General features: G+C 69.9%; 57 protein-coding genes and 2 riboswitches (2 of these 59 cut by a window edge). Of the genes, 31 read left to right on the top strand and 26 right to left on the bottom strand.

The window, feature by feature from the left end; all coding sequences use genetic code 11:
• The 3 genes in view from DMC64_RS21630 to DMC64_RS21620 are tightly spaced (at most 2 nt apart) and all read left to right on the top strand, a layout consistent with a single transcriptional unit that may run on beyond the window.
• On the top strand, nt 1-415 hold the 3' portion of the coding sequence (locus DMC64_RS21630) for a DeoR/GlpR family DNA-binding transcription regulator (RefSeq protein ID WP_125734997.1). The gene continues 347 nt to the left of window position 1, outside the view; 415 of the gene's 762 nt are visible here — the last part of the coding sequence; its start codon lies off the left edge, out of view; the stop codon is at nt 413-415.
• A complete protein-coding gene (locus DMC64_RS21625) occupies nt 412-1305 on the top strand; it encodes a carbohydrate ABC transporter permease (RefSeq protein WP_037345313.1) in 894 nt (297 codons plus the stop codon). Before DMC64_RS21630 ends, DMC64_RS21625 begins: the two co-directional genes overlap by 4 nt.
• 2 nt (nt 1306-1307) lie before the next feature.
• Nucleotides 1308-2135, top strand: coding sequence for a carbohydrate ABC transporter permease (locus tag DMC64_RS21620; RefSeq protein ID WP_038522957.1), 828 nt, complete (start codon nt 1308-1310; stop codon nt 2133-2135).
• 302 nt (nt 2136-2437) lie between these two features.
• Here the strand turns inward: DMC64_RS21620 and DMC64_RS21615 are convergent, their stop codons facing one another.
• The 5 genes from DMC64_RS21615 to DMC64_RS21595 all read right to left on the bottom strand — a co-directional run bounded on the left by DMC64_RS21615 (nt 2438) and on the right by DMC64_RS21595 (nt 12136).
• A complete protein-coding gene (locus DMC64_RS21615) occupies nt 2438-3619 on the bottom strand; it encodes a DUF222 domain-containing protein (protein WP_370324516.1) in 1182 nt (393 codons plus the stop codon).
• Nucleotides 3620-3727: 108 nt separating this feature from the next.
• Complete coding sequence (locus DMC64_RS21610) at nt 3728-5077, bottom strand: GH1 family beta-glucosidase (protein ID WP_125734996.1); 1350 nt, start codon at nt 5075-5077, stop codon at nt 3728-3730.
• Between the two features lie 11 nt (nt 5078-5088).
• Complete coding sequence (locus tag DMC64_RS21605) at nt 5089-6348, bottom strand: ABC transporter substrate-binding protein (protein WP_125734995.1); 1260 nt, start codon at nt 6346-6348, stop codon at nt 5089-5091.
• A gap of 20 nt (nt 6349-6368) precedes the next feature.
• A complete protein-coding gene (locus tag DMC64_RS21600; protein ID WP_125734994.1) occupies nt 6369-10016 on the bottom strand; it encodes a BTAD domain-containing putative transcriptional regulator in 3648 nt (1215 codons plus the stop codon).
• 62 nt (nt 10017-10078) lie between these two features.
• Nucleotides 10079-12136, bottom strand: coding sequence for a BTAD domain-containing putative transcriptional regulator (locus DMC64_RS21595; RefSeq protein ID WP_125734993.1), 2058 nt, complete (start codon nt 12134-12136; stop codon nt 10079-10081).
• A 278-nt stretch (nt 12137-12414) separates the two neighbouring features.
• On the opposite strand from DMC64_RS21595, the gene DMC64_RS21590 reads away from it, so the two are divergent.
• Together DMC64_RS21590 and DMC64_RS21585 are read left to right on the top strand one after the other, a co-directional pair.
• Complete coding sequence (locus DMC64_RS21590; protein ID WP_038522963.1) at nt 12415-12666, top strand: hypothetical protein; 252 nt, start codon at nt 12415-12417, stop codon at nt 12664-12666.
• A gap of 86 nt (nt 12667-12752) precedes the next feature.
• Nucleotides 12753-13388, top strand: coding sequence for a response regulator transcription factor (locus DMC64_RS21585; protein ID WP_037345324.1), 636 nt, complete (start codon nt 12753-12755; stop codon nt 13386-13388).
• On the opposite strand, the gene DMC64_RS21580 is transcribed toward DMC64_RS21585, so the two are convergent.
• Nucleotides 13318-14271, bottom strand: a complete 954-nt coding sequence (locus DMC64_RS21580) for a hypothetical protein (RefSeq protein ID WP_233629754.1) — start codon at nt 14269-14271, stop codon at nt 13318-13320. The two genes, DMC64_RS21585 and DMC64_RS21580, sit on opposite strands and share 71 nt — an antisense overlap.
• Before the next feature lie 87 nt (nt 14272-14358).
• Nucleotides 14359-14886: an EF-hand domain-containing protein gene (locus tag DMC64_RS21575; protein ID WP_199755051.1), complete on the bottom strand. Its 528-nt coding sequence runs from the start codon at nt 14884-14886 to the stop codon at nt 14359-14361.
• Between the two features lie 95 nt (nt 14887-14981).
• Here DMC64_RS21575 and DMC64_RS21570 point away from each other — a divergent pair, with 95 nt between their 5' ends.
• The 4 genes from DMC64_RS21570 to DMC64_RS21555 all read left to right on the top strand — a co-directional run bounded on the left by DMC64_RS21570 (nt 14982) and on the right by DMC64_RS21555 (nt 16761).
• Nucleotides 14982-15443: a GNAT family N-acetyltransferase gene (locus tag DMC64_RS21570; RefSeq protein WP_125734992.1), complete on the top strand. Its 462-nt coding sequence runs from the start codon at nt 14982-14984 to the stop codon at nt 15441-15443.
• Nucleotides 15444-15573: 130 nt separating this feature from the next.
• Nucleotides 15574-15780: a hypothetical protein gene (locus tag DMC64_RS21565; protein WP_125734991.1), complete on the top strand. Its 207-nt coding sequence runs from the start codon at nt 15574-15576 to the stop codon at nt 15778-15780.
• Nucleotides 15781-15864: 84 nt separating this feature from the next.
• Nucleotides 15865-16041: a CsbD family protein gene (locus DMC64_RS21560; RefSeq protein WP_034316186.1), complete on the top strand. Its 177-nt coding sequence runs from the start codon at nt 15865-15867 to the stop codon at nt 16039-16041.
• 54 nt (nt 16042-16095) lie between these two features.
• Nucleotides 16096-16761, top strand: coding sequence for a pentapeptide repeat-containing protein (locus DMC64_RS21555; protein WP_125734990.1), 666 nt, complete (start codon nt 16096-16098; stop codon nt 16759-16761).
• Here the strand turns inward: DMC64_RS21555 and DMC64_RS21550 are convergent.
• Nucleotides 16746-17081 (bottom strand): cupin domain-containing protein, encoded by a 336-nt coding sequence (locus DMC64_RS21550; protein ID WP_125734989.1) that lies wholly within the window; start codon nt 17079-17081, stop codon nt 16746-16748. The two genes, DMC64_RS21555 and DMC64_RS21550, sit on opposite strands and share 16 nt — an antisense overlap.
• A gap of 71 nt (nt 17082-17152) precedes the next feature.
• On the opposite strand from DMC64_RS21550, the gene DMC64_RS21545 reads away from it, so the two are divergent.
• On the top strand, nt 17153-18097 hold the full coding sequence (locus DMC64_RS21545) for a helix-turn-helix domain-containing protein (RefSeq protein ID WP_125734988.1): 945 nt from the start codon (nt 17153-17155) through the stop codon (nt 18095-18097).
• A 46-nt stretch (nt 18098-18143) separates the two neighbouring features.
• Entirely contained in the window at nt 18144-18476 is a 333-nt protein-coding gene (locus DMC64_RS21540; RefSeq protein WP_037345333.1) for a helix-turn-helix domain-containing protein, read from the top strand.
• Here DMC64_RS21540 and DMC64_RS21535 read toward each other — a convergent pair.
• Genes DMC64_RS21535 through DMC64_RS21525 form a run of 3 tightly spaced genes read right to left on the bottom strand, consistent with a single transcriptional unit; the run spans nt 18473 to nt 20948 of the window.
• Nucleotides 18473-19063: a ClpP family protease gene (locus DMC64_RS21535; protein WP_016335566.1), complete on the bottom strand. Its 591-nt coding sequence runs from the start codon at nt 19061-19063 to the stop codon at nt 18473-18475. The two genes, DMC64_RS21540 and DMC64_RS21535, sit on opposite strands and share 4 nt — an antisense overlap.
• A complete protein-coding gene (locus DMC64_RS21530; RefSeq protein ID WP_073848930.1) occupies nt 19060-19686 on the bottom strand; it encodes a ClpP family protease in 627 nt (208 codons plus the stop codon). Before DMC64_RS21530 ends, DMC64_RS21535 begins: the two co-directional genes overlap by 4 nt.
• A gap of 56 nt (nt 19687-19742) precedes the next feature.
• Nucleotides 19743-20948 (bottom strand): serine/threonine-protein kinase, encoded by a 1206-nt coding sequence (locus tag DMC64_RS21525; protein ID WP_125734987.1) that lies wholly within the window; start codon nt 20946-20948, stop codon nt 19743-19745.
• Nucleotides 20949-21065: 117 nt separating this feature from the next.
• Between DMC64_RS21525 and DMC64_RS21520 the strand changes: the two genes are divergently transcribed.
• On the top strand, nt 21066-22625 hold the full coding sequence (locus DMC64_RS21520) for a helix-turn-helix domain-containing protein (protein WP_125734986.1): 1560 nt from the start codon (nt 21066-21068) through the stop codon (nt 22623-22625).
• Here the strand turns inward: DMC64_RS21520 and DMC64_RS21515 are convergent.
• Genes DMC64_RS21515 through DMC64_RS21505 form a run of 3 tightly spaced genes read right to left on the bottom strand, consistent with a single transcriptional unit; the run spans nt 22613 to nt 25205 of the window.
• On the bottom strand, nt 22613-23482 hold the full coding sequence (locus tag DMC64_RS21515; protein ID WP_125734985.1) for a polysaccharide deacetylase: 870 nt from the start codon (nt 23480-23482) through the stop codon (nt 22613-22615). The two genes, DMC64_RS21520 and DMC64_RS21515, sit on opposite strands and share 13 nt — an antisense overlap.
• Nucleotides 23479-24591 (bottom strand): tRNA-dihydrouridine synthase, encoded by a 1113-nt coding sequence (locus DMC64_RS21510; protein WP_125734984.1) that lies wholly within the window; start codon nt 24589-24591, stop codon nt 23479-23481. The genes DMC64_RS21515 and DMC64_RS21510 overlap by 4 nt, the downstream gene beginning before the upstream one ends.
• Entirely contained in the window at nt 24588-25205 is a 618-nt protein-coding gene (locus DMC64_RS21505; RefSeq protein ID WP_125734983.1) for a DUF1989 domain-containing protein, read from the bottom strand. Before DMC64_RS21505 ends, DMC64_RS21510 begins: the two co-directional genes overlap by 4 nt.
• 242 nt (nt 25206-25447) lie before the next feature.
• Between DMC64_RS21505 and DMC64_RS21500 the strand changes: the two genes are divergently transcribed.
• From DMC64_RS21500 to fahA, 3 genes are all read left to right on the top strand, one after another.
• Nucleotides 25448-25981: a MarR family winged helix-turn-helix transcriptional regulator gene (locus DMC64_RS21500; RefSeq protein WP_063271091.1), complete on the top strand. Its 534-nt coding sequence runs from the start codon at nt 25448-25450 to the stop codon at nt 25979-25981.
• An 80-nt stretch (nt 25982-26061) separates the two neighbouring features.
• Nucleotides 26062-26904, top strand: a complete 843-nt coding sequence (locus DMC64_RS21495) for a hypothetical protein (protein WP_125734982.1) — start codon at nt 26062-26064, stop codon at nt 26902-26904.
• Complete coding sequence (gene fahA, locus DMC64_RS21490) at nt 26901-28076, top strand: fumarylacetoacetase (protein ID WP_125734981.1); 1176 nt, start codon at nt 26901-26903, stop codon at nt 28074-28076. Before DMC64_RS21495 ends, fahA begins: the two co-directional genes overlap by 4 nt.
• Nucleotide 28077: 1 nt before the next feature.
• Here fahA and DMC64_RS21485 read toward each other — a convergent pair whose 3' ends face one another.
• The 6 genes from DMC64_RS21485 to DMC64_RS21460 are packed head-to-tail and all read right to left on the bottom strand — an operon-like array spanning nt 28078 to nt 33653.
• Nucleotides 28078-29385: an ABC transporter substrate-binding protein gene (locus tag DMC64_RS21485; protein WP_125734980.1), complete on the bottom strand. Its 1308-nt coding sequence runs from the start codon at nt 29383-29385 to the stop codon at nt 28078-28080.
• Nucleotides 29382-30383 carry a branched-chain amino acid ABC transporter permease gene (locus DMC64_RS21480; protein ID WP_125734979.1) on the bottom strand — a complete coding sequence of 334 codons (1002 nt, stop codon included), beginning with the start codon at nt 30381-30383 and terminating at the stop codon, nt 29382-29384. The genes DMC64_RS21485 and DMC64_RS21480 overlap by 4 nt, the downstream gene beginning before the upstream one ends.
• Nucleotide 30384: 1 nt before the next feature.
• Nucleotides 30385-31263 (bottom strand): branched-chain amino acid ABC transporter permease, encoded by an 879-nt coding sequence (locus DMC64_RS21475; RefSeq protein WP_125734978.1) that lies wholly within the window; start codon nt 31261-31263, stop codon nt 30385-30387.
• 11 nt (nt 31264-31274) lie between these two features.
• Complete coding sequence (locus DMC64_RS21470; protein ID WP_125734977.1) at nt 31275-31979, bottom strand: ABC transporter ATP-binding protein; 705 nt, start codon at nt 31977-31979, stop codon at nt 31275-31277.
• Nucleotides 31966-32736 (bottom strand): ABC transporter ATP-binding protein, encoded by a 771-nt coding sequence (locus DMC64_RS21465; protein ID WP_370324457.1) that lies wholly within the window; start codon nt 32734-32736, stop codon nt 31966-31968. Before DMC64_RS21465 ends, DMC64_RS21470 begins: the two co-directional genes overlap by 14 nt.
• Nucleotides 32737-32795: 59 nt before the next feature.
• Nucleotides 32796-33653: a serine aminopeptidase domain-containing protein gene (locus tag DMC64_RS21460; protein WP_037345357.1), complete on the bottom strand. Its 858-nt coding sequence runs from the start codon at nt 33651-33653 to the stop codon at nt 32796-32798.
• A gap of 140 nt (nt 33654-33793) precedes the next feature.
• On the opposite strand from DMC64_RS21460, the gene DMC64_RS21455 reads away from it, so the two are divergent.
• Entirely contained in the window at nt 33794-34390 is a 597-nt protein-coding gene (locus DMC64_RS21455; protein WP_038511150.1) for a QsdR family transcriptional regulator, read from the top strand.
• Between the two features lie 48 nt (nt 34391-34438).
• Nucleotides 34439-36805 (top strand): LuxR family transcriptional regulator, encoded by a 2367-nt coding sequence (locus DMC64_RS21450; protein WP_125734976.1) that lies wholly within the window; start codon nt 34439-34441, stop codon nt 36803-36805.
• A 349-nt stretch (nt 36806-37154) separates the two neighbouring features.
• Here the strand turns inward: DMC64_RS21450 and DMC64_RS21445 are convergent, their stop codons facing one another.
• Nucleotides 37155-38162, bottom strand: coding sequence for a prenyltransferase/squalene oxidase repeat-containing protein (locus DMC64_RS21445; protein WP_233629753.1), 1008 nt, complete (start codon nt 38160-38162; stop codon nt 37155-37157).
• A 31-nt stretch (nt 38163-38193) separates the two neighbouring features.
• Nucleotides 38194-38325: riboswitch (cobalamin riboswitch) on the bottom strand.
• A 111-nt stretch (nt 38326-38436) separates the two neighbouring features.
• A riboswitch (cobalamin riboswitch) is annotated at nt 38437-38503 on the top strand.
• Nucleotides 38504-38592: 89 nt separating this feature from the next.
• Between DMC64_RS21445 and DMC64_RS21440 the strand changes: the two genes are divergently transcribed.
• Genes DMC64_RS21440 through DMC64_RS21415 form a run of 6 tightly spaced genes read left to right on the top strand, consistent with a single transcriptional unit; the run spans nt 38593 to nt 46095 of the window.
• Nucleotides 38593-41037, top strand: a complete 2445-nt coding sequence (locus DMC64_RS21440) for a hypothetical protein (protein WP_125734975.1) — start codon at nt 38593-38595, stop codon at nt 41035-41037.
• A 4-nt stretch (nt 41038-41041) separates the two neighbouring features.
• The gene (locus DMC64_RS21435; RefSeq protein WP_038511159.1) at nt 41042-41602 is read left to right on the top strand and encodes a hypothetical protein; all 561 of its coding nucleotides are present in this window, start codon (nt 41042-41044) and stop codon (nt 41600-41602) included.
• A complete protein-coding gene (locus DMC64_RS21430; protein ID WP_125734974.1) occupies nt 41599-42522 on the top strand; it encodes an ABC transporter substrate-binding protein in 924 nt (307 codons plus the stop codon). The genes DMC64_RS21435 and DMC64_RS21430 overlap by 4 nt, the downstream gene beginning before the upstream one ends.
• Nucleotides 42522-43634 carry an energy-coupling factor transporter transmembrane component T gene (locus tag DMC64_RS21425; protein WP_125734973.1) on the top strand — a complete coding sequence of 371 codons (1113 nt, stop codon included), beginning with the start codon at nt 42522-42524 and terminating at the stop codon, nt 43632-43634. Before DMC64_RS21430 ends, DMC64_RS21425 begins: the two co-directional genes overlap by 1 nt.
• Entirely contained in the window at nt 43631-45226 is a 1596-nt protein-coding gene (locus DMC64_RS21420; RefSeq protein WP_125734972.1) for an ABC transporter ATP-binding protein, read from the top strand. The genes DMC64_RS21425 and DMC64_RS21420 overlap by 4 nt, the downstream gene beginning before the upstream one ends.
• Complete coding sequence (locus DMC64_RS21415; RefSeq protein ID WP_199755050.1) at nt 45223-46095, top strand: ECF transporter S component; 873 nt, start codon at nt 45223-45225, stop codon at nt 46093-46095. Before DMC64_RS21420 ends, DMC64_RS21415 begins: the two co-directional genes overlap by 4 nt.
• Here the strand turns inward: DMC64_RS21415 and DMC64_RS21410 are convergent.
• Both DMC64_RS21410 and DMC64_RS21405 read right to left on the bottom strand, forming a co-directional pair.
• Nucleotides 46025-46273 (bottom strand): hypothetical protein, encoded by a 249-nt coding sequence (locus DMC64_RS21410; RefSeq protein WP_125734970.1) that lies wholly within the window; start codon nt 46271-46273, stop codon nt 46025-46027. The two genes, DMC64_RS21415 and DMC64_RS21410, sit on opposite strands and share 71 nt — an antisense overlap.
• A gap of 26 nt (nt 46274-46299) precedes the next feature.
• Nucleotides 46300-46908, bottom strand: a complete 609-nt coding sequence (locus DMC64_RS21405; RefSeq protein WP_125734969.1) for an SRPBCC family protein — start codon at nt 46906-46908, stop codon at nt 46300-46302.
• Between the two features lie 108 nt (nt 46909-47016).
• Between DMC64_RS21405 and DMC64_RS21400 the strand changes: the two genes are divergently transcribed.
• The 5 genes from DMC64_RS21400 to DMC64_RS21380 all read left to right on the top strand — a co-directional run bounded on the left by DMC64_RS21400 (nt 47017) and on the right by DMC64_RS21380 (nt 51832).
• Nucleotides 47017-47565, top strand: coding sequence for a TetR/AcrR family transcriptional regulator (locus DMC64_RS21400; protein ID WP_233629752.1), 549 nt, complete (start codon nt 47017-47019; stop codon nt 47563-47565).
• Nucleotides 47566-47830: 265 nt separating this feature from the next.
• Complete coding sequence (locus tag DMC64_RS21395; protein WP_037345379.1) at nt 47831-48409, top strand: hypothetical protein; 579 nt, start codon at nt 47831-47833, stop codon at nt 48407-48409.
• A 114-nt stretch (nt 48410-48523) separates the two neighbouring features.
• Nucleotides 48524-48820: a hypothetical protein gene (locus DMC64_RS21390; protein WP_125734968.1), complete on the top strand. Its 297-nt coding sequence runs from the start codon at nt 48524-48526 to the stop codon at nt 48818-48820.
• Between the two features lie 181 nt (nt 48821-49001).
• Nucleotides 49002-50234, top strand: coding sequence for a sodium:proton exchanger (locus tag DMC64_RS21385; protein ID WP_125734967.1), 1233 nt, complete (start codon nt 49002-49004; stop codon nt 50232-50234).
• A gap of 41 nt (nt 50235-50275) precedes the next feature.
• On the top strand, nt 50276-51832 hold the full coding sequence (locus tag DMC64_RS21380; protein WP_125734966.1) for an alpha/beta fold hydrolase: 1557 nt from the start codon (nt 50276-50278) through the stop codon (nt 51830-51832).
• On the opposite strand, the gene DMC64_RS21375 is transcribed toward DMC64_RS21380, so the two are convergent.
• The gene (locus DMC64_RS21375) at nt 51796-52461 is read right to left on the bottom strand and encodes a response regulator transcription factor (RefSeq protein WP_125734965.1); all 666 of its coding nucleotides are present in this window, start codon (nt 52459-52461) and stop codon (nt 51796-51798) included. The genes DMC64_RS21380 and DMC64_RS21375 overlap by 37 nt on opposite strands.
• Nucleotides 52458-53177: a sensor histidine kinase gene (locus DMC64_RS21370; RefSeq protein WP_125734964.1), complete on the bottom strand. Its 720-nt coding sequence runs from the start codon at nt 53175-53177 to the stop codon at nt 52458-52460. The genes DMC64_RS21375 and DMC64_RS21370 overlap by 4 nt, the downstream gene beginning before the upstream one ends.
• A 171-nt stretch (nt 53178-53348) precedes the next feature.
• Between DMC64_RS21370 and DMC64_RS21365 the strand changes: the two genes are divergently transcribed.
• The gene (locus tag DMC64_RS21365; RefSeq protein WP_037345389.1) at nt 53349-53582 is read left to right on the top strand and encodes a hypothetical protein; all 234 of its coding nucleotides are present in this window, start codon (nt 53349-53351) and stop codon (nt 53580-53582) included.
• Between the two features lie 4 nt (nt 53583-53586).
• On the opposite strand, the gene DMC64_RS21360 is transcribed toward DMC64_RS21365, so the two are convergent.
• Complete coding sequence (locus DMC64_RS21360) at nt 53587-53814, bottom strand: hypothetical protein (RefSeq protein ID WP_052121038.1); 228 nt, start codon at nt 53812-53814, stop codon at nt 53587-53589.
• A 222-nt stretch (nt 53815-54036) separates the two neighbouring features.
• Between DMC64_RS21360 and DMC64_RS21355 the strand changes: the two genes are divergently transcribed.
• Together DMC64_RS21355 and DMC64_RS21350 are read left to right on the top strand one after the other, a co-directional pair.
• A complete protein-coding gene (locus DMC64_RS21355) occupies nt 54037-54858 on the top strand; it encodes a hypothetical protein (RefSeq protein WP_037345391.1) in 822 nt (273 codons plus the stop codon).
• A 15-nt stretch (nt 54859-54873) separates the two neighbouring features.
• Nucleotides 54874-55133, top strand: the beginning of a protein-coding gene (locus DMC64_RS21350; protein WP_125734963.1) for a hypothetical protein. 454 nt of this gene lie beyond the right edge of the window; only the first 260 of its 714 coding nucleotides appear in the window; it begins with the start codon at nt 54874-54876; its stop codon lies off the right edge, out of view.

The raw sequence follows: 55133 nt of genomic DNA, 5'->3' as shown, positions 1-55133 counted from the left end.
ACTGACCGTGGTCACCCCTTCGCTGCCGAACGCGTGCGCGCTCGCGAACCGGCCCGGCGTCACGCTGATGCTGGTCGGTGGGAGGCTGCGCGGCCACACCATGGCGTCGGTCGACGGCTGGGCGCTCGACGCACTCAAGGACACCTACGTCGACGTCGCTTTCCTCGGTACCAGCGGTCTTTCCGTCGAGCGGGGGCTCACCACCCCGGACACCGCCGAGGCGATGGTGAAGCGCGCGGCCATCGCGTCCGCGCGGCGGACGGTGCTGCTGGCCGATCACACCAAGATCGGTGACGACCACTTCGCCCGGTTCGGGGACCTCTGCGACGTCGACACCCTGATCACCGATTGCGGTGCCGAACCGCGGGAACTCGACGAGATCGGCCAGGCAGGCGTCAAGGTGATCATCGTTTGAAGCGTACGGGCGAGCGGCTCGCCGGATACCTGATGACAGCGCCGTTCTACGTCCTCTTCGGCGTGTTCGGCCTTTTCCCGCTGCTCTACACCGCGTGGGTGGCGCTGCATCACTGGCATCTGGTCAACGGTGACACCGGGTTCGCCGGCCTCGACAACTTCGGAGTCCTGCTTCAGGATCCGCATTTCTACAACGCGCTCTTCAACACGGTCAGCATCTTCGTCCTTTCGACCGTCCCGCAACTGTTCGCCGCGCTCGGGCTCGCCGCCCTGCTCGACCGTCCCCTGCGGGCGAGGACCCTGTGGCGGGCCAGTGTGCTGTTGCCCAACGTCGTCTCGGTGGTCGCGGTGGCGCTGGTGTTCAGCCAGCTGTTCGCGGAGGACTACGGCGTCGTCAACTGGGTGCTGGGCCTGGTGGGGCTCGATCCGGTGGATTGGCGGTCGGACCGGTTCGCGTCGCATGTGGCGGTGAGCGCGATGGTGATGTGGCGCTGGACCGGCTACAACGCCCTGCTTTACCTGGCGGCCATGCAGTCCGTGCCGCAGGAACGGTACGACGCCGCGATGCTCGACGGCGCCTCGCGCTGGCGGAGCTTCTGGTCGATCACGGTGCCCGCGATCCGGCCGACGATCGCCTTCACCGTCGTCGTCTCGACCATCGGCGGGTTGCAGTTGTTCGCCGAGCCGCAGCTGCTCGACGAAACCGGCGTCAACGGCACAGGTGGCGCGGACCGGCAGTTCCAAACGCTGGCCATGTACTTGTACGAGAAGGGCTTCGGTGAGTTCGACGCCGGGTACGCGGCGGCCATCGCGTGGCTGCTGTTCCTGTTCTCGGCGGTGTTCGCGCTGGTCAATTTCTCGCTCGTGCGCCGGATGCGGGGCGGTGAGTGACCGTGGCGGCGAGAGAACGGACCGGTTTCGTCGTCTACGGGCTGCTGCTCGCCGTCGTCGTCGCGTCGATTTTCCCGTTGTATTGGTCGTTCGTAGTGTCCTCGAAGGACAATTCCGCCCTCGGGGAGACGACGCCACCGCTGGTGCCCGGCGGCAACCTGATCGAGAACGTCGAGCGGGTCTTCGGGACCGTCGACTTTTGGCTGGCGATGCAGAACTCGCTGATCGTCGCCGGCACGGTGACCGTTTCGAACGTGCTGCTCTCCAGCATGGCCGGATTCGCCTTCGCGCGGCTGCGGTTCCCCGGTCGCGACTCGCTGTTCCTGGTCGTCATCGGCACCGCCATGGTGCCCGCGCAACTCGGTGTCATCCCGCTGTACCTGGTGGTCGGCGAACTCGGCTGGTACGGACGGCTGGAGGCGGTGATCGTGCCGGGACTGGTCGGCGCGTTCAGCGTGTTCTGGATGCGGCAGGCGTGCGAGGAGGCGATCCCCGGGGAACTGCTGGACGCCGGCCGCGTCGACGGCTGCTCGACGGTGCGGCTGTTCTGGAACGTCGCCATGCCCGCCATCCGCCCTCAGGCCGCGGTGCTTGGGATGTTGACGTTCATGACCGCGTGGAACGACTTCTTCTGGCCCCTGATCGTGCTCGACCCCAATGCGCATCCGACCGTCCAGGTCGCGTTGTCGCGGCTGGCCAGTGGGTACTTCACGGATTACTCGCTGATGCTTACTGCGGCGACCATCGGGGTGCTGCCTGTGGTCGGGTTGTTCATCGTGTTGGCGAGGAAAGTGGTTGATGGGGTTATGCGGGGGGCTCCGCGGGGCTGAGGTTTGGGTTCTTGGCTGGGGTGTTGCCGTATTTCGGCAACTTGGCTGTGCTTGATGCTGTGGTCGGTTTTCGGCGACGGCTGGTCGCCGAAGTGGCGTCGTTGCGTTATGCGGGGCGCTTCCAGGGGTGGTTCGGGAAGACGACGCGTCCGGGTTCTCGGCGCCGTGGCCATTTTTCGGCGACTTAGCCGGTGTCGGTCGTGTCCTCGGTGCTGTCGTCGCTATTCGGCGACGGGACTTGGGCAGGGAGGTGGTCGGGTTCGCGACGCCGCGTCGTGCCGTTGCCGTTTTCCGGCGAGGGCTCAGAATGGTGGTGCTTCGTCGCGGGGTTCGTGCAGCGGCGGTGGCGAGCTGTCGTAGCGCTGCCCCGTGGGCGTGGTGATCGTGAGAGTCCCGTCAGAACCCAACCGGTAGTTCCACCCAGGCTCGTCCTTCAACCGATGATCACGGCGGCACAGGTCGATCAGCTCGGTATCCGACGTATGGCCGCCGTGTTGCCATGGCAGGGAATGGTCGAGGTCGCAAGCCTGGGCCACACGGTGGCAGCCGGGTCTTCGGCATTCTCTGTCTCGCACCCGAACGAATTCGTCGAGTCCGGCGGTGGGTCGGTAGCGGTTGCGGCCGAGGTCGAGGACCTGTCCTGAGAGTGGGTCGGTGATGATCCGCCGCAGCACCGTGTTCGACCCACCAGCGATTTCCCGGGCAAGCGAGGCAGGGATGTGGCCGTGTCCGGCCATCTCGGCGGGATCGTCGTTCAGCCCGAGGTAGGTGTTCAGGTCCATGTAGAGGAACACCTCCGACCGTTCACTCTTCCCGCCCTGACCGCCCAGCAGAAGATCAAGGGCGACATCCGCACGTAACTGATCCAGAGTGCGGGTCTCCCCACCGGCTCGCAGGGCACGGGCTTCACGATCGATCCGCGTGTAGGCGGCGGCCACCTTCTCGGCCGGCCCGTCTTCGACCTCGATGGACGCCACCCCGGTGTCGCCCTGCCGCACCGTCACGCGACGTCCGCCGCGGTTCCGTTCGGCACGGCGGGAGGCGCCGTCACGGTCGGCCATCATCGCCGCATGATTCGCCGCTTTCCGGATCTGATCCGAATTCCGATCCGGGATCCGATCCTCCAGGACCGCGTCCACCGCACGGGCGTCCTCGTCCGAGAGCCAAGCGGTAGCCGTGGCGACTTTCATCGCCCCATAGCCACCCACCTTCCCCTGATCGAGCAACCCCAACGTGCGCGGCAGCCGAGTCGTCAACGCCTCAGCCGTCGAGACCAGCCCGGCAGCATGACCATCCACAACGGACAGAGCGAACGCGACTTCCTGTACGACACTGGAGGCTCCATCTCGATGACGGCTCAATCGACCCAGAGCGCGGAACCGAATTGCCTCCAAGCGTGCGATGCCCTCCGACGCCGCGATGGCGGCATCCACGGCATCCTGATCCCCCAATGAATCCAGCGAAGCATTGACCTCCTTGAACAAATCCGACGAGGTGATTTCCTTCAAACGCGCCACAGTGGCGTTGAGAGTGTCCACACGCAGAACGTACAACCGACCACCGACAGTTTCCGGCGACGGCGGAAGCAACCGCTAAAGACCGTTGCGCGCCACCACATCCGCATAGAACAGAGCGCTGTCCTTGAGCACCCGTTCCTGAGTCTCGAAGTCGACGTGCACGAGACCGAACCGCTGCGTGTACCCCATGGCCCACTCGAAGTTGTCCAGCAGCGACCAGGCCATGTAGCCGCGGACGTCGGCGCCGCGCTCGATCGCGGCGTGTACGGCGGCGAGGTGGTCGGCGAAGTACTGTACGCGTTTCTTGTCGTGTACGCGGCCTTCGACGACTTCGTCCTCGAAGGCCGCACCGTTCTCGGCGATCACGAGCGGCAGGCCGTCACAATGTCCTTGCAGCCACAGCAAAAGTTCGGTGAAGCACTCCGGCCGCTGCTCCCAGCCGAGCGAGGTCAGCTCGCCGCGGGGCGGCTGGACGTCCATCCCGCGCAGGCCGGGCAGGGGGCAGTTGCTGTCGGCTTCGGGATCTTCGAGCGGCATCGCGCGGGCGGGCGCGTAGTAGTTGACGCCCAGAACATCCAGCGGCTGCGCGATGATCTCCAGATCACCGTCGGCGATCGCCGGTTCCAGGGTGCCGAGATGCGCCAGGTCCGCCAGCAGCTCGGGCGGATAGCCGCGGCCCAGCAGGGGGTCGAGGAAGAACCTGTTGTGCAGGAAGTCGAATTTGCGCGCGGCCTCGCGGTGCGCGGCGTCGTCCACATCGGTCAGCACCGGCGCGAAGTTGAGCACGATGGACACTTCTTGCTCGCCGCCATCGGACCGCAACGCCTGTGCGGCCTTGCCGTGCGCGAGCAGGAGATTGTGTCCGGCGACGAGCGCCGCGCCCTCGTCCTGGATGCCCGGGGCGTGATCTCCGTTGCCGTAGCCGATGAAGGCGGCGCAGAACGGTTCGTTGATCGTGGTCCACTGCCGCACGCGATCACCGAGTGCTTTGTGGACGGTCAGCGCGTAGTCCGCGAAATTGTCCGCGAGCTCGCGATTCGGCCAGCCGCCTTCCGCTTGCAGCGCCTCGGGCAGGTCCCAATGGTAGAGCGTCACCATCGGGGTGATCCCGTGTTCCAGCAACGTGTCGACAAGACGGTCGTAGAAGGCGAGCCCGCGTGGCTCGACCGTGCGGCCGTCCGGCATGACCCGCGACCAAGCGACGGAGAACCGGTAGTACGGCACACCGAGTTCGCTCAGCAGGCGGACGTCCTCGCGGTAACGCCGATAGTGATCGCAAGCCGGATCGCCGGTGGCCAGGCCGGATCTCACGGTGAAAGTGTCCCAAATGGACGGTCCGCGACCATCCGCCGTCGTCGACCCCTCGATCTGGTACGCCGCCGTGGCCGTACCCCACCGGAACCCGTCCGGAAACCCCAGTGTCACGCCGTCCCCGCTCAGTTGGCGGCCGCGGCGCGGCCTTCGGTGGCGGCCTGGTTCCAAGCCTCGTCGAGCGATTGCTTCCCCTCTTCGACGCGGCCGAGTGCGTGCCCGTACACCGGCCGCACCTCACCGTCGCGCAGCCCGCGGTAGTTCGGCCGCAACGCCTCGGCGGACGCGGCGAAGATCTCGCCGATCGGCGCACCGCTGAAATACGGGCTGGTGTGGGAAAGCACGGCACTGTCCTGGTAGGCGCCCAGCGCGCTCGGCAGCAATCCGCTCTCCAGGAAGATCCGTTTCTGCTGTTCGGGGGCGGTGAGCCAGACGGCGAGGTCGTAGGCCTCCTTGCGGTGCGCGCCCTGCTTCGGGACGGTCAGGAACGAACCGCCCCAGTTGCCCGCCTTGCCCGGAACCGAGGTGACGTCCCATTTTCCGGCCAGCTCCGGGCCGCCCGCCTCCTGGATCTGGGTGAGCATCCAGGCGGGACAGGTGATGGCGGCGAACCGGCTCTGCTTGATCGCCACCGTCCACGGCTGGGTGAAGGTGGTGACCGCCGCGGTCTCTTTCTTCAGCGCCATCCCGCCCGCGAGCTCGAAGGCCTTGCGCACGTTGGGATTCGTGTCGGCGATGAACTTGTCGTCCTTGGAGAAGTAGTTCTCCTGCGCCTGGTTGAGCATCGCCGTGTAGACGGTGCCCGCCGAGTCGGCGAACTTGACGTCGTCCGGTGCCTTGGCGCTGAACCGTTCCCCGGTCTCGGCGAACTTCTCCCAGGTCGGCCACAGCGCGGCCACCTGGTCGCGGTCGGTCGGCAGCCCGGCGTTCGCGAACAGGTCACGGCGGTAGCAGAGCGCGAGACTGCCCATGTCGGTGCCGAGGCCCATCACGAACTTCCCGCCCTCGGCGGTGCCCTGATCCCATTTCCAAGCAGGCCAGTGCTCGCGGAGACCCTGCGCGCCGAACTCGGACAGATCGCTGAACTTGTCCGTCGACTGGCGGAACTTGGGAAGGTACTGCTCTTCGATCGCCACCACGTCGGCACTGCCGCGTCCGGCGCCGAGCCCGGTGGCCAGCTGCCGGTGGTGCGTCTCGAAGTCGGCGACCCGGCCTTCGACGGTGATGCCCGGATGGGCCTTTTCGTAGTCGTCGAAGAGTTTTTCGTACCCGAACTCGCCGAAGGTGGCGACGGTGAGCTTGATCGGGCCGCCGGTTTCCGGCGTGCCGGAACAGCCGGCGAGCAGCAGCACGAGGGCCGTCAATCCGGCCAGTACGCGGGTCATGGTTCTCCTCGATCGTGCGGTCACGCGAGTCGTCTCGGCAGCTGATCGCCGACGGTCAGCCGGGAATCGGCGTGCAGTTTGGTCAGCACCCTGGACACCAGCGACTGCACCGTCCTCCTCGGAAGGCTCAGCTCCGCGGCGATCTCCGGGTTGGACAGTTTCGCCGCCACCAGCCGCGCGACCCGAAGTTCGAGCGGCGACAGAGCCCCGCTGTGCCGGGGACCCCGTTCCGCGCGGCTCAAGACGCCGTAGCGGCGCAGCCTGCTTTCCGCGCGGCGGATGCTCCAGGTGGCACCGACCGGCCCGAGCACTTCGCACGCCTCGGTGAGCGAACGGGTCGCCTCTTCGAGGTACCCGGCGCGGCCGAGCAGTTCGGCGGCGTCTTCCAGGGCGGCCGCCAGTTCGATGGGACGACGGACCTCGCGGTAGTGATCGGCCGCGGCCCGCATGCCTTCGGGATCGCCGTCGAGCAGCGCCCGGCACCGCAGGGCGGCGGCGGTCGCCCTCGCCGGCACGGTCTCCTGGCTCGCCTCTTCGGCGCAGACGGCGAGCGCTTCCTGCGCGACGGCGTCGTTCCCGGCGGCGATCGCGACGCGGACGACGTCGGGAAGCCATTGGTGGCGCAGCATCATCCGGGCGTAATCGGGGCGCAGCACCGGTGCGAACAGCCGCAGCGCGTCGTCGAGCTCGCCGCGTTGTTCGGCGGCCATCGCCTGTGCCGCCAGGTAGAAGTCGCAGCTCTCGCGTTCGGACGAGTTCGACGGCGAATGCGCCTCGGCCGCTTCCAGATGAGCTCGGACGGCGACGCGTTCGTCGCGATGGCCCGCGATGAGCGCAGCGACCCCGTGCAGCAGCAGGGCGGCGGCACCCGGCTCGCGCACGCCGTAGAAGGTGATCGCCGGACCGTCCTCGGTGACCGAGTCCAGCTCCGCCAGCGCCTCGTCCCAGCGCCCGGTCCAGTAGTAGTGCACGGCCGCCGAGACCTGCGGACCGGTCGGCAGACCGTGCCGCGCCGCGGTCTCGTACCCGGCGTGCAGCGTGGCGTCGGCCTCGGCGAGCCGGTCGAGGTTCTGCAAGGTGAAGAGCCGGTTGTCGAGCAGATCGAACCGCAGCGTCGCCAGGTCCGCCTCGTGGCCCGCGGTCTCCAGCGCGGCGTCGATCGCGGTCAGCGCCCGGTCGTGCTCCCGGCGGATCGAGTGCACCAGCCACAACGTCTGCTGCGCGTGCGCGGCGGGGTAGCGCTCACCCGCTTCGGTCGCCTCGGTGTGCAGGCCTCGCGCGATCCGTTCGGTCTCGTCGAGATCTGACAGGTCTCCACGGCGGAAGTTGGCGAGCAGCGTCCGGGTGCTGGTGCGCCAGAGTTCCGGGATCGACGGATCGTCCGCGGTGTCACCGAGCGCCTCGATCGCGCCGGGCGTGTCGCCCCGGCGGTAGCGCAGCGCGGCCAGGAAATGCCGCATCTGCGCCAGATCCGCCTTGTCCACGACGGTCTTCACCGCCTCCTCGGCTTCGGCCTCGGGGGTGAGTTCGAGCCGGAACAGCACGCGGACCAGCGCGGCGATCAGCGTCTCCCGTTGCTCACGGGTGGGCACCGCGCTGTCGAGCGCGCCGCGCAGCAGGTCGGCCGCGATATGCGGGGCGCGGTTGGACACCGCGACGTGGTTCGCGGTGAGCCAGCCCGCCAGCCACGGGTCGAACGGCACCGGTCCGGCGGCCAGCTGTTCGGCGACCCGTTTGACCGGCGCGCCCGCCCGCGCGAGCGATTCGGCGGCGCACCGGTGCAGCCCGGCCCGGACCGGTTCGTCGATGGCGCCGTAGAGCGCCTGCCGCTGGAACGGATGGTGGAAGGCGAGTTTGTCGCCGGCGTACTCGATGACGCCCGCGGTGATGGCGGGCTCCAGCTCCTGCAGCACCTCGAGCGGGCTCTTGCCCGCCAGCGTGGCGATGTCCTCGACGGCGAACTCCGCGCCCAGCAGGGAGGCGGTGCGCAGGATCTCGGTCGTGGCGGGGTCGAGGGTCTCCAACGTCCTGGCCACGGCCGCGAGCAGCGACCGTGGCGCGTTCTCGGTGCCGTCCAGCGTCACCTCGGCCACACCCGCCGTGATCCGCACCGCGCCGCTCCGGACCAGGTCGTGCGCGACTTCCCTGGCGTAGAGCGGATTCCCGGCCGCCCGCCGGATCAGCGGGCGCAGGCTCGGCCCGAGCTTCGCCGCGAGGATCGTCTCGAACACGGCGGCGATGTCGTCGTCGGTCAGCACCTCGACCGGCATGATCTCGCCGTCCCTCGCTTCGACCCCGCGACGCAGCTGGGCCAGATCCCGGCGGCCGTGCCCGGTGCGCGTGGCGGCGACCAGCAGCAACGGCAGCTGGCGGGTGGCGGCGGCCAGCCGCTGCCACAACAGCACACTGGCCTCGTCCGCCCAGTGGAGGTCGTCGATCACCAGGACCAGCGGGCCCGCCGCGCAGGTCTCGTCGACCAGGGTCAGCAATTTGTCCACAGTGGACAAGATCGGGTCGGTCGGGCCCCAGTCCCCGTGCGCGGGTTCGGCGTGCAGCTCACCGGCCAGCTTGGCCTTGGCCGGATCCGCCGCGCCGTGGTGCACGCCGAGGCATTCCATGATCACCTGCAGCGGGAACCGTTGCTGCAGCTCGTCGGCCGCGGTCCAGGCGAGCTGGCACCCGCGCGCCGCGGCACCGGCCAGCCCGGCGATCAGCAGCTCCGATTTGCCGATACCCGGTTCGCCTTCGAGCCAGACCGGGCGGCCACGGCCGGCGAGCACGTCGGTGACGAAGCCGTCCAGCCGCTCGACCTGCCGGGTACGGCCGGGCAGGTGGCCGTGTCCGCCGCGCTCGATCGCCTTGGCCACCGGCGGCGGCACGACGCGGACCGGCACCGGTTTCGGCGCGGTGACGGGCTTTTCGCTGCCGTCGAGGATGCGCTGGTGCAGATCCCGCAGCGGGGCGCCGGGTTCGACGCCGAGTTCGTCGCGGAGGATCCGTCTCGCCTCGCGATACGCGCCGAGCGCCTCGATCTGGCGCCCGCTGGCGTACAGGGCGCGCATGAGCGTCTCGTGCAGGGATTCGCGCAACGGATGCCGCTGCACCAACGCGGTCAGCTCGGCCACCACTTCACGGTGGTCGCCGATGCCGAGCAAGGCGGTGGCGCGCAGTTCGGCGGCGGTGAGCTGGAGTTCGGCGAGCCGGACGCGTTCCGCTTCGGCGAACGGGCCCGGCACGCCGGAGTAGGCCTCGCCGCGCCAGAGACCGAGCGCGGAGGTGAGCCGCGCGGCCGCGCTGCGCTGATCGGCGTGTGCCGCTTTGGCGGCCGCGACGTCCTTTTCGAACCGGTGGACGTCGAGCGCTTCACCCTCCAGCCGCAGCGAGTAACTCGATCCGGACGAACGCAGGATTCCGTGCGCGTCCCCGCCCGCCTTGCGGATCGCCCCGCGCAGGCCGGAGACGTAGGTGTGGACACTGCCGGTGGCGCTGGCGGGCGCCGACCCACCCCAGACGTCCGAGATCAGCTCGCCGAGGGAGATCGCCTGGCCGCGCCGCGTCGCCAGGGTGGCGAAGACCGCGCGCTGGCGGGCGGGCCCGAGCTTCAGCTCGACGTCGTCGAGCCAGGCACGAGGCGGCCCGAGCAGCTCGACGCGCAGCCCGTTCGTCACGCCGGCTCCATTTCTCGTCTTACAGCGAAAGTGGCCGGATCACTGATGTGTGTCCCCGCAGTTTAGGACGTCCTCGGTGCGCTCGGGTTGCGCACCCGGGCGAGTGCGTGCAGCGGAGTGCACCAGGGCTGGGTGGGCCAGGAGGGCGCGGCGGCCGAGCCGGGCAGCAGCAGCGCGGCGAGCTCGCCGGTCAGCTCCTCGTGCTGCTCCTCGGTGAGATTCCGTTGGTGGGAAAGCACATCGAGTAGTTCGACGGCGGTCCCGGCGGACAGCGCGCGGACGTTGTCGAGGACCCAGCGGGGGATCCAGGGCGCGGTCAGCTCGTCGCCCGCCTGGAGCAGCTGTTCGGCGACACGATCCGCGGGCGCGCCGGAGTCCGCCATGGTCGTGGCGATCTCCTGGTGCAGCACGGCGCGGATGGCGGGCGGCGTGTTCGAGGCGAACACCGCTCGAACGAGCGGAACGCGGAAGCGCAGGCGGTCTCCCTCGGCTTCGAGAACGTGCGCGGCGAGCGCCTCCTCGACCGCCCCGGCGAGCGACCGCGGTTCGCGGCCGGTGACGCCCGCCAGATCCGCGACGGTGAACGACGAGCCGAGCAGCGCGGCGGAGTTCAGCGTTCGCTTGCCCGGCACGGAAAGCGTGGCGAGATGATCCTCCACCACGGCGGCGAGCCTGCCGTGCGGCGCGGTGTCCGGCTCGTGGCCGTCGGCGAACTCGGCGAACAACTCGCGCAGATAGCCGGCGTTCCCGGCGGTGTACTCGGCGGCGAACCGGAGGAAATCCTCGCCTGGAGCCCTGGCCAGGGTCTCTTCGGCGAGCGCGGCGACGGCCGGGCCGTCGAACGGCGGCAGCGGGACGATCTCGCCGTCGAACTCCGAGCGGAGGACGTCGAGCGTGCGGCGCCGGGGGAGCGGGCGCGCCGAGCCGATCAGCAGCAGCGGCAGGTGCGCGGTGAGCCGGTGAAGCCGCTGCCAGGCGAGCAGGCTTTCCTCGTCGGCCCAGTGCAGATCTTCGAAGACGAGCACCTGAGGCCCGTCTTCGCACAGTTCGGTGACCGTTTTGCCGAGATCGTCGAGCGCCGCGGCGCCGAGGCAGTCGGCGATGAGGCTCATCGGGACCGCGCCGCTCAGCTCGTCGGCCACCACCCAGCGTGTCCTGTTCCTGGCCGTGGCCAGCGCCTCGGCCAGGAACGCGCTCTTGCCGCCGCCCGCTTCGCCGTCCAGCCAGACCGTTCCGCCGCGGCCTTCGTCCAGCAGCGCGGAGAGGTGCCGTCGCAGGCGGCCGAGCTCGAACTCCCGGCCGACGAAAGCGGACGGCCGGGCGGGGACGGCGTGCGTCCGATCGGGACGTTCCGGCCGGCCGTGCAGTGCCGGATCGTCGTCCAGGATCCGCCGCCGCAGGTCCAGCAGCTCCGGGCCGGGTTCGAGGCCGGACCGCTCGATGATCGTCTCGCGGGCGCGGTCGAACGCGGCCAGGGCCTCGGCCTGCCTCCCGGACCGGAACAACGCGGTGATCAGCATGCGGTGCAGGCCTTCGCGCAGCGGATGACGCTCGACCAACACGGCGAGCTCGTCCACGAGTTCGCGATGCTCGCCGAGCCGCAGCGCGACCTCGGCCTGACGTTCGAGCGCGCTCAGGCGAAGTTCGTTCAGCCGGGCACGCTGGGTCTCGGCGAACGGGCCGGGGATCCCGTCGAGCGCGGAGCCCCGCCACTGCCCGAGCGCGGACCGCAGCGACTCCAGCTCCCGCTGGTGCGCGCCATCGAGCCGGTGCGCGCGGGCACGATCCAGCTCGGCTTCGAAGACGTGGACGTCGACCTGCTGCTTCGGCAGGTCTAGGCGGTAGCCGGCGCGGCTGGCGACGAGGGGTTCGCCGGCAGGCTCCAGCGCGCGGCGCAGCGCCGAGACGTAGGTGTACACGATGCCGGTGGCGCTGTCCGGAGGCCGCTCGCCCCAGACGGCGTCGATGATCTCCCGGCGGGAGACGAACCGGCCGGCGTGCAGCGCGAGCGTGGCGAACACCGCCTGCCGCTGGGCAGGACCCAGCGCGATCTCGCCGTCGCCGTGGCGGGCGGGGGAACCGCCCAGCAGCCGCACCGTCAGCGAGGAAACCTCGTCCATGACCTGCCGCCTGCGCTTCCGACCGCCGAAAAAGAGTGTCCCGCCCGGCGAAAAGCCTAGTGGCGCCGATGTGGGTTTCGCAATCAATCGGACACTCACCGTGTGGGTTTGGCCGGCCATGACCGGATTTCGCCGTCCCTTGGACTATCGGATGTCCGTTCATGTGGTTTTCCGCCGCCCGGACGGGTGACGGGCGAGTGGGCAAAGCCGGGCGTTCGCAGGGGCAAAGAGTCGTCCGGCGCTGGTGGCGGGCATACGTGGCTGTGCATGCTGTGCCGGTGAGCCAGGATCAGGAGCTGTTCGCCGGTGATGTCCTGCTCAGTCTCGCCCAGAACGGCAGGCTGGTCGTCGACGCCGACGTGGCGGAAGCCCGCGTCGCCGAACTTCGCCGGACGCTGGCGTACGGCTACGCCCTCCTCGCCGACCCGGACTACACCGGCCCCGAGGGCAGGCTCCGCGAGCTCCTGGACGAGCTGCCCAAGTACGTCGAGGCGTTTCAGCAGGCCACGAAGTCCTTCACGCCTCGTTGAGGTCTCGTGGAGACTTCGTGAAGAGCTCCTTCGCAGACTGTGTCCCATCCATCCGACTGGGGCCGCGGACAAGCGGAGGGGACGAAGTGGACACGGAAACCCGACAGATCACCGTGGCGGTGCACGCGCCCGATCCGATCACCACGGCGGGCCTGGCCAGCCAGCTGGGCACGCAGCAGGGGATCGACATCCGGGACTGGGAGCGGCGCGCCGAGACCGATGTACTGGTGTTCGCCGCCGAATGCCTGACGCCGGAGATCGTGCTCTGGCTGCGGAGGCTCGCCGCCGAGGACGGCAAACCGGTGGTGCTCGTGGTGAGCCAGATCAGCGAAGCGGAGCTCGTGCCCGCCATCGAATGCCGGGTGGTGGCGGTCCTGCCGCGGTCGGCCACGACCGGCGAACGGCTGGCGCACGCGGTCCGCGCGGCGGCCACCGGCGGCGGGGTGCTCCCGCCGAGCCTGCTCGGCGAACTGCTCAAACACGTCGAACGCCTGCAGCGCGAGGTGCTCGACCCGATGGGCGTCAACACCGCCGGGCTCACCACGCGGGAGATCGACGTGCTGCGGCTGATGGCCGAGGGCAAGGACACCGTGGAGATCGCCGGTGAGCTCAGCTACTCGGAACGCAGCGTGAAGCACATCATCCAGGGCATCACCGGACGGCTGAAGCTGAAGAACCGTCCGCATGCCGTCGCGTACGCCGTACGGGCCGGGGTGATCTAGCCTCACGGTTCGCCAGGCGTTCGGCGACGACGGCCAGTTCGAGCGGCTGGTCTCGTTCGCGGGCCAGCCAGAGGCATTCGTCGGCGGGTTCCTCACCGAGGCAGGCCCGGACCAAGTGACGATGCAGCAACACGCGTCCCGTCGGCATCGCGGCGGCGAGTGCGTTCAGCGCGTCGAGCGCCTGCTTCGCCGACGCCCGGTCGTTCCTCCGCAACGCGAGCTCGGCGAGATCGGCCCAGGCGATGTCCGTGCCGACGGCGAGCCCGCGGGTCGCCGCGTGGAGGCGCCGGGTGGCCCGGTCGGTTTCACCCACCGCGATGTCGACGCGGGCTTCGGCGATGTCGAGCAGATGAGCCAGCGTCGGGGCCGTGGCGCGGGCGGCGGTCAGCAGTCGCTGTGCCTCGGTGGGCCGCCCCTGTGACAGCAGGACCGACACCGTCGACAGATACATCGCGGACGCGCCGATGTCATGGCCGGGCCCGGAACGGCCGGCCAGGCTTCGGTGCGCGAAGTCGATCGCCAGAGCGGGCCGTCCGCGCATGGCGGCGAGCAGCGAACGTTCGCTGTCCCGCAGGCCGGATTCGGGGAAGGCCTCGTCGGCGAGCAGCTTTTCCGCGCGTGCTCGCTCACCCAGCACCAGCAACGCGGCGACGTACGAGGTGATCTGGTCGTTCAGGTGTCGCGGTACCGTCCTCGACGGCCACCACTCGCGCTCGGTCAGATTCGCGCCGAACCGCGCGGAACGGCCGTCCCAGAGCTCGGCCAGGCCGCCGTAGAGCTCGCCCAGCCAGGAATCGTTCCCCGCCAACAGTTCGGCCGCTTCCGTCCACCGGTCCCGCAGGCACAGCGCGATCGCGCGCGAGACCATCGAGTCGGCTTCCACGCGTGCCATCCTGAGCGGCCGGGACGGTGGCGACGTGCCGGGCGGCCGGGGTCGGCCCGTATGGACGCGGGGTCCGCCCGAAAGCCGTCAGACGGCCAGCGGGCCGAAGACGAGGGTGCCCGGTGCCTCCGCGTCGTCACCCGCCCAGAACTCCAGCCACAGCGCGGCGAACTCGTCCCGGGACAGCATCCCGTCGCCGTCGGAGTCCAGCAGCGGGAAGGTGGCGTCGGTGTCGGTGGGGCGGCCGTTCCACACCTCGATCATCTGGTGGTACTCCGCCGCGGAGATCAGGCCGTCGCGGTTCTCGTCGACCGCTTCGAACATCGCGTCGGCCGTGGCGGTCACGGCCTCCGGCGTGTCCGGGAGCTTGTCGACCACCATCAGCACTTCGTCCAGGGTGACCTTGTTGTCGCGGTTCAGATCCGAGGCCGCCAGCAACGTCGTCCACCAGCTCAGCATGATGCCGGTCAGCCGCCGTTCGTCACCCGGCCCGCGCCGCCGCGCCCAGCGGTCGGCCAGGGCCTGGAAGTCCTGCTCTTCAAGGAAACCGTCGCCGTCGACGTCCATCGCGGCGAAGACCCCCGACACCTTGCGCCGCTGCAAGTCGCTTGCCATGCGTCCGAACGATAGAACCGGACGCAGTAGCGGAACAGCGGCCATTCAGGGGCACGGGGAACCACGATCGGGGGACCATCGGGCACGATGGGTGGATGGTGGAGATCAGCTTCCTGACCGAGTCCGATCGCGCCTCCTGGGAAGCGCTGGCCCGCGACAACGACGCGTACTTCGCCGTGGAACGGGACGACGACGCCTACGACCGGACCTGGCGGCGCCTGGTCGACGACGGGCAGCCGATCGGGATCACCGCACGGCTGGACGGCGAGCCGGTCGGCTTCGCGCATTATCTGTTCCACGCGGGGGTCTGGGGAGCGCAGCGGTGTTATCTGGCGGACCTGTTCGTCGACGCGGGCGCCCGGCGGCGGGGTGTCGCGGCCGCGATGATCGCGTGGGTGGCGCGGGACGCCGATGAACGCGGTTTCCCCCGCCTGTACTGGAACACGCTGGAGGATTCCCCGGCCCGCGGGCTGTACGACAAGGTGGCCGAGGTCAACGAAGGACTGGTCGTGTACAGCTACCTCCGACGAGGTGTACGGAACGCTCCGCAAGGGTGAGACAACGGCCGAGCCGCGGCAGTGTGGTGGTCGCCGCGCCGTTTCCGTTGGCTGCGAACGGGACATGCCGATTCCGCCCGGGGGAACGCCGGCGATACGCGTACCGTGTGTACCCGTCAGGAGGTGGAGCATGACAGCCGGAATCGAGCGGGCGGCGCACGCCTACTGCCGGGTCTGCCACCCGGATCCCGGCCTCGGCGAGCCGGTCACCGCGCTCTGCGGCGCCACTCATCCGTATTGGGGCCGTCGTGAGCGGCCGGTGAACAACTGCCCGGCCTGTGCGGCGGTCGTCGCCAGGACGGAGTACCCCTGCGGCCACACGGGCGCCGGAAGGTGACGTGGCGGGCGCCACAGCGAATACGCCGTTTTCGCGGCCGGGAGCCGGGTATCCGTCGCGCAACGGACAACGAAGGAGGCTCCGATGAACGACAAGGCCGAGAACAAGATCGACGAACTCAAGGGCAAGGCCAAGGAGGCCGCCGGGAACGCCACGGACAACGAGCAGTGGCAGGCGGAAGGCAAGGCCGAGCAGGGCAAGGCCAACGTCAAGCAGGCGGGCGAGAAGATCAAGGACGCGGTGAAGGGCGTCCGGGACTGACCTCGTGACCGCCGGGGCCCTCCTGCCGAGGCGGGCCCCGGTACGGTCCGGGGCATGGAGTTGCGGGATTTCGACGGCGTCAAGGTACGGCGGCCTTCGGTCGAGCGCGAAGACCTCGAAAGTGAACCAGCCGTCTTCAGCGGCTACTTCGATTTCGACACCGTCCATCTCGACGGCGGTGAGCAGGACGGCGTTCGCGGTGGCGGCGAGATCGCGCACTCCCTCGTCTCGGAAGTGAGCTTGGCGAACGCCAGGCTCGACAGGCTGACGCTCTCCGACGTGGTCCTCGAAGGCGTCGACCTGTCCAACGCGGCGATCCGCGATCTGTCGGCCCGCCGGGTCGAAATCCTGCGCTGCCGGGCGATCGGGCTCGGCGTGGCGATCACCGCCGCCACCGATCTGTACGTCGAGAACGCGCGGTTCGACTACGCGTCGGTGACGGTCGAACGGGTGAAGGGCGCGGTCGTGTTCTCCGGATGTTCGTTCCGGGAGACGGTGTTCTCCGGCGACCTCTCCCGGCTGACCCTCGTCGACTGCGATTTCACCGAAACCGAATTCGCGGCCACCTCCGCGGTGGACTGCGACCTCCGCGGCTCGCGCCTGTCCGGCGTCCGCGGTCTGCTGACCCTGCGCGGCGCGAAGATCACCGATGAGCAGGCCGTCTCGGTGGCCGGGATTCTCGCGGCCGAGAGCGGCCTTTCGGTTCAGCCTTCGGGATAGAAGACGAAGAGCGTGCATCCGGTCGCCGACGCGGGCACGTGCCAGGAGCCGGCCGGAGCGTGCAGGAACGTTCCCGCCGGATAGTCGCGCGCGCCGTCGTTGAAGGTGCCGGAGACGACGAACACCTCTTCGGGGCCCGGTTCATGGACGTCGCGGTGCGGCCACGAGGTGCCGGGATCCATTTCCAGCAGGTTCGCGTGCGCGCCGTCCGTGCCCGTCCACAGTGGACGAAGGCGGATGCCGGGGAAGAGCTCGCGCACGGGGGATTCCTTGACGGAGACGGAAGTGTAGCCCTCTTGGGCGAGGATCTCTGGGTGCATGACCCCATGCTGCCGGGACCGCCGGGCCGTCGGACAGTGTCAGGGAAGACACCATGGGGTACTTTCCTGCCATGCATCGGGTGAGGGCACTGGTGCGGCCGGTGCAGTCGACGTTCGAGCTCGGGATCGCCGCCGAGGTCTTCGGCACGGAGCGGGCCGGGGTGCCGCGGTACTACGAATTCGACGTCTGCGCGGAGGAACCCGGCCCGGTGCCGACCACGGCCGGGTACGCGATGTCCGTGACACGGGGCCTTTCCGCGCTGGCGGACGCCGACACCGTGCTCATCCCCGGCTGGTCCCCGGTGGAGGCACCGCTGTCGGCGCCCGTGCGCCGGGCGCTCCTGCGCGCGCACGCCAGGGGAGCGCGGCTCGTCACGATCTGCTCCGGTGTTTTCGCGCTGGCCCGTACCGGGCTGCTCGACGGCAGGTCGGCGACCACGCATTGGGCGCGCGCCGCTCAGCTGCGGGAGGAGTTCCCGCTGATCAAGGTGGAACCGGACGTGCTCTACGTGGACCACGGCGACGTCGCCACGAGCGCCGGGGCGGGCGCGGGGATCGACCTCTGCCTGCACCTCGTCCGGCGTGACCACGGTGCCGCGCACGCCGCCCTCGTCGCCCGGCACATGGTGATGCCGCCGCATCGCGACGGCGGGCAGGCGCAGTTCGTCCCGGCCCCGCCGCCCGGCGACGAGCTGGACGGTCTCCTTGAGTGGGCGGGCACCCGCCTCGGGACGCCGTTGTCGGTGGGCGATCTGGCCGCATACCTCAACGTTTCGCCGCGCACGCTGGCCAGGCGCTTCGCCGATCAGCTCGGCACGACGCCGGGTGCGTGGCTGCTGACCCGCCGGGTGACCGAGGCGCGCACCCTGCTGGAGGAGACCGGCCTGCCGGTGGACGTGATCGCGGCCCGCGTCGGGCTGGCGTCGGCCGTGAACCTCCGCCGCCGCTTCCGCGATCAGGTCGGTACGACGCCGGGCGCGTACCGGCGCGCGTTCCGGGGACCGGTTTCGCCTTGAGCGGAACGGCGTACGCGGGCCCCGGCCCGGATGTCACGATGACCGTATGGCGGACATCCTCCCTTTCCAGCAGAAGCGTCCCGAGCCGGAACCGCTGTGGCGTGACGTGCTGGGCCGGAGCCTGCGCGCCGCGCGGGAGGAACAGGGCGGCCGCCTCGTCGACGTCGCCGAACGCGCCGGGATCTCGCCGCAGTACCTCTCCGAGATCGAGCGCGGCCGGAAGGAGCCGTCGAGCGAGATGATCGCCGCGGTCACCGGCGCGCTCGGGCTCGACCTGGCGGACCTGCTCTTCGGGATCGCGGGCACGATCAGCCGGGGCGGCAGCACGGGCCTCGCGGTCGGACGGCGTCCGCGAGGGCCCGTGCTCATGGCCGCCTAAGCACGTTCGTCGAGGACGCGGTCCGCCAGCCCGTAGGCGACGGCGCCCGCCGCGTCGAACACGCGGTCCCGGTCGGTGTCGTGACGCAGATCCGAGACAGCGCGGCCGGTGTGGGCGGAAAGGATCTCCTCCAGCTGCGTCCGCACCCGCACGACCTCGTCGGCCTGCAGGATGAGGTCCGGGATCGTGCCGCGACCCTGCGCCGCGGGCTGATGCAGCACCACCCGCGTGTGCGGCAGCACGAACCGGTGCCCCGCCTCGCCCGCCGCCAGCAGGATCGCGCCCGCCGCGACGGCCTGGCCGACACAGGTCGTCGCCACCGGCGCCTTGATGAAGCGCATGGTGTCGTACAGCGCGAGCATCGCCGACGGGTCGCCGCCCTCGGTGTTGATGTAGAGGTTGATCTCCTGCTCGGGGTTGTCCGCCTCCAGGTACAGCAGCTGCGTGATCAGGGCGTTCGCCACCCCGGAGTCGATCGCGGTCCCGAGGTAGATGATCCGCTCCGACAACAGATGCGAGTAGACGTCCATGATCCGCTCGCCGGCGGGACTGCGGGAGATGACGTTGGGGATGGTGTAGGTGCTCATGCGCCCGCACCCCTTTCCGTGCCGAGGCCGAGTTTGTGGGTGCGGACGGGGACGACCTGGTCGAGGCTTTCGACGATGTGGTCGATGAAGCCGTATTCGCGGGCCTGCTCGGTGGTGAACCAGCGATCGTGCAGCGAATCGGCGAAGATCCGGTCGATGGGCTGCCCGGTGTCGTCGGCGATGAGCCCGAGCACGGTGTCCCGCGTGTAGCGCAGATCGTCCGCCTGCACCTCGACCTCGACGGCCGAGCCGCCGATACCCGCCGAACCCTGGTGCATCAGGATCCGCGCGTGCGGCAGGGCGAACCGTTTGCCCGGGGTGCCCGCCGAGAGCAGGAACTGCCCGGCACTGCACGCCAGCCCCAGCGCGAGAGTCGCGACGTCGCACGGCACGAGCCGCATCACGTCCCGGATCGCCAGCATCGACGGGACCGATCCGCCCGGCGAGTGGATCCACAACGCGATGTCCTTGCGCGGATCCTCGCTCGCCAGTGACAGCAGCTGGGTGGTGAGGACCGTCCCGTTGTCGTCGTCGAGCGGGCCGTCGAGGACCAGCACACGCTGGCTGAAGAACCGTTCCCGTTGCCGTTGGTCGAAGAGTGGCTGCTTCTCGTTGTCGCTCATGCCCCGACCATGCCGCCGTCGCCCGGCCGGCCGCCGGTTTCTCTGCTGTGAGCGGATCAGCCCACAGCAGGGCGTTTCGCCGGGACGAACCACACGGTGACGGTCAGGAGCATGGCGAAGACGATGACGACGAGGTCGAGGGTGAGCCCCGGTTGCAGGGCAAGGCCCAGGTACTCCGCCTCACCCAGCGCCTTCAGCAGAAGCAGGCTGAGAAGCGCCAGACCGCCGCCGATGGTGATCATGACCTGCCCACGCCGGACGTTGGCGAGCAGGAGCCCGCCGCCGGCCACCGAAAACACACCCGACAAGACGAAGGTGACCTGGCAGAGCAGCAGTGGCACCCAATGCCCGTCCAACAGGTACGCGTGGTGGACCAGCATCGCGTCCGCCAGCACGAAGAAACCGAAGAGCATGCTCGCCACCCCGGCCAGCACCGCGAAGACCGACGGCGGTGTCAGGCCGGGACGCGTCGGCGGGATCGGCACCGGCGTTTCGATCCCGCTCGCGGCCTGGGCCAGCAATGGGAACGCGTGGTCCGGCAGCATGCGCGCGTGCGGCGCTTTCGCCAGCAGCCCGCGCAGCACGTCCGCGAGCGGGCGGGGCGTCCGGTCGATGGCGGGCTGTTCGTTGACGACGGCGTACAGCGTGGCCGCGACGTTGGCCCGCTGGAAGAAGTTCCCGCCTTCGCTCGCGCTGAGCAGTGTCACGCCGAGCGACCAGAGGTCGGAATGCGGTGTGCCGTCGTGCCCGGCGATCGTTTCGGGGGCGAGGAAGGCCGGTGTGCCCGCCGGATCCAGTGCCTTGGCGATTCCGAAGCCGGTCAGCTTCACAGTGCCGTCGGGACCCACCAGGATGTTCGCGGGCCGCACGTCCCCGTGCACGACGCCCGCCGTATGCGCGGCGGCGAGCGCGCCGAGCACCTTGCCGCCGATGTCGGCCACGAACCGCGGCGGCAGCGGGCCCGCGGACGCGAGGTCCTCCAGGATCCGCCCCTCCACCGGATCCATCACGATGAACGCGCTTCCGTCCGCCACCACGACATCGCGGACGGGCACCACCGACGGGTGATCCACCGTGACGAGGGCTTCCTCCTTCAGTCGCTCCACACGAGCGGGCTCGTGCGTGGGAAGCGGCAGCTCCTTGATCGTGACCCGCGGCCCGTCCGGCCCGTCCTCGCCGCGCCACAGCACGGCCGTCCCGTCGCCACCCAGCTTCTCGAGCAGGATGTAGCGCTCGGCGATCGTGCTGGAAACTGCCGTCACAGTGGGGCTCCTCGAATCGTGAAGGGTCTCCGAGGCACGCTAACCAGGGCTCATGACAAAACGATGAAATGGCCGTTCATCCATAAAGGACCGGTGCGGCTGGATATATTCACAGTCATGCTGACCTTGGCGGCGCTGGTCGAGGACCCGGCCCTGGAACTGCGGGTGGTCGTCCCCGGCCGCGACGGGGCGCTGGCCGGGCAGGTGCTGTGGGTGCACAACACCGAGCTCCCGGACCCGGGACCGTACGTGCGCGAGCACGAGGTCGTGCTGACCAACGGCCTGTGGCTGGACCGGGTCGATCCGGCGGATTTCGTCGCGAGGGTGGTCGGCGCCGGAGCGGCGGGGATCATCTTCGGCCTGCGCGTGGAACAACGCGAGACCCCTGCCGCGCTCGCCGACGCCTGCCGGGAAGCCGGGTTGCCGTTGCTGGAGATCTCGGTGGCGGTGCCGTTCACGGCGGTCACCCGCGCGGCCGCGGCGATCCAGGCCACTGACCGGCAGAACGCGCTGATGTCGTTGGTGCGCCGAGGCGACGAGCTGACGTCGGCGCTGTCGAGGGGAGCGGGCGCGTCCGGGGTGCTCGCGGTCCTCCGCCGTGAGCACGAACTCCCGCTGGCGGTCGTGGACCGGATGGGCCGGGAACTGGCCTCCGCCGGCGCCGAACTGGACGCCGGGCAGACGCGCGCCGCGGCCGAGGCACTGGCCGGGCATCCGCCGCCGCTGGAGGCGGATCTCGGCGCGGGCACGCGGGCGGCGTTGTTCCCCGTCGGCGCCATCGGGGACGCCGACGCGGCGCTGCTGTGCCTGCGTCCCGCGGCGGAGCTGACGCGCGGGGAGCGGGACGCGCTGGAGCAGACCGCCCGCTACCTCAGCCTGGAGGTGGCCAGGCACCAGGCGGTGCAGGCGATCGAGATGCGGTTCGCCGTCGAACTGCTGGACATGGTGCTCTCCGGCGCGCAGCGTGCCGCGGAAGTGCCCGGCAGGCTGCGGGCTTTCGGGGTCGATCCGGACGGGCCGCTGGCGGTGATCGCGCTGGCGTTCGCGGGGGATGGAGCCGCGACCCCGCCGGGGATGGCCGAGGCCGTGACGGACTTCCTCCTGGCGGACGGGCTGCCCGCGGTCGTGGCGGCGGGCAGCCAGGACGTCGTCGCGGTACTGCCGTTCCGTTCGGGAAGGCAGTCGCCCGCGGCCTTCGCGCCGCGGCTGGCGGCGGCGGTGTCGCACCGGCTTTCCGGTGGGCGCGTGGTCGTCGGGCTCGCCGACCCCGCACCGGACGCGGCCGAACTGCGGATGCCGTTGTCGCGCAGCCGCGAAGCCTGCCGCGTGCTCCGGGGCAGGCGCGGCGGGCCGATCGCGGCGAGTTTCGCCGAGCTGGGCAGCTACCGGCTGCTGCTGGAGTCGCACGACGAGCAGTGGCGGCACACCTTCGCCGACGCCCTGCTCGGACCGTTGCGTGAGCACGACCGCGTCCGCGACGGTGAACTGGAGACGACCCTGCGGGCGTTCCTCGACCACGACGGCCAGTGGGCGGCCACCGCCGCGGCGTTGTTCGTGCACGTCAACACCTTGCGCAACCGGCTGGCCAAGGTCACCGAGCTGACCGGCCGCGACGTCGGGCGGACCGCGGACCGGGTCGACCTGTTCCTGGCGCTCGAAGCGGCTCAGTCCGGATAAATGGCTGGGTCGACTTCGAGGCGCCGTAACGGTTCCACGGGCAAGGTGGGGTCGGCCAGCGCCGCGGCCGCCACGTCGCGGCAGCGGGCGAACCGGACGTCACCGAGCCCGAGTCCGAACTCGATGAGCGAGCGCACGGCCTCCAGCCGACCCGGCCTGCCCGAAAGGAACGGGTGCAGGCACAGGTTGAACAGGCACCGATAACGGCGCATCGCGTCCAGCTCGGCGCGCCACATCTCCAGCACCTGCGTCGGTGAGGTGATCACCGAGCCGATCTGCGGCGCGGGAAGGAACGCGTACTGCTCCCAATCGTCGAGCGACCAGTGCACCGGCAGCTCGGCGATCCGGCCGGCCCCGGTCTCGATCAGATACGGCCGGTCGTCGGCCATCAGCGACGAGTCGTAGCTCAGCCCGTGTTCGGCCACCAGCGCCGGAGTGTCCCAAGTGGACTCCCAGCCCGCCGCGCGATGACCGCTGATCTCGATGCCCTGTGCGGCGAACACCGCCATGCCCCGTTCGAAATCGGCGCGCTGCTCGGCCGCGGTCATCGCGGTCGGCGGCCGGTGGCTGTAGGAATGGTGGGCCACCTCGTGTCCCCGTTCCACGATCGCGGCGGCGAGGCCGGGCCGCTGTTCGGCGACCCAGCCCGGCACGAAGAACGTCGCGGGCACGGCCAGTTCGTCGAGCAGGTCGAGGACGCGCGGCACCCCGACCCTGGGCCCGTACGCCTGATGGGACATGGTCGACAGGTGGTCCGCGTAACCCCGTCCTCGGGCAAGGATCGGGGATTCCGCGTCGACGTCGAAGGTCAGGGTCGCGACCGCGGCCGCGCCGCCGTGCCAGCTTGCTTCCGTCACGCCTGCCGACTCTCCCGCCAACGGCGCGCGTTCGCCACCGTGACCGTCGGGGAGACCATCGCCCGGTCGAACTCGGCCAGCGGTTCCGCCGCCGCGACACGGGCGGGCAGATCGGGGTTGGCCAGCGCGCCGTGCCCGATCGACAGCAGGTCCGCGTGCCCGCCGGTGAGGACCTCGTGGGCCTGCGTGAGGTCGTGCATCCCGCCGTTGGCGATCACCGGCAGCCCAGTGACCTGCCGGGCGAGCGCGGTGATCGTGCCGCCGTCGGCCAGCTTCGCCGTCTCCAGCCAGTTCCGGCCCTCGCTGGCGATGTGGAGGTACTGCGCGCCCGCCTCGGCGACCGCGGCGAAGATCACCTCGGCGTCGGCGCGGCCGCCAGGCCAGCGATAGGTGAAGTCGTTGACCTTGGTCTGCGACAACCGCACGCCGGTCACCAGCTCCGGCACGGCCCCGGCGACGGCGGTCACGACCTGCGCGGTCAGCCGGATCCGGTTCGCGACCGGGCCGCCGTAGGAGTCGGTGCGCTGATTGGTGTAGTCGGTGAGGAACTGGTCGAGCAGGTATCCGTTGGCCGCGTGCACCTCGACGCCGTCGAAGCCGGCCTGGCGGGCACGCACGGCCGCGGCCGCGAAGCCGTCGATGACGTCGTCGATCTCGGCGGTGGTCAGCTCGCGGGGCACCGGCCACGGCCCGGAACCGCCGTACGCGCGCATCTTCTCCCCGCGCGGCTGGACGGCCGACGGACCGACGGTGTTCGGGTGGCCCTGCGCGATGGCCCCGGCGTGCATGAGCTGCGCGATCATCCGGCCGCCCGCCGCGCGGACCCCGGCGGTGACCACCCGCCAGCCCGCGACGTGTTCGTCCCGCGCGAGGCCGGGCTGGTTGAGGTATCCCTGGCTGGCCGCGCTGTCGGGGTAGGTGCCTTCGCTGAACACCAGCCCGAAGCCGCCGCGGGCGAATTCGGCGTAGTAGTCGGCCATTTCGCCGGTCGGGGTGCCGTCGGGCCGCGCGGAGACGCGGGACATCGGGGCGACGGCGTAGCGGTTGCGCAGCGCGAGACCGCCGAGGGTGGCCGGGGTGAGCGCGGGGTGTTCGACGGTGGTCGTCATGACCGGATTCCTCCATTGTGGACGGTTTCGATGGCGAGCGGGGAAAGTCCGGCTTCACTGATCCGGACGAGGTCTTGCGGGCAGGCGGAGACCACGACGACGCAGTCCATCTCGGCCCGCAGGGTCACCGCGTCGCCGGGGCGCGAGTTCGCGGTGAGCCAGTTCAGGCGTCCGTCCTCACCGACCGGGACGCGCATGAAGACGTTGATCGGCTGCGGGGTCGGGCCGGTGAAGCTCAGGCCCTCCGCTGCCAGCGCCTCTTGCAGATTCGCCGCGCAGGACCGATGACCTGGCGCGCCCAGCGCGGTGTACCGGGCCGGGTCACACGCCGGGATGAGCATGTCGTGTTCGCCGGGGGAGGTGTCTTCGACCAACGTCAGGATCGGGCGGCGCAGGTCGGTCAGGAAGGCCTCGCCGACGGCGGGGAACAGCCTGTTGACCCCGGCGCGGGTGTGCGCCGCGCTGTGGTGCTCGGCCAGTTCGGCCTCGCCGCCGTCGCGGAAGGCGAACACGTCCCCGACCTGTCCGCCGTCGACGTCGATCACGCGGATCAGGTCTCCGGCCGCTACGCGGACTGCCTTGGCGGTGCCTGGTGGCACTTCCGTTCTGCTCATGCCCCCAGCAAACAGGGATGGCCCGTCCGCTCGCCATGGAGAAACCTCCATGATCAAGCACTCCAGATAGACAAACATCCAAGTGTTACTCGTCGAACCCTGGAGGTAGTGAAGGCCTCCTTCCCTACCCTGAAGGTAGGGAAGGAGGCCTTCACGGACCGGCCCCCAATGAGATCGCAGACGCGCTGCCGAAAGTAGTTTCGACTTTGACCACTTTCGCGAAGCCGGGTTAGTGTTCGCCGATGGAAGACGTGGACGCGGCCGGACTGGACTTCTGGTCGTTCGTGGCGCTGGCGAACCGGCGGCTCGCGCAGGAGTACGGCTTCCGTCACCAGCTGGCGACCGAGGTGCTGCTGACCCTCAATCGCGCCTCCGACCTGGTGACTTACGATCTCGAAGCCGCGGTGCACCGGCCGCGCGGACGGTCCTGGTCGGCGTTCCGGCTGCTGTTCGTGGTCTGGCTCGCCGGACCGCTCGAACCGACCAGCGCCGCCCGGCTGACCGGGATGAGCCGGGCCGCGGTGTCGAATCTGGTCAAGACGCTGGTCGCCGAGGGGATGCTTGACCGGGCCCCGGACGAGCGAGACGGACGTTCGGTGCGGTTGTCGCTCACCGAGGCGGGGCAAGAGGAGATGGTCTCGGTCTTCCGCGAGCACAACGAACGCGAATTCGGCTGGACGAACGCGTTGACCGAGACCGAACAGCGCATCCTCGTGATGCTGCTGGGCAAGCTGATCACCAGCCGCGCCGAGTTCGGCACCCGGAGCCGCAAGTAGGCCTTCCCGTCGCCAGGAAGACCGGACTACGCTGCCCGATGGATAGTAAAAGTGTGAACTAAATCGGCGAGGAGGAGACCATGGTGGACGGCGGACGGATTCCCGCGCTCTTCGCCGGGCTGTGCGACGACGCCGCGGTGTTCCCGCCGGGCCTGGCCCCACTACCGGACGCCGTCGCCGCACACGACGAGCACCTCGATGCCTGGTACGCCGGCCTCGTCGGGCCCTTGGTCATCGCCGCGACCGCGCTCGGCGACCTCGCCGAGGTGCTGGACGGCCGGGAGACCCCGCTGCCGGTCTCGGTCACCCTGCCCGGCGGACCCGCGCAGCTCGACGGAGTGAACGAGGCCGTCGCCAAGCTCCCGGTGAAGCTCGAAGCGCTCGAGATCGCCGTCCCGGACGGGATGGGCCCGGACGAGGTGCTCGCCGCGCTTTCCCGGGCCACCGCGCCGGTCTTCGTCGAGATCCCGCGTGACGAGCGGCGCGTCCCGCTGCTGACAGCCCTTTCCGGCACCGGTCACCAAGCGAAGTTCCGCACCGGCGGCGTCCGCGCCGACCTGTACCCCGACGAAGCCGAACTCGCCGCCGCCGTCCGCGCGGCGGTCGCGGCGGGGGTGCCGTTCAAAGCCACCGCGGGGCTGCACCACGCCCTCCGCAACACCGATCCGGAGACCGGCTTCGAACAGCACGGTTTCCTCAACCTGATGCTCGCCACCGACGCCGTCCTCACCGACGGCGACGCCGAAGCCGTTCTCGCCGAACGAGACGGTGCCGTCATCGCCGAGCGGCTCCGCGCACTGGACGCGGATCGCGTCGCCGCCCTCCGCGCGGGCTTCACGTCGTTCGGCACCTGCAGCATCACCGACCCCCTGACCGAACTGGCCGGACTCGGCCTGCTCGAGGCGCCCCGAGGAGAGGCATGACCACGATCGACATCCCCGCAGGCTCCCTGTTCGGGATCGACAACCTGCCGTACGGCGTGTTCTCCGTCGACGGTGATTCCCCGCGCGTCGGCGTGCGCGTCGGCGATTCCGTCGTCGATCTGGCCGCGGCGCTCGGCGACGACGTGCTCGCCGCGCCGACGCTGAACCCGTTCATGGCGCAGGGATACGACCGCTGGGTGGCGGTCCGCGAGCGGATCCGCGACCTGGTCTCCGGCGAACTCCCCGACGGCGCGGTCCACGCGATCGGACGGGTGACACTGCATCTGCCGATCGAGGTCGCCGATTACGTCGACTTCTACGCCTCCGAACACCACGCCTCGAACGTCGGCAGGCTGTTCCGCCCCGACGCGGAACCGTTGCTGCCCAACTGGAAGCACCTCCCGGTCGGTTACCACGGCCGCTCCGGCACGGTCCTGGTCTCCGGTACGGACATCGTGCGCCCGAACGGTCAGCGCAAGGCCCCGGCCGACACGGCGCCGGTGTTCGGGCCGAGCGCGCGGCTCGACATCGAGGCGGAGATGGGGTTCGTCGTCGGCACCGGGACGCCGCTGAACACCCCGATCACGCCGGACGACTTCCCCCGCCACGTCTTCGGCGCGGTCCTGCTCAACGACTGGTCGGCCCGCGACATCCAGGCGTGGGAGTACGTCCCGCTGGGCCCGCACCTCGGCAAGAGCTTCGCGACCTCGATCTCCCCGTGGGTGGTGCCGATCCTGGCGCTGGAAGCCGCGCGGATCCCGCTGCCGGGGCAGACCGATCCGGAACCGCTGCCGTACCTGCGGGAGAGCGAGCCGTGGGGGCTCGACATCGACCTCGTCATCGAATGGAACGGCGAGGAGGTCAGCCGCCCGCCGTTCCGCGAGATGTACTGGTCACCCGCGCAGATGCTCGCGCACCTGACGGTCAACGGCGCCTCGTCGCGCACGGGTGACCTGTACGGCTCCGGGACGATCTCCGGACCGGAGAAGCGCCAGCGCGGCGCGTTCCTCGAATTGTCCTGGGGCGGCAAGGAACCGCTCACGGTCAAGGGGGAGGAGCGCACCTTCCTGCAGGACGGCGACGAGGTCGTGATCACCGGCACCGCGCCCGGCGCGAACGGCTCGCGGATCGGGTTCGGCGAGGTGCGGGGACGCGTGCTGCCCGCACGGTGACTCAGCCACCGGCGATCCCGTTCGGCGGCGGAGCGTCGTTCGCCGCCGAGTCGTTCGCCTCGATGGGGGCGTCGCCGAGGTCGGTCACCAGCACCGGGGTCAGATCCTTGCCGACGCCTCCCTTGAGTTCGACCACGGACATCCCGGAAATGCCCAGGTGGTTGTCGCCGGTGTAGCGGAACGGCGCCAGGCCCGGTCCCGCGAAGGTCTTCCCGGACTGCTGGAGGACTTCGACGATCCGTTCCCGCGTCAGGTCCTTTCCGGCCGCCCGCAACGCCTGGACGAACGTGTACGCCTGCGCCATCCCGTAGATGCGGTAGTTCGTCAGGTCGCCGCCCTTGCCGTTCGCCTTCCAGACGTTCTGCCACAGCTTCGTCCACGCGTTGTCCGGTGCGTCGACGCCGGGCAGGTATTCGGTGGTGAGCACGCCGTCGATGAGTGACGCGCCGTTGGTCACCTTGCCCTCGGAGAACCGCGCGAGCAGGGAGCCGACGAGCGCGGGATCGGAGCCGACGTTGCTGTAGAACCACTTCGGCTTGAACCCGATCTTCAGCGAGGCCAGCTGCGAAAGCGCGGTGTACGACGGAACGGTGAAGCCCAGCACCAGATCCACGCCCGCGGCTTTGAGTTTCGCGATCTGCGGCGCGATGTCGGTGTTGCCCGGCGAGTACTTCGCGACTTCCACGATCTGCTCGCCGAGGTAGCGCCGCGCGCCCTTTTCGCCGTCGCGGCCGAAGTCGTCGTCCTGGAGGAACAGGCCGATCTTGGCGTTCGGCAGGTTCTTGCGCACCCAGTCGCCGATGATCTTGCCCTCGATCTCGTAGTCCGGCTGCCAGCCGAAGGTGAACGGCGCCTTCTTCGGGTCGTCGCCCCAGCGCAGCGAACCCGACGACACGAACAGGTCCGGCACCTTCGAGTTGTTCAGGAAGTCGACGACGGCGCTGTGCGTCGGCGTGCCGAGGCCGCCGACCATCGCGAAGATCTCTTCCTTGAGCACCAGTTCGTTGGTGACGGCGCTGGTCGTGGTCGGGTTGTAGCCGTCGTCCTTCACCACGAACTCGATCTTGCGGCCGTGGACGCCGCCGTTCGCGTTCACGTAGTCGTAGTACGCCTGATGTCCGCCGGGGATCTCGCTGTAGCCCGGCGCGGCGACGCCCGTCAGCGGGAAATGCGCCCCGATCTTGATGGTCGTGTCGGTGACGCCGACCGTCGAACCCTTCTGGTCGCCCTCGGGTCTGCCGCCCGCGCCGCAGGCGGCGGTGACCGTCACGGCCAGGAAGACGGCCACGGCCTTGGTCCAGCGTTTCATGAACTTCGCCTCCAGTGGATGAGTTTCCGCAGCCCGCCGGCGAGGCCCGCCGGTGCGAGCAGCACGATCAGGACGGTGACCAGGCCGTAGAGCAACGGCGCCAGATGCGCGGCCTGCACGTCCGACAGGCCGAGATCCGTTCCCGCGCCGGTCACCAGCGGCGGCAGGAAGGTCAGCAGCGCGGCGCCGGCGAGCGCTCCGGTGAGGCTTCCGAGACCGCCGAGCACCACCGCGGACACCAGCAGCAGCGACAGTGTCAGCGCGAAACCGCTCGGCGCGGCCAACCTTGCGGACAACGCCATCAGCGCCCCCGCCAGGCCCGCGCATCCCGCACTGACCACGAACGCCCGCACCCGGGCGCGGCCGAGGTCGATCCCGGCCAGCTCGGCGGCCACGTCCTCGTCGCGGACCGCCCGCCAGTCGCGTCCGACGCGACCGCGCGAGAGGTTCGCCAGCAGGACGAACACGGCGATCACCGCGAACCACGAAAGGTAAGCGAGGTAACGGATCGACGTGAGGTCCTGGCCGGTGACGAAGTACGCGGCGTCCGCCAGCCAGCCGGGGATTTCCGGCATCCGTACCGGCAACCCCTGCTCGCCGCCGAGCGCTTCGCCGAAGAACAACGGGATCCCGGGGACGGCGACGGCGAGCGCGAGCGTCGCCCCGGCGAGATACGGCCCGTGCAGCCTGGCGGCGGCGACACCCACGAGCGCCCCGACCGCGAGGGTGATCACCATCGCCAGGAGCAAGATCACCAGTAGCGGCAAGGCATCCGATTGCAGCAGGAGCGCCGTCGAGTAGGCGCCGACGGCCATCAGCGCGCCGTGTCCCAACGAGAGCTGCCCGTTGAGTCCGGTAAGGACGGTCAGACCGCCCGCCGCGATCGCGAGATACGCCATCGTGGTGAACTGCGCGGTGAGGTACGGCCCGGAGTTCTCCAGCACGAGCACGACGACGACCAACGCGGCGAGCGCGCTCAGGAGATGACGTCGCAGCACGTCAGACCCTCCGTTCGCGGACGCTCGTGAACAGGCCGCCGGGTTTCAGGAGCAGCACCACCATGAGCAGCGCCAGCGCGGCGAGAGGCACCAGCTCCGCGCCGACGTAGCCGCTCACCAGACTCAGCGACAGGCCGAGGACGACGCCGCCGACGACCGCGCCGACCGGGCTGTCCAACCCGCCGAGCACCGCGGCGACGAAGCCGTACACCACCACACCGTCCATATAGGACGGATGGACGAGGCCGCCGCCGGCGATCAGCAGACCCGACAGCGAACCGGCGAGCGCGGCCAGCGCCCAGCCGAGGGTGAGCATCCGCCCGACCCGCACGCCGAGCAGGCGGGCCCCCTCCCGGTCGAAGGCCGCGGCCCGCATCCGCAGGCCCAGATCGGTACCGCGGAAGAGCACCACGAGCCCGATCAGCACCACGCCGACGGCGGCGATGGTGAACACGCCGAACCCGGTCAGCGCGATCGTCGTGCCGCCGACCTGGAAACCGGTGAGCCCGAACGGCGCCGGGAACGACCGGTACCGCGAGCCGAACACCAGCGCCGCCAGCGCGTGCAGCACGATGAACAGCCCGAGTGTCAGGATGACGGCGTTGATCTCGGGTTTCCCCGAAACGAACCGGATCACGAACCGTTCCACGAGCGCGCCGAGCACCAGGCCTGAGAGCAGGGCGACGGCGAAACCCGCCCAGTACGACCAGCCCGCGTCGATCAGGACGAGCGCGACATACGTGGTGATCATCGCCATCGGCGCCTGCGCGAAGTTCACGATCCGCGTCGCCCGCCAGATCAGCACGAGCGCCAGCGCGAACGCGGCGTAGACCACGCCCAGCGTCAGGCCGGTGAGCGCGGTGGTGAGCAGTTGCTGCACGAAGCTCCCTTTCAGAATCCGAGGTAGGCGTGCCGGAGCGCGTCGTCCGCGACGAGCGCGGCCGCGTCCCGCCGGACGACGACCCGCCCGAGGTTGAGCACGACGCCGTGATCGGCGATGGACAGCGCGCTGCGCGCGTTCTGCTCGACCAGTACGACGGCCAGTCCTTCTTCGTGGACGAGATCGCGCAGCAGCCCGAAGATCCGCGCCACGATCCTGGGCGCGAGCCCCAAGGATGGTTCGTCGAGCAGCAGCACCTTCGGCCGGGAGAGCAGTGCGCGGCCGATGACCAGCATTTGCCGCTCTCCGCCGGAAAGGACGTGCGCGAGACCGTTCTTGCGCTCGGCGAGTACGGGGAAGAGGTCGTAGATCCGGCGCAGATCGGCCGTCTTCACCCGGCCGCGGGCACCGAGCGCGCCGAGCCGCAGGTTCTCCTCGACGGTCAGTTCGGCCAGTACGCCGCGGCCTTCGGGAACATGCGCGAGACCCAGCGCGGGAAGATCCTCTGTGGACACTCGGCTCAGATCCCTGCCGTCGAGGGAAAGGTGGCCGTCCGAGGGGCGGACGAGGCCGGAGATCGTGCGCAGCAACGTGGTCTTGCCCGCCCCGTTCGCACCGAGCACCGCGGTGATCTCGCCTTCGGCGGCCGAAAGGCTCACGGAATCGAGTGCGCGCACCGGGCCGTAGCTCGCCGAGAGTCGCTCAACGGTCAGCACCGGCCACCTCCTCGCCGAGGTAGGCCGCCTGGACCGCCGGATCGGCGCGGATCTCGTCCGGGGTGCCGCGGGCGATGACCCTGCCGAAGTCCAGCACCACGATCTCGTCGCAGACCCCCATCACCAGATCCATATGGTGCTCGACGAGCATCACCGACATGCGCTCGGTCAGGCCGCGGACCAGCGCGCCGATCTCGTCGATCTCCGCCGACGACAGGCCGCCCGCCGGTTCGTCGAGCAACAGCAGGTCGGGTTCGCTCACCAGCGCTCGTGCCAAAGCGACCCTTTTCCTTACCGGGTAAGGAAGACTGGTGGGGTAGCGCTGGGCGACGTCGGCGATGCCGAAGTCCTCCAGTTGCTTCATCGCCCGCTCGGTCAGGGCCTTCTCGTCCTTCGTCAGCCCCAGCAACGAAGACCAGAAGCCGGATTTCGCGTGCCTGCCCGCGCCCACGAGGACGTTCTCCAGCACGGTCATCCGGTCGAACAGGCCGAGTTCCTGCAGGCCGCGTGCGATGCCGAGGCCGGCGAGGTGATGCGGGCGCAGCCGCCGCAATTCCGTGCCGCGCCAGGACAGCGTGCCGGTGTCCGGGCGGACGAAACCGCAGGCGACGTTGAACAGCGTGGTCTTGCCGGCCCCGTTCGGGCCGATCACCCCGAGCACCCGGCCCGGCGCGACGGTCAGGGAGACGTCCGACAACGCGACGAGACCACCGAAGGTCACCGATACGCCGGACATCTCGAAGGTCGACAGGGTCACGCAAGAACTCCCAACGGCGGAAGGGGGCCCCGGCGCGGGTGCGCCGGGGCCGAGGACACTCAGGCGTGCGGACACGTGTCCCGGTAGTCGCTGATCGCGCGGTCGTCCGGGGCGGGGCAGAGGAACTGCTCGTAGCGGGTGTCGTTGTCCACGAACCGCTTCAGCCACGAGATCGTGTACTTGGCCATGGTCGTGTTCGCCGTGTTCGGGAAGAAGTGGCTGGCGTTGTCCAGCTCCATGTACGCCTTCTCCGCCGACGCGGGAATGCTGGTGTAGAACGGGATCGAGTGCGAGGCCACCGGCGCGACCGTGTCGGATTCACCGCCGATGATGAACGTCGGCACCTTCAGCGAGGACCACGACTTCTGCGTGTTCCACGGCGCGAGCGGCACCGCCGCCTGCAGCGACGGCCGGTCCTGTGCGGCTTCGAGCGAACCGCCGCCGCCCATCGAATGCCCGGCCACGGCGAGCCGGGAGGTGTCGATGCGCGAGCGGACGGTGCTGCGCTGGGTCAGGTAGTCGAGCGCGGCCAGCAGTTGGTCGCCGCGGCTGTCGGGCTGGTCGTAGATGGTGTTGGTGTCGATCGTGAACACGACGAATCCTTGCGACGCCAGCCGCGGGCCGATCCACGCGATACTCGACTGCGTCGCGGTGAATCCCGGCGAGATGGCGACCGCGCCGAACGTGCCCTGCGCGGTGCTGGTGGGGTAGTAGATCGTTCCGCCGCCGAAGCCGGTGACGGCCAGGCTCGACACGGAAGTCTGCGACACCGCAAAGGAGCCGCGGGAGGCTTCGATGCTGCTTTCCGTCGGGTCCGGTCCTCGTTCGTAGGGGTTCTCGGCGGCGTAGGCCGTGGGGGCGACAGTGAGTGCCGCGACGGTGGCCAGTCCACAAAGGATCCGGGTCGTACTACGCATGGTGCCGTCTCCGTTCGCCGTTGAACACAGTCCGTGGTGATGGACTCTGACAAACGGACGGAGGCGCCTGCATCGGTGAAATCGCCGGTCTTGGTCCGCGGTCGCCCCCGCCGGGCCGGGCGCCCGTACGATCGGCGATCGTGAATCCCTCAGCCGAGGACATAGTCCGCGCGGCGGCCCGGTGGATCGATCGCGGCGTCCGCGTCGACACCTCCGCCTTCGCCCAGGATCTGGGCATCTCGCGCAGCACCCTGTTCCGTCGCGTCGGAAACCGGGAAGACCTGCTCGGTGATGCCCTCTACTACCTGTCCGAGCGCACCCTGACGGCCGCCGCGCGCACCTGGGAGCGCGAAGAGGGCGACGTGGTGCGCAACGCGGCCGGCGAACTGCGCTGTCTCGCGATCATGCGGGAGTACCGGTCGGTGCTGGCGGCGAGCGCCGGGTTCCGCCGCTTCCTCGACGACGAGCCGGTGCTGGCGATCAGGCTGCTCACCGACCCGGACGGCCGCGTCCAGCCGAGGGTGATCGCCGCGCACGTCGAGCTCCTGCGCCGCGACGTCGACGCGGGCGGCTTCGAGCCCAGCGTCGGGCTGGACAGCCTCTGCTACGCCATCGTGCGGCTGGGGGAGGCGTTCCTGTATTCGGACGTCCTCGCCTCCCGGACGCCCGATCTCGACGCGGCATCGACGCTGCTCGGAGCGCTGGTGGAGGGACGGGTGCCGAGCAAGACCTTGTGAAACACTTGCGTCTGGTGTTTCATCGAGAGGGATCTCGAGGAGGCACGGATGCCTGTGTACCCGTTGCGGGGCAGGGACGACCTCTTCGGCGGGCTGCGCTCGGCCGCCGGGCGCGCCGTGCTGATCCGCGGCACGGAGGGGCTGGGCAAGTCGGCCCTGCTCGCCGAGCTGCGCGCCACCCTCGGCGTCCGGCTCGTCGGGGTGCGGGGTCTGCGGGCGGAAAGCACGCTGCCGTACGGCGCCCTGCAGCGGATGTTCGGCGCGTCGGTCTCCAGCGGCGCGGAAGCGCGGGACCGGCTCGGCGCCGTCTCGGCTCCGACGATCTGCTGGGTCGACGACGCGCACTGGATCGACCAGGAGTCCTTGGCGGCACTGGGTTTCGCCGCCCGGCGCTTGGCGGGGGCACCGGTCGGAATGGTGCTCGCTTCGCGATCCGGGTCGGACGAGTTCGACTCCGTCGAGCTGCCACCGTTGAGTGAATCCGCCGCCGATCAGGTGCTGCGCGACCGTGGCGTTCCGGCCGGGGTACGCCCGCAGCTGGTCGAACTGGGCGACGGGAATCCCGCCGATCTGGTCGCGCTGGCGGCGTCGCTGACGTCCGCGCAGGCGGCCGGACGGGAGCCGGTTTCGCCGATCCTGCGGGGGCGCCTGCCTCGGTACACGGCCGAGCTCGAGGCGATGCCGCGCGACGAGCGGCTGCGTTTTCTCGGCACCTGTATGGACTTTTCCGCGCGGAAGGCGACTTGGTACGCGGCGGCGTCACCGGCCGACCGGCGGGCGGCGCACGCGCGGCTGGCCTCGGTCGAGGAGGGGCCGGACGCGCTCTGGCATCGCGCGATGGCGACGGCCACGCCGTCCGAGCCACTCGCGGACGCGCTCGCCGCGGCACCCGCGATGGATCACGCGGCGGCGGCACGGCATCTCGAACGCGCCGCCGCGCTGACCGCCGATCCGGGTGTGCGAGCGGCCCGGCTGCTGGCGGCGGCGGACGCGGCGTGGCAGGCGGGCAGACCGGGGTGGGCGCGTCTGCTGCTGTCCAGGGTCGAGGCCGAACCGGGCGCGGTCGCGTTGCTGCACGGGGAGATCGAGCTGCGCGACGGCGATCCCGCCGTCGCCACCCATGAACTCGGCACGGCGGCGCGGCTGCTGCCCGATCCGACCGCCGCGCTGCTGCTGGCGGGCGAGGCGCGGAGACTCGGCGGCGACCTGGGTGGCTACCGGGCTTTGGCGCGGACGGTCCCGGCCGGAGAAGGGCTGGCGTTCGCACATTTCCGGGGTTTGGCGTCGGTTTACGCCGGACGGCACGACGCCGCCGTCGTCCCGCTGGAGGAAGCCGTCGCCAAGGGGATGGCCGACACCGACGTCGCTGGAGCCGTCTGGGCCGCCGAAGCGGCCTTCGCCCGCGGGCATGCCGAACAGGCGCACGAGTACGCGGCGGCCGCGGTGAGCCGCGCGCGGCTCGGCAAACGCCACGCAGAACTGCCGTGGGCACTGGTCTACCTCGCGCTTTCGGCCATCGCGCTCGACCGGATCCCGTGTGCGCGGGCTGCGTCCCGCGACGGCCTGCGCGCGCCCCACAACCTGCGGATGGAGCATCTGACGCTGCTGGGGCTGGCCGCCGCGCTCCTCGGCGACCGGGCGCCGGAACTGGACGAGGCGGCCGAGGGCATCGCCGAACGTGGCCTCGGCAGGCCCGCCGCCGTCGCCGCGTGGGCGTACGCCTGCTTGGACCTGGCCGAGGACCGGCCCGACGACGCGCTGAGCAGGCTCGAAGATCTCGCTTCGGGCGTCTCCGGCGACCAGCCGGTGATCCGCGTGCTGGCCACACCGCAACTCGTCGAGGCGGCCGTCTGCGCCGGACGTCCCGAACGCGCCCGTGCCGCGCTGGAGGTGTTCGATCGCTGGACGCTGGCCGGAGCGGAACCCTGCTGGCTCGCGTTGAGCCACCGCTGTCACGCGCTGATGGCGTCGGATCCCGGTGTGGCGGAACGACATTTCCAGTCGGCCATCGAGGCGCACCGGCGGGCGGGCGGCGCGGTGGAACTCGCCAGGACCAGGTTCGCGTACGCCACCTTGCTGCGGCGGCATCGCCGGACCCGTGACGCCCGCGACCAGTTCCGCGATGCCTTGCGCGGCTTCGAAAACGTCGGCGCGACCCGCTTCGCCGAACGTGCCCGAGCCGGGTTGCGGGCGGCGGGCGAGACCGTCGACGCTCCGCACCGGTCGCTCGCCGGCCTCACGCCGCAACAGGACGCCATCACCCGGCTGGTGGCGGCGGGGGAGACGAACAAGGAGATCGCGCGGCGGCTGGTGATCAGCCACCGGACGGTGGACCACCACCTGCGGAACATCTTCACGGCACTGGGGGTGCGGTCCCGCGTGGAGCTCGCGCGCCGCGTCGCCGCCGGCGAGTGACGCCGCCCGTGACTCGCGTGATCAGAGGCGCGACTCGCGTGATTGGAGGCGTAACACGTGAGTTTCGCCTTCAATCACGCGAAATACGTCCCTGATCACGCGAGTCACGCTTCCGCTCACGCCGCACCCTGGTGTCCACAGTGGTCACTTCCCGGACAGCATGCGCCTGCTTTGTGTCGGTAAGTACGGTTTCGCGGGGAGTCGTGAGTGGTAAAGAGGGTTAGAACGACCATCGCCACTCACGACCCCCCGGGCAAAACTGCGCAAAGTGCCCAAAGCGGACACTCTAATCTCAGCGAGCGTCCTTTTGGACAGTCTGAGGGAGGCGCACCCCACTGACGAGCTCACGTCACGGGCAGGCGAGGACAGGTGCCTGCGGACGGCCACCGCCGTGCAGGTCGCTCAGCGGAACCCTGGCCAGACCGAGGATCGCCTGCGCGGTCGCGCGCGGGGCGGTCGTCGCGTTCAGACCGGTGGCGTCGTAGGCGATCGCGCCGCGATCGGCCTCGGCGCCGGCGCAGCCGGTCTGCAACGACCGCAGGAATTCCCGCGCCCTGACCGCGGCGGCGGGACGCTGACCGGCCAGCGCTTCCGCGGCGAGGCCGGTGCTGTTGGCGTTGGGCGCGTTCGTGCCGAAGCCGAAGCCGCCGTTCGCGTGCTGCTTCGTGACCAGCCACGAGATGCCCTCGCGGGCGTTCACCGGGTCACCGGTGGCACGCAAGGCCTGGACGACCGTCGCGGTCGCGTCGACGTCGCTCGTGCACGTCGCTTCGCCGAAGTTCTGCGGGAAACCGCCGTCCGCGCACTGGGTGCCCGCGAGGAAAGTCACGGCCGACGCCGGGGCGCCGCCAGGGGTGCGGTCCAGCGCCAGGAGGGCGAGCGACTGCGAGAGAGCGTTGGAGTAGTCGCCGTACTCGGATCGGTCGGAGAACCGGCCGGACGGCGTGAGCAGCGAGAGCAAGCCCGCCTTCAGGTCGACGCCGCCGAACGACGCCGGGTCCTTGCCCCGGATCTGCGCGGCCAGCATCAGTTTGGCGTGCGCGCCCGCGTAGGCCTCGGTGCCGCTCCCGACGTAGCCGGTGGTGACCTCCGGTTTCGCGAGCCAGGCGATCGCCTTGCCCGCGTTCGTGTCCGACACCCCGGCCGCGGCGAACGCGAAGATCGCGTCGATCGTCAGGCCCTGATCGGGGAACTTCTGGCCGCCGAAGTCGGCCTCGAACCGTTCGCCGTCGGTCATCTGCCTGGCGAGCCAGCCCGCGGCGGCGTCGGCCTTGTTCCGGGTGGCCGCGGCCGCCGCCGGGGCGGTGACCAGCCCGATGCCGCACAGCAGGGCGACAGCGAAAACCAAACGTCTCATGAGAACCCTTTCCCGCATTTCCACGACAGGAGTCGGTGACATCGCGCGACGTGGGTGACCGGGCTCGCCTGGAAGGCATACCGTTGCGGGACAGCGCCGGACTCTCACCGGACTTCCCCCACGACCGCGCGAGAAGACTCTCACCCCGGTCGGGTGCGGGATACCGCCGGGTGCCGATGTGATCCTGGCAACCGACCTGGTCAGCGGTACCTGCCTGAGGTGAACGGGTGTTAACCTCGGCTGGCTCGACAACAGAACACCGCCGCCCGTGACGGGGAAGCCGGTCGAAATCCGGCGCTGTCGCGCAACCGTGGGCCCTTCGCAGGGCGAGCCGGGATACCGAACGGGCGGACGAACGAACCACTGTCGCGATAAACAGGGGTGACTGCGGCGTCCCGCCTTGTCCTCCGCCATGCCGCAAGGAGGAGTCATGCGCCGCGGGTACCTGGCCGCGTCGGCGTTCGCCGTCATCGTCGCCATGATCGCCGCACCGCTCAGCGGGACGGCGACGGCGGCGAACGATCCCGGTGCCGCGAAGGCGAATGCCCGCTGGCTCGCGACGAAGCTGAAGCCGGACGGCACACTCGACAACCCCAGCGGCGGCTCACTGCCCGACCACGGCCTGATGCTCGACGTGCTCTTCGCGATGTACGCCGCGGGCGAGGGCGCGCGGGCCGAGCCGATCGTGAAGTTCCTCGACGACCAGGGCCACGCCACCGACTACTTCACCTGGGACGGGCTCGCTCCCGGCGCGGGCTACGACAAGATCATCGTCGGCGGCGCCGTGGCGAAGACGCTGGTCGCCGCCCAGGTGTCCGGCAGGAATCCCCGGGCGTTCGACGGCTACGACCTGGTCGCCGAAACCCATGCGGCCATCATGCGCAAGGGCCCCGACAAGGGCCGGGTCAGCGATTACGCCAAGGATCCCGCTCTCGCCGACGCGGTGAGCAACAACGCGAACATGTTCGGCCAGGCGCTCGGCGTGATCGGGCTCGCCGTGGCGGGAGAGAACGACCGGATCGCCATCGACAGGCTGCTGACCCAGCAGTGTTCCGAGGGCTACTTCCGCGTCCTCTTCTCCTACATCCCGACCAAGGAGACCGGCGACCACGTCACCCCGGACGGCCGCAAGGTCTCGACCTGCGACGAGGGAAAACCGCTCGGTCTTTCCCCGACCGACGGTGACGCCACCGGGCTCGCCCTCTCGGCGATGCTGGCCGCGAAGAAGGCGGGCGCGGCCGGTCTCGACGCCCCGATCGCCAAAACCGTCTCCTGGCTCAAGGCGAACCAGACACCCGGCGGCGGCTGGGGTGGCGGCGTCGGCACCGAAGCGCCGAACACCAACAGCACCGGCCTGATCGTCCAAGCGCTCGTCGACGCCGGCGGCGCGGACGCGGCGGTGGACAAAGGCGTGCGGTACCTCAAATCCGCGCAGGTGACCGCCGCGGCCGACGCCGGGAACAAGCTCGCGGGCGAACTCGGCGCGATCGCCTACGATCCGGCTTCCTACGAGGCCGCGCGTTCCTCCGGCATCAGCGGCGTCGACACCTGGATCCGCGCGAGTGCCCAGGCTTCGCTCGGGTTGTCGCAAATCGGTTTCCACTCGCTCGCGAAGGGCGAAGTCCTGCCGCCGGCCACCGGCGTCCCGGAAACCCCGGCTCCTGTGACGCAGCCGCACAAACCGAAGAGCACACCGCCGAAACCCAAGAAGTTCGTCACACCCAGGGCGTCCACCGGCGCCCGGGTGTCGACGGTGGCGGCGACGCCCGCCCCGGCCACCGCGCCCGCGGCCGTCCGCCTCGGGGCCTACCTGACGAACCGGCTCGTCGGCGGCGACCACGTCGAGGTCACCGAGGACGGCAAGACCTACGTCGACTACGACGCCACCGCCGACGTGGTGCTGGCCTTGCGGGCGTTGGACCAGCAACCGGACGCGGTCGCCCGCGCTTCGCAGTTCTTGTTGAAGCCGGAAGCCGTGCAGGCCTATGCCCACGGAGCGCCGTACGAACAGGGCGAGGCGTCGTACGCCGAACCGCTCGCGAAACTCGTGCTTGTCGCCGAATTCGCGAAGTCGGACGTCGCCGGGCCTTTGCGCGCCGATCTGGTGAAACTGCGTGGTGCCGACGGGGAGTTCACCGACACCGGATCGTTCGCCGACGCCGATCGGACGGTCGAGCGGCACGTTTGGGCGGTGCTCGCCACCGCCGCCGACCCCGGCCCCGCGGTCGAACTGCTCCTTTCCCGCCAATGCGCGGACGGCACCTTCCCGAAGCACCTCGACACCGCGGAATGCGGTTCCGGCGACCTCGCCGCGACGGCCGCCGCGGTCACCGCGCTGGTCGCCCGGCCGCACACGGACGCCGCGCCGCCGACCAAACGCCCGGACGGCTGGACCGAGCGGCGCGTGTCGGCGTTCGTCTCCGCCGTGGACGCGCTCGGCGTCCGGCCCACCGGCGAGGGCCTGGTGACCGGAGAAGGCGGCGAGGTGGACATCGCGCTCAGCGCCACCGTCGCCGCCGCGCGGCAGACCGCCGGGCTCGACGCGAGCGGAACCGCGCGTTCGCTGGGCAAACTGGTCCAGGCCGACGGCGGGTTCGCCAAGGGAGCCGGGGGAGAGACCGATTTCCCGACCAGTTCGACCGCCGCCCAAGGGGTTGCGGGCCGGTCCTGGCTCACCGCCGCGGATTCGCCGCTGTCACCCGCGATCCGGCTGCCGCTGACCGCCGGCACCGATACGCCGGCGCTGGCCGCCGCCCAATCCGACGACCAGCCGGCCTGGGTGATCTGGGGGATCGCGGGGCTGGCCGTGCTGTTCCTCTCCGCCGCGATCGCGCTCGTCTTCGTACTTCGTCGTTTCACCAAGAAAAGGGGGTAACACCATGAAGAGACTGCTCGCCGTCACGACCGTCCTCATCGGACTGATCGGACTGTCCGCCGCACCCGCGAACGCGGTCGACACCACCAAAGGCTACGCCGGGATCTGCACCGGTGCCGACGCGCGCACCGGGGTCACGGTCGTGATCGACTTCCAGGAACTGGCCGCGCCGACGATCACCCGCTGCTCGCCCAACGCCACGCCGGGCACCGCCCGCACCGGGATCAAGGCGTTGCAGGACGCGGGGATCGCGGTCGCCGGCACCGCGCGCTGGGGACTCGCTTTCGTCTGCCGTCTGGAAGGACGCCCGTCCGCGACGGAGACGCTCCCGCTGACGACCAACCCGAACTACAAGGAAGCGTGCGTCACCACCCCGCCCGCGGGCGCGTACTGGGGTTACTGGAACGCCGACGGCTCCGGTTCCACCTGGACCTACAGCAGCTCGGGCGCCCTCAACCGCAACGTCGTCCCGGGCGGTTTCGAGGGCTGGTCGTTCTCGCTGAACAAGTCCGCGACCACCAACCCGCCGCCCGGCGTCACGCCGAGGAACCCGGCCATCCCGTGAAAAGGGTCCTTCCCGCGGTGGCGGCGGTCTTCCTGATCGCCGCCACGGCGCCGTCCGCGCAGGCGGTCGACAAGAGCAAGGGATATCCGGGGTTCTGCAAGGACGCCACCGGCGTCACCGTCGTCGTCGACTTCCAGCAGCTCGGCGGCACGACCATCGTGCGCTGCAATCCCCAGACCACCCGCGGCACCGGGCTGGACGCGCTCAAGGGCGCCGGTTTCCAGATCGCCGGGGTCCAGCGCTGGGGTGAGTCGTTCGTCTGCCGGGTCGAGAACCGCCCGTCCGCGGCCGAGAACGTCCCCATCACCGGCCGCGGTGACTACCGTGAGCCGTGCGTCGACACGCCGCCGGCTCAGGCCTATTGGTCCTACTGGCACGCCTCGAACAACTGCGCCTGGGACTACAGCCAGTGGGGCGTCAAGAACCGCGACTTCATCCCCGGCGGTTTCGAAGGCTGGTCGTTCTCCTTGAACGCCACCACCCAGAGCAACCCGGTCCCGCGGGTCTCCGCCGTACGCCCGGGTACCGAGAGCCAGCCCTGTGTGCCACGCGAGGAGGCGAAGCCGGTCACCGGTGACCCTGGCGAGCGCCAGCAGCGACCGCCGTCGGGGAACGGACAGCAGGCCGACGGACCTCAGCCGACAACAGGCGCGGGAGAGGCTCCGGCCGCGGGTCCGAGTTCCGGCGCACTGCCGCCGCCCAAACCGCGCCCGAGTGCTTCGGCGCGGGCGAGGGCGCAGGATCCGTCGATGAACGTCGCGTTCACCGGCGGTGAGAACGCCGAGGACGTCAACGCGGTGATCGACCGTGAGTCCGGAGCGGGCGGCTGGGCGCCCTGGGCCGCGGGAGCCGCGGTGCTCGCGTTGTGCGTCGCGGGATTCGTGATGGCACGCAGACGCAAACGCGCACAAGGAGTTTGATGACGTCCTACTTCCTGCCGCGCGATCTGCACCCGGCCGCGTGGTGGGTGTGGGCGCTCGGACTCGCCGTCGCGGCGACCCGCACGACGAACCCGTGGCTGCTGCTGACCATCGTGGCGGTCGCGGGGTACGTCGTCGTGGCCCGCCGCAGTGAGGCGCCGTGGGCGCTGGCGTTCCGGCTCTACCTGTACCTCGGCGCGTTCATCGTCGCGATCCGGGTGTTCTTCCGCGTCGTGTTCGGCGGCGGCGAGGGGTCCACGATCATCGTGCGGTTGCCTGAGATCCCGCTGCCGGAATGGGCGGCGGGTATCCGGCTCTTCGGCGACGTCTCCGCGGAATCGTTGCTGGGCGGGCTCTACGACGGCATGCGGCTGGCGGCGATGGTGATCTGCCTCGGCGCGGCCAACGCGCTCGCGAACCCGAAACGGCTGCTCAAGGCGATGCCGCCGGCGCTGTACGAGGTGGGCACGGCGGTGATCGTCGCGCTGTCGGTGTTCCCGCAGCTCGCCGAGAGCGTGCTGCGGGTCCGGCGGGCACGCAGGCTGCGCGGCGGTTCGGGGAAGAAGAAGGTGAAGGCGCTGCACACCATCCTCATCCCGGTACTGGAGGACGCGCTTTCCCGCTCGCTGCAGCTCGCCGCGTCGATGGACTCACGTGGCTACGGCCGCGCGGGAACGGTCGAAGCGCGGGCCAGGCTCATCACGGGCACGCTGATGATCGTCGGCCTGCTCGGCGTCTGCGTCGGTGTTTACGCCACTTTGGACGGTTCGACGCCGCGATACCTGGCCGCACCGGTGCTTTCCGCGGGCGTCGTGGTCGGCCTGATCGGATTCTGGTCGGCGGGCAAACGCGTCCGGCGCACGCGCTACCGGCCGGATCGCTGGCAGCCGCCGGAAATCGTCGTCGCCGTCAGCGGGGTCGCCGTCGCGGCGATCCTGTTCACGACGTCGGAGGTGAACCCGATGAACATGAACCCGTCGCTGATCGGCCTGTCCTGGCCGTCGCTGTCGTGGGTGCCGTTGCTCGGGGTGCTGATCGGCGTGCTGCCCGCGTTCCTCACCCCGGCCCCCGAACCTCCTTACGCCGCACTGGAAGAAGAAGTGCACGCATGATCGAACTGGACCACGTTTCCTTCACCTATCACGACCGCGCCGAACCGGTGCTGTCCGACGTGACGCTGTCCATCGGTGAAGGCGAACTCGTGCTGTTCGCGGGCCGGACCGGGGCGGGCAAGTCGACGCTGCTCGGCACGATCAACGGTCTCGTCCCGCATTTCACCGGCGGTCACCTCGAAGGCACGGTGTCCGTCGACGGCGTGACGACGCGGTCCCGGCCGCCGCGCGAGTTCGCGCATCTGGTCGGCGTCGTCGGTCAGGATCCGCTCGCGGGCTTCGTCACCGACACGGTCGAGGACGAACTCGCGTACGGCATGGAGCAACTCGGCCTGAGCCCGCAGGTGATGCGACGCCGGGTGGAGGAGACCCTCGACCTCCTCGGCATCGCGGAACTGCGAAGGCGCGCGCTGAGGACGCTGTCCGGCGGGCAGCAGCAACGGGTGGCGATCGGCGCGGTGCTCACCACCCACCCCAAGGTGCTGGTGCTGGACGAGCCGACGTCGGCGCTGGACCCGACCGCGGCCGAGGAGGTGCTCGCGACACTGGCCAGGCTGGTGGAGGACCTCGGCACGACGGTGCTGATGGCCGAGCACCGGATGGAACGCGTGATCCCGTTCGCGGACCGGATGATCCACGTGCCGGGTACCGGGGAAGTGATCGACGGAACGCCGCCGGAGGTGCTGAAGGACATGCCCATCGCGCCGCCGATCGTCCACTTGGGACGGTTGGCGGGCTGGGATCCGCTGCCGATGTCGGTCCGTGATGCCCGGCGGCGCGCTTCTTCGCTGACGTTGGGTGCTCCGCCCGCGCGAAGCACGACCGTGGGCGAAGAACTGCTGGCCGCGTCCGGTGTCGTCGTGCGCTACGGGCCGAAGGTCGCGGTGCGGGAGGTCGACCTGACCCTGCGCGCCGGCGAGGTGCTGGCGATGATGGGGCGCAACGGTTCCGGCAAGTCGTCGTTGCTGTGGGCGGTGCAGGGTTCCGGCCCGCGGCAAGGCGGCAAGGTCACCGTCGAGGGCAAGGACCCGAAGACGCTGAGCAGTGCCGCGGCCCGGGCCCTGGTGGGGATGGTGCCGCAGACCGCGAGCGATCTGCTGTACCTGCAGACCGTCGCCGGCGAATGCGAAGCAGCCGACGCGGAATCGGATGCGGAGCCGGGGAAGTGCCGGGAACTGCTCGACAGACTCGCTCCGGGTATCGATCCCGCGTCGCATCCCCGTGATCTCTCGGAGGGGCAGCGTCTCGCGCTCGTGCTCGCGGTCCAGTTGTCGGCCGCCCCGCGGATCATGCTGCTGGACGAACCGACCCGCGGTCTCGACTACACCGCGAAGGCGGCGCTGGCGCGGATGATCGGTTCACTGACGGCCGAGGGAAAGGCGATCGTCGTGGCCACCCACGACGTCGAATTCGTCGCGACGATCGCGGACCGCGTGCTCGTGATGGCGGAAGGGGAGGTCGTCTCGGACGGCCCGACCGGTGAGGTGCTCGGCGGCTCCCCGGCGTTCGCCACGCAGATCGCGAAGATCCTCGGCGAGCCCTGGCTCACCGTCGACGAGGTCCGGTCCGCGCTTCCGCAGGAGGTCTCGTGACCGCGGCGGTCCGGCTCGGCCCCCGCTCGGCGACGGTGCTCGGGCTGGCGTCGCTGGCCGGGCTGATGATGTTCGTCTGGCCGCTGCTGGTCCGTGTCGAGCCGCAGTCGATGCAGCACGGCCCGGACGCGCCGTTCGTGTTCATCGGGATCCTGCCGATCCTGATCGTCATCGTGCTGGCCGAGATGTCCGAAGGGGGTATGGATTCCAAGGCCCTCGCGATGCTCGGCGTGCTGTCCGCGGTGAACGCCGCCCTGCGGCCACTCGGCGCGGGGACGGCGGGTATCGAGACCGTGTTCTTCCTGCTGGTGCTGGCCGGCCGGGTGCTCGGCCCCGGCTTCGGTTTCGTGCTGGGCTGCACGTCGATGTTCGCTTCGGCGCTGCTGACCGCCGGAGTGGGGCCGTGGCTGCCGTTCCAAATGATGTGCTCGGCGTGGATCGGGATGGGCGCCGGGCTGCTGCCCCGCCGCGTCACCGGCAAGGCGGAGATCGCGATGCTGGTGGCGTACGGGATCTTCGTCGCGTACGTCTTCGGATTCCTGATGAACCTGTGGTTCTGGCCGTTCATCACCGACGCCGAAGTGCCGTACCACGACGGGCACATCTCCTACGTACCCGGCGCTCCGCTGCTGGAGAACCTGCACCGCTTCGCCGTGTTCACCCTGCTGACCTCGACGGCGGGCTGGGACACCGGCCGCGCGATCACCAACACGGTGGCGATCCTGGTGCTGGGGCCCGCCGTGCTGGCGACGTTGCGCCGGGCTTCGCGGAAGGCGTCTTACGGCGTGATCCCCTCGTTCACCGATGGGCCCGCTTCCGGCGCAGGACGTGGAAGGACACGGCGAACGCCACTCCCACGGCCACGATGATCGCGGCGAAGACGGGATGCATGTCGCGCAAAGTGCCGATCAGGACGAGCGCGACCGGGACGATCGCGAGCATCGCGAACTGGCCGACGACCATGATCGGTACGGCCCAGGCCGAGACGATGACGGCACGCGGGGCGCGGCGGACGGTGGTTTCGCGGTCGAGCGTCTGGGTGGACATCGGTTCCTCCGAGGTGTGTGGTGCGGTCAGCAGTGGGATTCGGCGGTGGCTTTGAGGTCCTTCAGCCAGGCTTCGAGGCCCCAGCCGAGGAATTTGGTGGCGGTGGGCACATCGGCCTCGACCTGAGCACCGGACCAGTTCTCCTCGGTGCGGACGAGTACCCCGCCCTTGACCTCGGTGAAGTTCCAGACGTGGATCCCGTTGTCGATGCCGAGGCCCTCGCCGACCGCGGGACCGCTCCAGCGGAGGCATTTGCCGCGCTGGATCTGGCGGACGGTCGAGGTGATCGACAGCGTCGTGGCCGGGGTCGTGGCCGTGGCCGGCGCCGGCGTGGTCCAGTGGAACCGGGAGTTCTTCCGCAGCGGGCCGTGATCCAGCCGTTCGCTGCTCAGCACCGGCTCCTGCCAGGACGGCCAGCGTTCGACATCGGTCTGCAGGCGCCAGATCTTGCTCAGTGGTGCCTTGATCAGGGCCTCGGTCCGGTAGTGGATCGGGGCCTTCGTGTCGATGGTCTTGCCTTGGCACGAAAGCGGGGCGGGGGACGCGGTGGCGGCGTGAGCGGGGGCCACGGCACCGCCCAGCAGGCCGATCGCCAGCGGGAGGGCGAGTGCGGCTGTGCGATAGAGCGACTTCATCGGGACTCCTTGTTAGCATCAATTGCGATAGTTAGAAGCTATAACCACAACAGCGTGAGTGTCAATAGGGAAAGTGATATCCTCTAACCAAACGGAGGGGAGTGGCTGGTGGAGACCTCGCGTGAGCGGTATCGGGCGCAGGTGCGTGCGGAGATCAAGCGGCACGCGTGGGAGCAGCTGGCCACGACGGGGGTGTCCGCGCTTTCCCTCAACGCGATCGCCAAGCACGTCGGCATGAGCGGTCCCGCGCTGTACCGGTACTTCCCGAGTCGCGACGACCTGATCACGGACCTTGTCCGCGACGCGTATCGAAGCCTTGCCGACGCCGTCCAGGCGGCAGCCAGCGTGACTGAAGTCGCCTACGCGATAAGGGAATGGGCGCTGGCGGACCCGCAGCGATATCTGTTCGTCTATGGGACGCCGATCCCTGGCTATCACGCGCCTGGTGACACCACGGAGATCTCGGACAAGATCATGGCCGTGCTGCTCGAGGTGTACGTGGCGGAGCCGGATGACGGCCGGGCGTTCCGTCGTGCCGTTACCTTCTGGGTCCGTGTTCATGGCGTTCTTTCGCTCGAGCTCGCCGGACATTTCGCCGGCATGGGGTTCGATCCCGCCCTGCTGTTCGCCGCCGAGGTCGACGGCTTGCTCAGGTGAGCGCACTCGCCGGGGCGTGATCGAGTGACGATTCGCCAGTCGTTCGCCGCACATGTCGCGAAAGCCACTTTCGGGACGTCAGACGTCGCGAAAGTGGCTTTCGCGACGTTTCGCGTGAGGGTCGCCGGGCGCGGCCACTGTCCATAAAGGACGGTTCCCGCTGAGCGGGGCATCCTTGGCCGCTTTCGGCGCTGTACGGTGGTTTCCGCGTTCGCTGTGCTAGCTTCCGGGAATGCGCGGAGGATCCCGGATTCGTACGCTCGCGGTGCTCTCGTCGATGCTCCTGGCTTCGCTGATCGGCCCCGGTGCCGTCGCGAACGCGTCCGGCGGGCACGGCTGTGAATGCGCCACCCCGTCGATCGACCGATTGCAGCAATGGCTCGCCTCCGGTGAGGGCACCACACTGCCGCCGACCGGCAGCCTGCTCGTCCGCGAACGCGGCGGTTACGCGGCCAAGGTGACCTTCCTGAACGCCGAATGGCACGTTGTCGTCGTCTGGCTGGGGAATCAGTTCGAGGCGCAGGCGGATCTGTCGAAATCCGCCGGTTTCTGGATGACCTACAGCGCGACCGACGACCTCTACGTCCAGCTGCGTCCCGCTTCGCATTGGAGCGGCGGAGACAAGTGGCTCACGAAGGTGCCGTCGACCGGCGGGAAGCTGGTGAAGAAGTTCTTCAGCTTCAAGCCCGCCGCCTGGACGACGTTGCCCGAACTGGGTACGCCCGGCTACTCCTTCGCCTCGGCGCTCACCGAGGCGCGGGGCCTGGTCTTCGTCGGCAAGACCCCGAACAAGCTCGACTTCCGCGGCCTCTCGATCGACCGGTACCGGCCACCCTGTCTCTGAACGCTCCTCGGATTTCACCTGTCCGGAGCGACGGCTATCGCGCACCGTGCCCGATTTGTCCTGTACGGTGAACTTTCAGCCGCCTCCGCACGACCGATCCGAGGAGTACCCCTGATGAGCCTGTTCGACTCGCTGAAGGAAAAGGCCGCCGAACTGCTGGGCGGCGCGGGCGACAAGGTCGGCGAACTGACCGGTGTCGACCTTTCCGGCGCCGCCGACCAGGTCACCCAGGCGACCGGCGGGCTGGCCGAGACCGGTCAGGGCCTCGCCGAGAGTGCCACCACGGCGGGTCAGGACGCCGTCGACTCGGCCACCGCGGCCGGTCAGGGCGTCGTCGACTCCACCGGCGCGCTCGGTGACGCCGCCACCGGACTGGCGGGCGGCGTGATCGACCCGAACGCCCGGGGCTGACCGCCCCCGGACTCCCCGGTATCCCGCGGATACCGGGGAGTTCGTCATTTCTCCGGTGGGACGACGTCCGTTTTTCGGCGAGACGATCTTCGTTTTTCCTTGTCCCGCAAGGGAATTATCGCCGTCCGGGTGGATGACGAAACGGTTGTGGTAACCCGTCCACGGCCGCGAAGCTCGGTCGGTGATCGTCAACCGACTGAAGCCCGTCGGCCTGTGCGCCGGGCTCACCGTGCCCGCCCTTCTCCTGCGCTTCACCGGCACGGATCCGGGCGCGCCGACCGGGCTGCTGCTGTTCGGGCTCGCCGTCGTGGCGGCCTCGTTCCTGCTCGCCTGGGCGGCCGAAGCCGCGCAAGTGGACATCTCCGGCGGCCTCGCGATCGCCGTGCTGGCCGTCATCGCGGTCCTTCCCGAGTACGCGGTGGACCTGTACTTCGCCTACACGGCGGGCTCGAATCCCGAGTACATCGCCTACGCCGCGGCGAACATGACCGGCTCCAACCGGCTGCTGCTCGGCCTCGGGTGGTCCACCGTCGTGCTGGTCGCGCTCGCCGTCGCGAAGAAACGCCGCGGCGCCACCGTCCGCGAGCTGATCCTCGACGCGCCGTACCGGATCGAGCTCGGCTTCCTCGCGATCGCCTCGATCGTCGCGTTCGTCATCCCCGGAACCGGGCAGATCTCGCTGGTCCTCGGCTTCGCGTTGCTCGGTTTCTTCGTGTTCTACCTTTGGAAGGTCTCCCGCGCCGAACCGGGTGAACCCGAACTGGTCGGTCCGGCCGCCACCTTGGGCGCGCTGCCCCGGCGGTCCCGCCGGACCCTCGTGGCCGCGCTGTTCGTGTTCGCGGCCGTGGTGATCCTCGCGAGCGCGGAACCGTTCGCGCACAACCTGATCGCCGTCGGGACGGAACTCGGTGTCGACCGGTTCCTGCTCGTGCAGTGGCTCGCGCCGCTGGCGTCGGAGGCGCCGGAGTTCATCGTCGCGATCCTCTTCGCGCTGCGTGGCAAGGGCGACGCGGCGCTCGGCACCCTGCTTTCCAGCAAGGTCAACCAATGGACGTTGCTCGTCGGCAGCCTGCCGATCGCCTACGTCCTCGGCGGGGGAGGCCCGGCACTGCGCCTGGACGGTCGTCAGATCGAGGAATTCCTCCTCACCGCGACCCAGACCTTGCTGGGAGTCGCCGCTCTGCTCGCGTTGCGTTTCCCTCGCTGGGCCGCCTGGACGCTGCTCGGCCTGTTCGCGGTGCAGTTCGTGCTGCCCGATCAGACCGCGCGCTACGTCCTGTGCGGGGTCTACGCGCTCATCGCGCTCGCTGCCCTGATCCGCAACCGCCGCCATCTCCTGCCGACCCTGGCCGCCCCGTTCCGCCGGGCCCCCTATGCCTCCGGGAGTAGTCGCGAGGAGCGGATTTCGGCCTGAGAGCAGAGGTTTCCACGGGTTCGCGCGCTTAGCGTCCAGGTATGACCAAACGAAGGAAAGTACTCGCCGCGGGCCTGGCGATCCTGCTCCTGGCGGACGGCGGGCCACCGGCCTCGGCGACCCCGGCGCCGCGGATCGACTGGCACGACTGCCGGACCGGGCCGGAAGACGAGACGGGACGACGGCTCGCCGCCGCCGGGGCGACCTGCGGTGAGGTCGTCGTGCCGCTGGACCACGCCGACCCGGGTGGCAGAACCCTTTCGGTGGCCGTCGCGCGCCGTCCCGCGAGTGACCCCGCGCGCCGACTGGGCACCCTGGTGGTCAACACCGGCGGACCCGGCCCGTCCCGCGACGGGGTGGCACTGCTGGTCAATGGGCTGCCGCCGGAGGTCCCGTCCGGTGCGGCGGCGCTCGCGGCGCGGTACGACCTCGTCGGGATCGACCCGAGATTCTTCGGGCTCAGTTCTCCACTGGAATGCGGCTGGCCCACCGGGCGATACCTGCAGAGCGCTCAGCTGGCTAGCCCGGACCGGGCCTCCTTCGACCGCAGCGTGCTGGTCGCGCGGGAGCTCGCGCGAAGCTGCGCGGACCGGGGCGATCTTCTCGCACACGCCTCCACCCGCGACATGGCGCGGGATCTGGACCTCGTGCGAGCCGCCCTCGGGGAATCGAAGATCTCCTACCTGGGCTGGTCTTTCGGCAGCCATCTCGGCTCGGTCTACCGCGGGCTCTTTCCCCGGCGCACCGAGCGGATGGTGCTCGACAGCGCCGCCGCGCCCGGGGCCGCCGGTCCCGCGCTCACCAGGGAGACCGCGCCGGCGGACGCCGCGGCCTTGCGCGACTGGGCGCGGTGGGCCGCCCGCCGGGACGCACACCTTCATCTCGGCGCCACCGCGGAAGAGGTACTGGCCACGGTGGACCGGATCGCCCGCGCCGCCGCCCGCGCGTCCTTGCGCGTCGGCGAGCACCGGATCGACGCCGCGATGATTCCCGGCCTGCTTCTCACCGTCGACGACAGCGACGCGTTCTACGCGGAGTTCAGTGCCCAGATCGCCGTGCTGCGTGACGCCGCCCGCGGTCTCGCTGTGACACCGGCACCTACGCAGGAGTGGAAACTGTCCCTGTACACGGATCCGAACGTCGAGCCGTCCTTCGGGTTCAGCGCCACGGTCGCCAACCAGTGCGCGGACCGCGCCGCCTCCCGCGATCCCGAAAGCTACTACCGGGACATCGTGGCGCACCGGGCCGCCGAGCCCCTGTTCGGGCCGCTGGCCCGCCACATCACGCCATGCGCGTTCTGGCCCGTTCCGCCCGCGGAGCCACCCGTCCCGGTCGGGGACGACCGGCCCGCCCTGCTCGTGGGCGCCTCGGGGGATCCGGTCACGCCGTACGCCGGGCAACTGGCGCTGCGCCGCGCTCTGACCGGATCCCGGATGGTCACGCTGGACGGCGCCTTCCGGCACGGGGTCTATCTCTTCGACCCGGCGTCCTGCGTCACCGACATCGTCGAGTCGTATCTGCTCGGCGGAGCCCTGCCCCGGACCGACGTCACCTGTGCCCGTCACCGCTCGCCGGGCCGGACCACTCCCGCTTCGTAGGCGAGGACCACCGCCTGCACCCGATCCCGCACCCGCAGCTTGGCCAGGATGTTGCCCACGTGGGTCTTCACCGTTCCCGGCGCGACCACCAGCCGCTCGGCGATCTCGGCGTTGGACCAGCCGCGGGCCATCGCGGCCAGCACTTCGCGCTCACGTCCGGTCAGCGTCGCCACCGACCTGGCCGCGCCGGGATCGAGCGGGGGCGCCAGCCGGTCCAGCAGCCTGCGGGTGGTGGAGGGGGCGATCACCGAGTCCCCGTCGTGCACCGTCCGGATGCCGGCCAGCAGCTCCTCGGGGGTGGCGTCCTTGAGCAGGAAACCGCTCGCCCCGGCCCGGATCGCGGCCAGCGCGTGCTCGTCGAGGTCGTACGTCGTGAGCATGAGGACCTTGGGCGCGTCAGGCAGGGCGAGCACCCGTCGGGTGGCCTCGATACCGTCGAGCACCGGCATCCGGACGTCCATCAGGACCAGATCGGGATTCAGGCGCCGGGTGTGGTCGACCGCGGCGAGCCCGTCACCCGCCTCACCGACGACGGTCAGATCGACCTGGGACTCGATGACCATCCGGAAGCCTGCCCGGACCAAGGCCTGGTCGTCGACCAGCAGGACACGGACCGGTGGGGCGGTCACGCCGGTCCGTCCCGCAGGACGCCGATCAGCCGCCGGAGATCGCCCAGCGCCTTCCGCGCGCAGTCGCCGATGGTGACGAGGGCGGACCGTCCGGCCTCCGGTGTGGCCGCGTACCGGCCGCCGTCGGCCTGCGCGATCACGACGGCGAGCGAATGGGCGACGATGTCGTGCATCTCGCGCGCGATCCGTTCCCGCTCCGCGAGGACCGCGAGCCTCGCCTGCTGACGGCTGTGGGACAGCCGGACCCGGCGCAACGTCCCGGTCGCCCACGCGGCCATCACGGTGCTGGCCAGGAAGGCGCCGACGAGCAGATGCGCGGCCGTGGACGACGGCAGCATCGGCCAGCTCAGCCCGCCCAGCACCGCGCCGAGGAGTCCTGCCGCCAGCGCGGCGCCACCGGCTCGCCGCGGTCCGTAGGCCGCCGCGGCGTGCACCGCCAACGGTACGGCGAGATCGGCGGGCAAGGCACCGACGCCGTCCCTGATCGTGAGCCACTGGACGCCCGCGACTCCCAGCACCACTGTCGCGCAGACCACGGTATTGCGGCGTCGTAAGGCGAGCGGAAGCGCGAGAAGCAGGGAGAACAGGAAATACGCGGCCTCCGCCCGGACGAAGAGTCCGAAAAGGACACAGCATCCCGCGAGGAGCAGCGCGATCAGGACGTCGACGAGCGACTCGTGTCCGCGCAGCCAGGAGTCGAGCCTTTCACCGAGCACGTCGTCACCTTATGGCCGCGGCGCCGCCGTCACTTCGCCGCGGGGACTGAAACCGCCTACGCCCACCGGGCTAGCCCGAACGGAGCAAGGAAAGGCGGTGGAAATCCCGTATGCCGAAACCCTTCGTCCCGCTAATCTGGCGGAAACGACATATCTGCGGGGGAGCGGACCATGGCCGTGATCTGGATAGTGCTCGGGATACTCCTGCTGGTGATCAGCGTCGCCGTGATCACCGATGTACGCGATCGCGGACGGGGCGGGACGCGCAAGATCATGTTGCCCGGCTGGGCCTCACGGCGCGCCGATTACACGGAGAACGACCTCGTCCACGGTCGCTGGTCGGAAAAGTCGCCACGTGAACAGGACGAAGAACTTCAGCGCCGGTACAAATCGGGCGACGAATAAGGAATCAAGCGGCGGGCCTGGTCCAGCGCCAGGCGGCGTGCAGGGCGGTGATCAGCGCCTCGTCGTCGGCGAAGGTGGGTTCTTCCCCGACCGGTATCCAAGTGCGGTCGACGATTTCCCCCTCGGTCCGCCGGACGACCGAGATCCCGGGGTAGGACAAGGCCGCGCGGCCGCCGTCGTCGGCCACGTGGCGGTGTTCCCAGCGCAGCTGGACAACGCGATCAGCGCTCATCGACCACAACTTTCCGTACTTGCGTACCCGGTAAGTCGTCTGTCGAGGCCTGTGCGTTTCACGTCCGCCTTGTGATCTGTGTCCTTCGCACTGCGGATTCCCATGTCGGATTCGATTCTTTTCGTGAATTCCGTGGAGGGTGACCCCGATCACAAAGGGCTCTCCGATCGTGAGAACATGAGGGCCAGGCTGCCGGATCCCGGAGGGTGAATGCTCCGCAGAATGCGTCGCTGGCTCGAATTGCTCAGTCTCGGCGGGTTGGCGGTGGCCGGCTTCGCCGTCGGAATCGCGGAACAGCTCGGCTTGCTCGACAAAGTCGCGCCGAAAGGCGTCACCACCCTGACCCTGATCATGGTCAGCGGGGTGGTCGTGGTGCTGCTCGTCGAACTGACCCCGTTGCGCGCGCTGGAAGACATCCGGGACCGGCTCGCCGGTCTCGACATCGACACCATCGCCACGAGCCTCCGCCGCTCGCACTACGGCGGCGTGGTCGAAGTGCACAAACGCTTTCCGGACGACGAGTTCGCGGCACACGTCGCGAAGGCCAAACAGGTGACGATCCTGAACACCTGGATCCCCAACCTGCAGCGCTTGGAAAAGGAACTCGAAGCCGCGATCGTCGACCGGCGCGCCGAGGTGCGGATCATGCTGCTGCATCCGAACTCGATGCTGGTGGGACTACGGGAGGCGGCGTTGGGCCGCAGCGGCGGCGCGGGCAACCCCTTCGTGAGCACGGGGATCGCGGAGTGCCTGGAGATACTCTCCCGGCTGCACCGGCGGCTGGCGAAGCGTCAGGCCAACCTGAAGGTGCGGGTCTTCAACTCGCAGGCCTCGGTTTCGGTGTACCGGGCCGACGGGCGCTACCTGGTCAGCATGTTCCTGCACGGCCAGCTGGCGGTCAATTCGCCGCAGTTCCAGATCGAGGGCACGCACGACACCGTGCTCGGCGAACAGATCCAGCGCGAGCTCGACACGTTGTGGGACATCGGCCGCGACGTCGACCTCGCCGACTGGAACCGAAGCATCGACATGATCCGTTTCTGAGCAAGAGGTGTACTGATGCGCGAGCTCGACGAGTTCGAAGACGGTTTGATCGAGCGGTTCCGGAACCATCCGGCGCTGCGGGGCGTCACCGACCTGTCAGGGGAGGAGCTGCAAGCGGTCCTGCTGCAGCGCCGGTTCCTGTCGCTGGCGTTCACCATGGCCTACGACCTGGCGATCGACCTGCTCACCGACGAGCAGTCCAAACGGATCGCCCGCGTCATCGTCCGCGAGGAGTACCCGGACAACACCTCACCCGGCAGCACACCTTCGCACCG

The organism is Amycolatopsis sp. WAC 04197 (genome assembly GCF_003947475.1).
In the GTDB taxonomy this organism is placed as follows: domain Bacteria; phylum Actinomycetota; class Actinomycetes; order Mycobacteriales; family Pseudonocardiaceae; genus Amycolatopsis; species Amycolatopsis japonica.
The sequence above is the reverse complement of the archived record's forward strand: the minus strand, read 5'-3'. Positions and strand labels throughout refer to the sequence as shown.

Excerpts from the sequence above, each read along its gene's own strand:
- fahA (WP_125734981.1), top strand. The coding sequence starts at position 26,901 with ATGACCACGATCGACATCCCCGCAGGCTCCCTGTTCGGGATCGACAAC.
- DMC64_RS21435 (WP_038511159.1), top strand. The coding sequence starts at position 41,042 with ATGAAGAGACTGCTCGCCGTCACGACCGTCCTCATCGGACTGATCGGA.
- DMC64_RS21595 (WP_125734993.1), bottom strand. The coding sequence starts at position 12,136 with ATGGACGAGGTTTCCTCGCTGACGGTGCGGCTGCTGGGCGGTTCCCCC.
- DMC64_RS21560 (WP_034316186.1), top strand. The coding sequence starts at position 15,865 with ATGAACGACAAGGCCGAGAACAAGATCGACGAACTCAAGGGCAAGGCC.
- DMC64_RS21450 (WP_125734976.1), top strand. The coding sequence starts at position 34,439 with ATGCCTGTGTACCCGTTGCGGGGCAGGGACGACCTCTTCGGCGGGCTG.
- DMC64_RS21485 (WP_125734980.1), bottom strand. The coding sequence starts at position 29,385 with ATGAAACGCTGGACCAAGGCCGTGGCCGTCTTCCTGGCCGTGACGGTC.
- DMC64_RS21380 (WP_125734966.1), top strand. The coding sequence starts at position 50,276 with ATGACCAAACGAAGGAAAGTACTCGCCGCGGGCCTGGCGATCCTGCTC.
- DMC64_RS21460 (WP_037345357.1), bottom strand. The coding sequence starts at position 33,653 with ATGCGTAGTACGACCCGGATCCTTTGTGGACTGGCCACCGTCGCGGCA.
- DMC64_RS21555 (WP_125734990.1), top strand. The coding sequence starts at position 16,096 with ATGGAGTTGCGGGATTTCGACGGCGTCAAGGTACGGCGGCCTTCGGTC.
- DMC64_RS21495 (WP_125734982.1), top strand. The coding sequence starts at position 26,062 with ATGGTGGACGGCGGACGGATTCCCGCGCTCTTCGCCGGGCTGTGCGAC.
- DMC64_RS21535 (WP_016335566.1), bottom strand. The coding sequence starts at position 19,063 with ATGAGCACCTACACCATCCCCAACGTCATCTCCCGCAGTCCCGCCGGC.
- DMC64_RS21565 (WP_125734991.1), top strand. The coding sequence starts at position 15,574 with ATGACAGCCGGAATCGAGCGGGCGGCGCACGCCTACTGCCGGGTCTGC.
- DMC64_RS21420 (WP_125734972.1), top strand. The coding sequence starts at position 43,631 with ATGATCGAACTGGACCACGTTTCCTTCACCTATCACGACCGCGCCGAA.
- DMC64_RS21605 (WP_125734995.1), bottom strand. The coding sequence starts at position 6,348 with ATGACCCGCGTACTGGCCGGATTGACGGCCCTCGTGCTGCTGCTCGCC.
- DMC64_RS21365 (WP_037345389.1), top strand. The coding sequence starts at position 53,349 with ATGGCCGTGATCTGGATAGTGCTCGGGATACTCCTGCTGGTGATCAGC.
- DMC64_RS21575 (WP_199755051.1), bottom strand. The coding sequence starts at position 14,886 with ATGGCAAGCGACTTGCAGCGGCGCAAGGTGTCGGGGGTCTTCGCCGCG.
- DMC64_RS21510 (WP_125734984.1), bottom strand. The coding sequence starts at position 24,591 with ATGACGACCACCGTCGAACACCCCGCGCTCACCCCGGCCACCCTCGGC.
- DMC64_RS21390 (WP_125734968.1), top strand. The coding sequence starts at position 48,524 with ATGAGCCTGTTCGACTCGCTGAAGGAAAAGGCCGCCGAACTGCTGGGC.
- DMC64_RS21505 (WP_125734983.1), bottom strand. The coding sequence starts at position 25,205 with ATGAGCAGAACGGAAGTGCCACCAGGCACCGCCAAGGCAGTCCGCGTA.
- DMC64_RS21410 (WP_125734970.1), bottom strand. The coding sequence starts at position 46,273 with ATGTCCACCCAGACGCTCGACCGCGAAACCACCGTCCGCCGCGCCCCG.
- DMC64_RS21520 (WP_125734986.1), top strand. The coding sequence starts at position 21,066 with ATGCTGACCTTGGCGGCGCTGGTCGAGGACCCGGCCCTGGAACTGCGG.
- DMC64_RS21545 (WP_125734988.1), top strand. The coding sequence starts at position 17,153 with ATGCATCGGGTGAGGGCACTGGTGCGGCCGGTGCAGTCGACGTTCGAG.
- DMC64_RS21425 (WP_125734973.1), top strand. The coding sequence starts at position 42,522 with ATGACGTCCTACTTCCTGCCGCGCGATCTGCACCCGGCCGCGTGGTGG.
- DMC64_RS21440 (WP_125734975.1), top strand. The coding sequence starts at position 38,593 with ATGCGCCGCGGGTACCTGGCCGCGTCGGCGTTCGCCGTCATCGTCGCC.
- DMC64_RS21550 (WP_125734989.1), bottom strand. The coding sequence starts at position 17,081 with ATGCACCCAGAGATCCTCGCCCAAGAGGGCTACACTTCCGTCTCCGTC.
- DMC64_RS21355 (WP_037345391.1), top strand. The coding sequence starts at position 54,037 with ATGCGTCGCTGGCTCGAATTGCTCAGTCTCGGCGGGTTGGCGGTGGCC.
- DMC64_RS21500 (WP_063271091.1), top strand. The coding sequence starts at position 25,448 with ATGGAAGACGTGGACGCGGCCGGACTGGACTTCTGGTCGTTCGTGGCG.
- DMC64_RS21405 (WP_125734969.1), bottom strand. The coding sequence starts at position 46,908 with ATGAAGTCGCTCTATCGCACAGCCGCACTCGCCCTCCCGCTGGCGATC.
- DMC64_RS21540 (WP_037345333.1), top strand. The coding sequence starts at position 18,144 with ATGGCGGACATCCTCCCTTTCCAGCAGAAGCGTCCCGAGCCGGAACCG.
- DMC64_RS21570 (WP_125734992.1), top strand. The coding sequence starts at position 14,982 with ATGGTGGAGATCAGCTTCCTGACCGAGTCCGATCGCGCCTCCTGGGAA.
- DMC64_RS21530 (WP_073848930.1), bottom strand. The coding sequence starts at position 19,686 with ATGAGCGACAACGAGAAGCAGCCACTCTTCGACCAACGGCAACGGGAA.
- DMC64_RS21360 (WP_052121038.1), bottom strand. The coding sequence starts at position 53,814 with ATGAGCGCTGATCGCGTTGTCCAGCTGCGCTGGGAACACCGCCACGTG.
- DMC64_RS21445 (WP_233629753.1), bottom strand. The coding sequence starts at position 38,162 with ATGAGACGTTTGGTTTTCGCTGTCGCCCTGCTGTGCGGCATCGGGCTG.